The 57122-nt window shown below is 62.0% G+C and carries 50 protein-coding genes and 1 tRNA gene (1 of these 51 running past the window's edge); 11 read left to right on the forward strand and 40 right to left on the reverse strand.

All coding sequences use genetic code 11. The features are described 5' to 3' along the window. Positions 1-333 precede the first annotated feature (333 nt). From serS to NUH19_RS11095, 3 genes are all read right to left on the reverse strand, one after another. Positions 334-1614: a serine--tRNA ligase gene (gene serS, locus NUH19_RS11085; RefSeq protein WP_262316623.1), complete on the reverse strand. Its 1281-nt coding sequence runs from the start codon at positions 1612-1614 to the stop codon at positions 334-336. 256 nt (positions 1615-1870) lie between these two features. After that, the gene (locus tag NUH19_RS11090; protein WP_262316624.1) at positions 1871-2557 is read right to left on the reverse strand and encodes a Crp/Fnr family transcriptional regulator; all 687 of its coding nucleotides are present in this window, start codon (positions 2555-2557) and stop codon (positions 1871-1873) included. Further along, entirely contained in the window at positions 2547-4079 is a 1533-nt protein-coding gene (locus NUH19_RS11095) for a helix-turn-helix domain-containing protein (RefSeq protein ID WP_262316625.1), read from the reverse strand. The genes NUH19_RS11090 and NUH19_RS11095 overlap by 11 nt, the downstream gene beginning before the upstream one ends. A gap of 285 nt (positions 4080-4364) precedes the next feature. Between NUH19_RS11095 and NUH19_RS11100 the strand changes: the two genes are divergently transcribed. Then, positions 4365-4652 (forward strand): hypothetical protein, encoded by a 288-nt coding sequence (locus NUH19_RS11100; RefSeq protein WP_262316626.1) that lies wholly within the window; start codon positions 4365-4367, stop codon positions 4650-4652. A 3-nt stretch (positions 4653-4655) separates the two neighbouring features. Continuing rightward, a complete protein-coding gene (locus tag NUH19_RS11105; protein WP_262316682.1) occupies positions 4656-5852 on the forward strand; it encodes a helix-turn-helix domain-containing protein in 1197 nt (398 codons plus the stop codon). A gap of 48 nt (positions 5853-5900) precedes the next feature. On the opposite strand, the gene NUH19_RS11110 is transcribed toward NUH19_RS11105, so the two are convergent. The 3 genes from NUH19_RS11110 to NUH19_RS11120 form a co-directional block, all read right to left on the reverse strand. After that, positions 5901-6545 carry a TetR/AcrR family transcriptional regulator gene (locus NUH19_RS11110; RefSeq protein ID WP_262316627.1) on the reverse strand — a complete coding sequence of 215 codons (645 nt, stop codon included), beginning with the start codon at positions 6543-6545 and terminating at the stop codon, positions 5901-5903. Positions 6546-6691: 146 nt separating this feature from the next. Then, positions 6692-7705, reverse strand: a complete 1014-nt coding sequence (locus NUH19_RS11115; RefSeq protein WP_262316628.1) for a metallophosphoesterase family protein — start codon at positions 7703-7705, stop codon at positions 6692-6694. After that, positions 7698-9464, reverse strand: coding sequence for a glycoside hydrolase family 35 protein (locus tag NUH19_RS11120; RefSeq protein WP_262316629.1), 1767 nt, complete (start codon positions 9462-9464; stop codon positions 7698-7700). Before NUH19_RS11120 ends, NUH19_RS11115 begins: the two co-directional genes overlap by 8 nt. A gap of 143 nt (positions 9465-9607) precedes the next feature. On the opposite strand from NUH19_RS11120, the gene NUH19_RS11125 reads away from it, so the two are divergent. Both NUH19_RS11125 and NUH19_RS11130 read left to right on the forward strand, forming a co-directional pair. Next, positions 9608-10837, forward strand: a complete 1230-nt coding sequence (locus NUH19_RS11125; RefSeq protein ID WP_262316630.1) for an MFS transporter — start codon at positions 9608-9610, stop codon at positions 10835-10837. Positions 10838-10943: 106 nt separating this feature from the next. After that, the gene (locus NUH19_RS11130) at positions 10944-11642 is read left to right on the forward strand and encodes a beta/alpha barrel domain-containing protein (protein WP_262316631.1); all 699 of its coding nucleotides are present in this window, start codon (positions 10944-10946) and stop codon (positions 11640-11642) included. A gap of 64 nt (positions 11643-11706) precedes the next feature. Here the strand turns inward: NUH19_RS11130 and NUH19_RS11135 are convergent, their stop codons facing one another. The 4 genes from NUH19_RS11135 to NUH19_RS11150 all read right to left on the reverse strand — a co-directional run bounded on the left by NUH19_RS11135 (position 11707) and on the right by NUH19_RS11150 (position 16823). Further along, the gene (locus tag NUH19_RS11135; RefSeq protein WP_262316632.1) at positions 11707-14235 is read right to left on the reverse strand and encodes a M1 family metallopeptidase; all 2529 of its coding nucleotides are present in this window, start codon (positions 14233-14235) and stop codon (positions 11707-11709) included. A 267-nt stretch (positions 14236-14502) separates the two neighbouring features. After that, positions 14503-14952, reverse strand: coding sequence for a tRNA (adenosine(37)-N6)-threonylcarbamoyltransferase complex ATPase subunit type 1 TsaE (gene tsaE / locus NUH19_RS11140; protein ID WP_262316633.1), 450 nt, complete (start codon positions 14950-14952; stop codon positions 14503-14505). A gap of 77 nt (positions 14953-15029) precedes the next feature. Further along, positions 15030-16007, reverse strand: a complete 978-nt coding sequence (gene pta, locus NUH19_RS11145; protein ID WP_262316634.1) for a phosphate acetyltransferase — start codon at positions 16005-16007, stop codon at positions 15030-15032. A 132-nt stretch (positions 16008-16139) separates the two neighbouring features. Next, entirely contained in the window at positions 16140-16823 is a 684-nt protein-coding gene (locus NUH19_RS11150; protein WP_262316635.1) for a uracil-DNA glycosylase, read from the reverse strand. Between the two features lie 108 nt (positions 16824-16931). On the opposite strand from NUH19_RS11150, the gene NUH19_RS11155 reads away from it, so the two are divergent. Next, complete coding sequence (locus NUH19_RS11155; protein ID WP_262316636.1) at positions 16932-17828, forward strand: Cof-type HAD-IIB family hydrolase; 897 nt, start codon at positions 16932-16934, stop codon at positions 17826-17828. Beyond that, positions 17812-18330, forward strand: coding sequence for an LURP-one-related/scramblase family protein (locus NUH19_RS11160; protein ID WP_262316637.1), 519 nt, complete (start codon positions 17812-17814; stop codon positions 18328-18330). The genes NUH19_RS11155 and NUH19_RS11160 overlap by 17 nt, the downstream gene beginning before the upstream one ends. 54 nt (positions 18331-18384) lie before the next feature. Here NUH19_RS11160 and NUH19_RS11165 read toward each other — a convergent pair whose 3' ends face one another. Both NUH19_RS11165 and NUH19_RS11170 read right to left on the reverse strand, forming a co-directional pair. Beyond that, a complete protein-coding gene (locus NUH19_RS11165; RefSeq protein WP_262316638.1) occupies positions 18385-19047 on the reverse strand; it encodes a hypothetical protein in 663 nt (220 codons plus the stop codon). Positions 19048-19070: 23 nt separating this feature from the next. Further along, entirely contained in the window at positions 19071-19634 is a 564-nt protein-coding gene (locus tag NUH19_RS11170) for a GNAT family N-acetyltransferase (protein ID WP_262316639.1), read from the reverse strand. Between the two features lie 247 nt (positions 19635-19881). On the opposite strand from NUH19_RS11170, the gene NUH19_RS11175 reads away from it, so the two are divergent. Further along, positions 19882-21060 carry an SAM-dependent methyltransferase gene (locus tag NUH19_RS11175; RefSeq protein ID WP_262316640.1) on the forward strand — a complete coding sequence of 393 codons (1179 nt, stop codon included), beginning with the start codon at positions 19882-19884 and terminating at the stop codon, positions 21058-21060. A 77-nt stretch (positions 21061-21137) separates the two neighbouring features. On the opposite strand, the gene smpB is transcribed toward NUH19_RS11175, so the two are convergent. From smpB to NUH19_RS11225, 10 genes are all read right to left on the reverse strand, one after another. Further along, a complete protein-coding gene (gene smpB, locus NUH19_RS11180; protein WP_262316641.1) occupies positions 21138-21611 on the reverse strand; it encodes an SsrA-binding protein SmpB in 474 nt (157 codons plus the stop codon). Positions 21612-22017: 406 nt separating this feature from the next. Then, a complete protein-coding gene (gene rnr, locus NUH19_RS11185; protein WP_338085561.1) occupies positions 22018-24474 on the reverse strand; it encodes a ribonuclease R in 2457 nt (818 codons plus the stop codon). 71 nt (positions 24475-24545) lie between these two features. Next, positions 24546-24782 carry a preprotein translocase subunit SecG gene (gene secG, locus NUH19_RS11190; protein WP_262316642.1) on the reverse strand — a complete coding sequence of 79 codons (237 nt, stop codon included), beginning with the start codon at positions 24780-24782 and terminating at the stop codon, positions 24546-24548. A gap of 83 nt (positions 24783-24865) precedes the next feature. Then, positions 24866-26419: a ClC family H(+)/Cl(-) exchange transporter gene (locus tag NUH19_RS11195; protein WP_262316643.1), complete on the reverse strand. Its 1554-nt coding sequence runs from the start codon at positions 26417-26419 to the stop codon at positions 24866-24868. 52 nt (positions 26420-26471) lie between these two features. Continuing rightward, positions 26472-27098, reverse strand: coding sequence for a LysE/ArgO family amino acid transporter (locus NUH19_RS11200; RefSeq protein WP_262316644.1), 627 nt, complete (start codon positions 27096-27098; stop codon positions 26472-26474). A gap of 682 nt (positions 27099-27780) precedes the next feature. Next, positions 27781-29085, reverse strand: coding sequence for a phosphopyruvate hydratase (eno, locus tag NUH19_RS11205; RefSeq protein WP_262316645.1), 1305 nt, complete (start codon positions 29083-29085; stop codon positions 27781-27783). 68 nt (positions 29086-29153) lie between these two features. Then, positions 29154-29909 (reverse strand): triose-phosphate isomerase, encoded by a 756-nt coding sequence (tpiA, locus tag NUH19_RS11210; RefSeq protein WP_262316646.1) that lies wholly within the window; start codon positions 29907-29909, stop codon positions 29154-29156. Positions 29910-29969: 60 nt separating this feature from the next. Further along, positions 29970-31160 carry a phosphoglycerate kinase gene (locus tag NUH19_RS11215; RefSeq protein WP_262316647.1) on the reverse strand — a complete coding sequence of 397 codons (1191 nt, stop codon included), beginning with the start codon at positions 31158-31160 and terminating at the stop codon, positions 29970-29972. Positions 31161-31349: 189 nt separating this feature from the next. After that, a complete protein-coding gene (gene gap / locus NUH19_RS11220) occupies positions 31350-32372 on the reverse strand; it encodes a type I glyceraldehyde-3-phosphate dehydrogenase (RefSeq protein WP_225049149.1) in 1023 nt (340 codons plus the stop codon). A gap of 37 nt (positions 32373-32409) precedes the next feature. After that, entirely contained in the window at positions 32410-33447 is a 1038-nt protein-coding gene (locus NUH19_RS11225) for a sugar-binding transcriptional regulator (protein ID WP_262316648.1), read from the reverse strand. A gap of 371 nt (positions 33448-33818) precedes the next feature. Between NUH19_RS11225 and NUH19_RS11230 the strand changes: the two genes are divergently transcribed. Then, positions 33819-34268, forward strand: coding sequence for a MarR family winged helix-turn-helix transcriptional regulator (locus NUH19_RS11230; protein ID WP_262316649.1), 450 nt, complete (start codon positions 33819-33821; stop codon positions 34266-34268). A gap of 66 nt (positions 34269-34334) precedes the next feature. Here the strand turns inward: NUH19_RS11230 and NUH19_RS11235 are convergent, their stop codons facing one another. After that, positions 34335-34925 (reverse strand): ATP-dependent Clp protease proteolytic subunit, encoded by a 591-nt coding sequence (locus NUH19_RS11235; protein WP_225049145.1) that lies wholly within the window; start codon positions 34923-34925, stop codon positions 34335-34337. Positions 34926-35192: 267 nt separating this feature from the next. Here NUH19_RS11235 and NUH19_RS11240 point away from each other — a divergent pair, with 267 nt between their 5' ends. Next, positions 35193-35897, forward strand: coding sequence for a hypothetical protein (locus tag NUH19_RS11240; RefSeq protein WP_262316650.1), 705 nt, complete (start codon positions 35193-35195; stop codon positions 35895-35897). A gap of 61 nt (positions 35898-35958) precedes the next feature. Here NUH19_RS11240 and NUH19_RS11245 read toward each other — a convergent pair. The 10 genes from NUH19_RS11245 to NUH19_RS11290 all read right to left on the reverse strand — a co-directional run bounded on the left by NUH19_RS11245 (position 35959) and on the right by NUH19_RS11290 (position 47099). Further along, positions 35959-36030 (reverse strand) — tRNA-Arg (locus tag NUH19_RS11245). Between the two features lie 47 nt (positions 36031-36077). After that, the gene (locus NUH19_RS11250) at positions 36078-36647 is read right to left on the reverse strand and encodes a GNAT family N-acetyltransferase (RefSeq protein ID WP_262316651.1); all 570 of its coding nucleotides are present in this window, start codon (positions 36645-36647) and stop codon (positions 36078-36080) included. 234 nt (positions 36648-36881) lie between these two features. Beyond that, positions 36882-37334 carry a MarR family winged helix-turn-helix transcriptional regulator gene (locus NUH19_RS11255; protein WP_262316652.1) on the reverse strand — a complete coding sequence of 151 codons (453 nt, stop codon included), beginning with the start codon at positions 37332-37334 and terminating at the stop codon, positions 36882-36884. Positions 37335-37428: 94 nt separating this feature from the next. Further along, a complete protein-coding gene (gene whiA / locus NUH19_RS11260; protein WP_262316653.1) occupies positions 37429-38373 on the reverse strand; it encodes a DNA-binding protein WhiA in 945 nt (314 codons plus the stop codon). Between the two features lies 1 nt (position 38374). After that, a complete protein-coding gene (locus tag NUH19_RS11265) occupies positions 38375-39409 on the reverse strand; it encodes a gluconeogenesis factor YvcK family protein (protein ID WP_262316654.1) in 1035 nt (344 codons plus the stop codon). Beyond that, positions 39406-40290 carry an RNase adapter RapZ gene (gene rapZ / locus NUH19_RS11270; RefSeq protein WP_262316655.1) on the reverse strand — a complete coding sequence of 295 codons (885 nt, stop codon included), beginning with the start codon at positions 40288-40290 and terminating at the stop codon, positions 39406-39408. Before rapZ ends, NUH19_RS11265 begins: the two co-directional genes overlap by 4 nt. Positions 40291-40483: 193 nt before the next feature. Then, entirely contained in the window at positions 40484-41026 is a 543-nt protein-coding gene (locus NUH19_RS11275; protein WP_262316656.1) for an HdeD family acid-resistance protein, read from the reverse strand. A 323-nt stretch (positions 41027-41349) separates the two neighbouring features. Then, positions 41350-44208 (reverse strand): excinuclease ABC subunit UvrA, encoded by a 2859-nt coding sequence (uvrA, locus tag NUH19_RS11280; RefSeq protein WP_262316657.1) that lies wholly within the window; start codon positions 44206-44208, stop codon positions 41350-41352. 4 nt (positions 44209-44212) lie between these two features. After that, positions 44213-46222: an excinuclease ABC subunit UvrB gene (uvrB, locus tag NUH19_RS11285; RefSeq protein WP_262316658.1), complete on the reverse strand. Its 2010-nt coding sequence runs from the start codon at positions 46220-46222 to the stop codon at positions 44213-44215. 241 nt (positions 46223-46463) lie between these two features. Beyond that, the gene (locus NUH19_RS11290) at positions 46464-47099 is read right to left on the reverse strand and encodes a YfbR-like 5'-deoxynucleotidase (protein WP_262316659.1); all 636 of its coding nucleotides are present in this window, start codon (positions 47097-47099) and stop codon (positions 46464-46466) included. A 142-nt stretch (positions 47100-47241) separates the two neighbouring features. On the opposite strand from NUH19_RS11290, the gene NUH19_RS11295 reads away from it, so the two are divergent. Next, positions 47242-47739 carry a GNAT family N-acetyltransferase gene (locus NUH19_RS11295; RefSeq protein ID WP_262316660.1) on the forward strand — a complete coding sequence of 166 codons (498 nt, stop codon included), beginning with the start codon at positions 47242-47244 and terminating at the stop codon, positions 47737-47739. Positions 47740-47778: 39 nt separating this feature from the next. Here NUH19_RS11295 and NUH19_RS11300 read toward each other — a convergent pair whose 3' ends face one another. The 6 genes from NUH19_RS11300 to NUH19_RS11325 form a co-directional block, all read right to left on the reverse strand. Next, complete coding sequence (locus NUH19_RS11300) at positions 47779-49446, reverse strand: phospho-sugar mutase (protein ID WP_420844691.1); 1668 nt, start codon at positions 49444-49446, stop codon at positions 47779-47781. Positions 49447-50170: 724 nt separating this feature from the next. Further along, positions 50171-51133, reverse strand: coding sequence for a thioredoxin-disulfide reductase (gene trxB, locus NUH19_RS11305; protein ID WP_262316662.1), 963 nt, complete (start codon positions 51131-51133; stop codon positions 50171-50173). Between the two features lie 53 nt (positions 51134-51186). Further along, positions 51187-52227 carry an NAD(P)H-dependent glycerol-3-phosphate dehydrogenase gene (locus NUH19_RS11310; protein ID WP_262316663.1) on the reverse strand — a complete coding sequence of 347 codons (1041 nt, stop codon included), beginning with the start codon at positions 52225-52227 and terminating at the stop codon, positions 51187-51189. Positions 52228-52251: 24 nt separating this feature from the next. After that, positions 52252-53073 carry a prolipoprotein diacylglyceryl transferase gene (gene lgt, locus NUH19_RS11315; protein WP_262316664.1) on the reverse strand — a complete coding sequence of 274 codons (822 nt, stop codon included), beginning with the start codon at positions 53071-53073 and terminating at the stop codon, positions 52252-52254. Beyond that, positions 53073-54011, reverse strand: coding sequence for an HPr(Ser) kinase/phosphatase (hprK, locus tag NUH19_RS11320; protein WP_262316665.1), 939 nt, complete (start codon positions 54009-54011; stop codon positions 53073-53075). Before hprK ends, lgt begins: the two co-directional genes overlap by 1 nt. 108 nt (positions 54012-54119) lie before the next feature. Further along, a complete protein-coding gene (locus NUH19_RS11325) occupies positions 54120-55064 on the reverse strand; it encodes an Rgg/GadR/MutR family transcriptional regulator (protein WP_262316666.1) in 945 nt (314 codons plus the stop codon). Positions 55065-55171: 107 nt separating this feature from the next. On the opposite strand from NUH19_RS11325, the gene NUH19_RS11330 reads away from it, so the two are divergent. Next, positions 55172-56458 carry an MFS transporter gene (locus tag NUH19_RS11330; protein WP_262316667.1) on the forward strand — a complete coding sequence of 429 codons (1287 nt, stop codon included), beginning with the start codon at positions 55172-55174 and terminating at the stop codon, positions 56456-56458. 158 nt (positions 56459-56616) lie between these two features. Here NUH19_RS11330 and NUH19_RS11335 read toward each other — a convergent pair whose 3' ends face one another. Then, positions 56617-57122: the end of a hypothetical protein gene (locus NUH19_RS11335; protein WP_262316668.1), read on the reverse strand. It continues 532 nt past the right edge of the window; only the last 506 of its 1038 coding nucleotides appear in the window; its start codon lies beyond the right edge, outside the window; the stop codon is at positions 56617-56619.

Consider the following 57122-nt stretch of genomic DNA (forward strand, 5'->3'; position numbering starts at 1 on the left):
TGTTTGAATAGCTCGATTTGTTGTTACTAGCGAATTGACTTCGCAATGTTTAATTCTTTTCAATTAAGAAAAGCCCTATCACATTTACGAAACTTTGTTCAGTTTTCAAAGGACTACCTTGTCCATAAGACAACTTAATGAGTATATCAGGTGGACAATGTATTGTCAAACCTTATTTTTAAACTTGGATGCCGGTTAATCAATCAAGTAATATGCTTTCATAACCGGGCTGTTTGACAACGAGGAATATCATACCAAGCGAAGGCCGGTGGGTCAACCCCGAATTGAAAAAAACTAAAAAAAGCAGCACGACGGCTGCTTTTCTCTCAAAATTTATTCGGCGGTGATGACGGTCTGGCCGGCCATGTAAGGCACCAACACCTCCGGCACGGTGACGCTGCCATCCGCGTTCTGGTAGTTCTCAAGAATGGCGGCAACGGCCCGGCCGACCGCAAGCCCGGAGCCGTTCAGCGTGTGAACGAACTGCGGCTTGCCGTTGTCATCGCGGTAGCGAATCTGGGAGCGACGGGCCTGGAAGTCCGTGCAGTTGGAGCAGCTGGAGATCTCACGGTAGCGGTCCTGCGCCGGCAGCCAGACTTCAAGGTCGTTGGTCTTGGCGCTGGTGAAGCTGGCATCCCCGGAGGCCAGGGTGATCACGTGGTACGGCAGGCCCAACTTTTGCAGCAGGTCTTCGGCATCGTGGATCAGCTTTTGCAGCTGGTTCCAGGAATCCTCCGGCTTGCAGAACTTGACCATCTCCACCTTGTTGAACTGGTGCATGCGAATCAAGCCGCGGGTATCGCGCCCGGCGCTGCCGGCCTCGGAGCGAAAGGCCGGGGAAAGCGCGGTGAAGCTGATCGGCAGCTTCTCCTTGTCGATAATCTCGCCGCGGTAGTAGTTGACCAGCGGCACCTCGGCGGTCGGAATCAACGTCAGCGGCTCGCCGTCGTTGGTGATCGAGTACACATCCTCGGTGAACTTGGGAAACTGCCCGGTGCCAAACATCGAGTCGTCGTTCACCAGGTAAGGGGTGATCATTTCCGTGTAGCCTTCCTTGTAGTGCTCATCCAAAAAGAAGTTGTACACGGCGCGTTCCAACCGGGCACCAGCCCCCTTGTAGTAGACGAACCGGGCCCCGGAAACCTTGGCCGCGCGTTCAAAGTCGAGGATGCCCAGCGCCTCGCCGAGCTCATAGTGGGCCTTGGGGGTGAAGTCGAACTGCCGCGGGGTCCCCCACTTGTACTCCTCACGCGCGTCATTTTCGTCCATCGACATCGGCACGTCATCGGCCGGGAAGTTCGGCAGCCGTACCAAAATGCCGGTTTGCTCGGCCTCGATGTCGGCCAGCTGCTTGTCCAAAGCCCCGATTTCCTTGCCGACCTCGCGCATCGCGGCGATCTCGGCGTCTGCGCTTTCCTTGTTGCGCTTCTTGGCCGCAATCTGGTCGGAAACCTGGTTGCGCTTGGCCTTGAGCTCCTCGGTTTGAACAATCACCGCGCGACGCTTGGCATCTAGTGCCAGCACCTCGTCGATTTGGTCCGGCTTGACGCCACGCGCCGCGAGCTTGGTCTTGGCCCAGTCTGGGTCGTTGCGCAATACTTTGATATCCAACATCACAGTTCCTCCTTTTTCGTGTGAAGACACAAAAAGCCCCTCGTCCAAAAATTGGGACGAAAGGCTTCTTTCCGCGGTACCACCCAAGTTTGGCCAACCAGTGGCCACCCTCAATCGATAACGGTCGTTGCCGTGCGGCTCATCGCCGCCCACTGTCGCGCTGGAATGCGGGCTTGTGTGACTTGCACCAACCGTCACCTCTCTGAACTGCCCTTAAGCGCCTACTCACGTGTTTGCTATTTGCCTCTATAATACGTCAGTGGGCCGGTCCTTGCAAGGCCGATTGCCGGGCCAACCCCGCCGGGTCCAGCACCCGAATCACGCTCGGGCGAACTTCCCGGATCAGGCCGACCTGCCCGAAGGCCTTCAGGCGCCGGCTCAGGGTTTCCGGCGTTGTGCCGAGGTACTGCGCCAGGTCCTTTTTCTTCATCGGTAGGCGAAATTCGGGCTGGGGTTGGGCCAGCAGGTAGGCCGCCAGCCGCCCCTCCACCGGCGCCATCGCCCCGGTGGCCTTAGCCTCCAGCTGGTCGATGCGCCGCGTCAGCTCCTGCATCACGGCAAAGGAGACCTCCGGGGCGTCCTTGAGCAGGCGCTGGAACTCACGCTTGTACAGGACGCAGGCCGACACCGGAGCGGTGGCCGTGGCCGCCGCCTCGTGCTGCTCGGTCACAAACAGCCCGTGGTCACCGTCAAAATCGCCGGGTTCAAGCAGCCGCACAATTTGCTCGCGCCCATCCGCGAGGCTGCGCGAGACCTTGACGCTGCCTTCGTGGATGATGTAAAGCGCCGTCGCCGGGCTGCCGCTCAGGTACAGCGGCTCCCCCTTGGCAAAATGGGTATGCTGCACCACCGAGCCGATCTGCTCCAGCATGGGTTGCGGCAGGTGCTGGAAAATCGGCACGGTGGCGACGCACAGGTGCGGCGCATGGGCCTTAGTAATCAACGTTGCCACCCAGGCTGAGCTTGTTGTCCCAAACCTGGCGAATCTCGGCGTACAGCTCGCCGAACCAGTCGTTGGACGAGTTAGCCGCCCACTTGTAGGTCAGGACGTCACCGCGCTTGGCTGCCGCGTCCGGCACGGTGGAGCTTTCGATCACGAGGTCGGCGTCGCCGATCGCCTCGGGCTCGAGAATCTCGACGATCGGCTGGCTGATCAAGAAGGCCAAAAGGTCGATGTACCCCAGCACCGTCTGCTCGATCACCAGCGCCACCTTGACCTTAACCGGCGGAATGAACTGGGTCGCCAGGTGCAACAGGTTGTGGTAGTAGGAATCGACCAGCGTGTCGAGCACCGGCGTGAAGACGTCGAGCTTGCGGGTGAAAATCACGTGCTCCAGCGTCTGGTGAACCTTTTTTTGCAGCGCGACGTTATCTGGAATCTGCTCGAGCTTCGCGTTGATCTCGTAGGCGATGGTCTGCGAGACATCGTCGCCGAACTCCAGGGTCGACACGGTGTTGGCCAGTAAATTGGCCTTGAGCATGTTCATCGCCTGGGCCGGGAGCCGGTTTTGCTCCACGAAAGACACCGGCAGCTTGGCCAAAAAGTCGGTGACCAAGTCGTAGATGCTCGGGTTGTAACGCTTGAAGCGCTGCACCGTTTTCTCCAGCTGCGCCGGGTTGGTCGTGACGTAAAACGGCAGGAAATTGAACAGGAAGTAAACCGCGGCGCTTTCACCCAGCTGTTCGGACAAGGTGATGGCCGGCCAAGGAAAGGCGTCTTGCAGCTCCTCAAAGACGTTGGCGGTCGGGTACTTCAGCGTCAGCGTCGCCTCGTCGTAGGCAATCGCCGCGCCGTCTTTGATGCGGTAATAGGAGATGGCGACGTAGTACATCGCGATCTCGCGGGTGACAATGTTCGGCGTCCCCACGTCGTACAGGGTCACCACCTGATCGACGATGTCGCCGATGGTCTCTCGCGCCAGGTCGGCGAACGGCCAGCCGGCTCCGTCCGTGGCCAGCCAGTACACCATGGTCAAGAAGACGCGGATGCGCTTCTCCTCGCCTTGCAGGCGCAGCGTCTCGTAGGAGAAGCGAACGCCGAACTTGCGGGAAAAATCGCGCAAGGGCTTGAGGTGGCGCAGCATCGTGGCCTTCGAGGTGTCGGCCGCCGCCAGGAACTGATCGAAGTTCTCGTACTGGTGGGTCAACAGCGCCTGCAGGAACTGGTACGGGTGGCTTTGGTTGACGAAGTAGTACCGCACCGCGCTTGAGGACAGGTTGAACAGCTTCTTGGTACTGACGTTCTTGCTGCCGGTCATGTCCTCCAAGGCGGCGACCAGCCCGTTGTACGTGTTGTACACGCTGCCGTAGTTTCGGCCGGTCAAGGAGGCAATCTGTTTGAGATTGACGTCCTTGACCAGCGGCTTGTGTGAAAGCTCGGCAACAAGTCGATCCGCGACTGGCGTCTGGGCGGTTCGAGAGTTGACGATCTTGCGGAACAAGCTCATTTTTTCTGTCTCTGACATCGACAGAAAGATATCTTCGCGTCCGCGCATTGTAATATTTCCCCCAAAAAATGCTGATTTATCCGACGATATAACGGCCTAATTATAACCTTGACCACGCCGTGTTTTCAATTAAGTTTTCCAAATAATGATACCCTATTTTAAGTAAGCGGTCTAAACACGGTGACACTGGCGGCATTCATATTCCTTCAATCAGAATTTCAATGAAAACTCGATTAAAAATAGCGGCCGCAAAGTTCATCTTTTTGATATACTAGGGGCAGCAAGCGGAAGGGATGTGAAAACATGCGGTTCGAGGAGATCTTCTTGGAGAAGGCCGACTTGCAAAAGTTCGAGATGTACCGAACGCTGGTCAGCCAGCACGGTGAGCCGCTGACGATCACCGACCTGAGTGGGCGGCTGGGGCTTTCCTACCAGCAAAGCTACAACGTGTTTCAGGAGCTGTCGCGCGACATGGCCGACCTCGATGGGGCCACCAAAGCCGCGGTCAAGCACACCCTAACCCGCGGCGAGCCCGTGCTGCCGGTCGACGTCTACCGCGCCAAGCTACTTGAAGGGGCGATTGCCTTTTAGTTCATAGATTACGTCACCCAGAGCAATCAACCCAGCATCGATCAGTTCTGCGCCGAACATTTCATCAGCCACTCGACGCTGCTGCGCAAGACCGCGCCAGTTCGCAAATTCTTGGGGGGCTTTCGCCTGAAGCTGTCTTTGACCCAGGCCAAGTTCACCGGCGACGAGAAGCAGGTACGGCTGTTCCTCCACGCCTTTTACTGGCTGGGCTACCACGGCACCGCGTGGCCGTTCAACTTGATCGATGCCGCAACCGTTCGCCAGCAGTACCTGCAGCTTGCAAGCTGTTCCCAGGACCCAATCACCCAGCTGCAGGAGCAGGTGTTTTGGGCGGTGTGTCGCACCCGGCTGGCCCATGGCTTCACCGTCAAGTGGGGACCCGACTTCTACCAGCTCTTCGCCGGGATGCCCCCGCAGCCGCTGGTCTACTCGCAGGCCGGCTTTCCCCGCCTGACCCCTCACGCCTTGCGCGACGAGAGCAACTTTTTCGAGTTCTTCCAGGCCAAAAACATCCGCTTCACGCTGATGACCCCGCGTGAAAGCAGCCTGTTGTCCTACCTGCAGGGCCGCGAAGCGACGTCTTGGGACCTGGTCGCACGGCTGATGAGCTTCCTAGACGACTACGACGAGGCCGCCGCGACGCCTTTGTGGGAGGACCCGCAGCTGGTGATGAACCTGCTGCGGCTGAGCCTTGCGTGGTCGTTGATGGGCGGCGATTACGTCAAGCAGGCCGACTTTTTCACCACCACCCAGCTGAGCTACAAGCAGCGGCAGATGCGCGACCTGCTCGGCGACTTTGTCGATCAGCTGCCGGAGACGCCGGCCTTCGCCCCGTTCAAAACGGACCGGGCAGCCTTCATCGAGATGCTCTTTTTGCTGTTCGTGCCCTACCTCAGCCGCTTCAAGTGGACCGACCGCGTTCACGTCGCTTTGTGGATGGCCAGCACCGACATCGGCAACGCGGCGATTCGCCACTTCCTCCAAAACATCAGCGTGGTGGCTTTGATGGCCCCGGAGGCCGACCTCGGCCAGGCCGATCTGATCATCACCAGCCCAGACGACTTCGCCAACGCCCCCCTGCCGCCCGGGGCCGGGCCGCGGTTTGACTGGTACCTCGACGCGACGGAAACCGACTACTACCGGCTGTACCAGCAGGTCTTTCGCCTTTACGAGCAAAAGCTTGCGGCCGCGGCCGAGTGACGCAAAAGGCACTTCCCACCAACAGCGGGAAGTGCCTTTTGCGTTGCCCTATTCCGGTCGCAGCCCCTTCATCAGGAATTCCACCTCGCGTGAAACTAGCTGGTCGACCGCAATCGGCGTATCGTTCAACAGTCGTGTGAGGACGTCGCCGAGCAGGGTGCCGGCGATGAAGCGCATGATCTGAGCGGCCGGCCAGTCAACCAGCTGCCCGGCCGCTTGGTAATGCACGATGGTCGGGGTGAACCGCTCGGCGATTGCCTGGTCGAAAACCGTTTTGACCTGTTCGATCAGCTCCGGTCGCTGCAGCGCCTCGGCCATCATGATTTTCACCACCTGGTAGTTGCGAACCGCAAACTGCATCCGGTCCGTCAACAGCCCGGTGAGCAACGTGGCGAAGTCGGCCGGCAGCCCAACCAGGGTGTGGTCGATGAACTCACCGGCCGCCTTGGGCACGACCTCGGCAAAAAAAGGCGCCAGGATGGCCTGCAAGATGTCCTCCTTGGTCTTGAACCGCTTGTACACCGTGCCCTCTGAAACCCCGGCGGCCTTAGCAATGTCCCCGGTGCTGGTTCGCGAAAACCCCTGCTTGGCAAACAGCTCGAGGCTGGCCTTCAGCACCGCCTTTTGCCTGGCGGTCAGGTCGCTGGCCTCAAGCGACTGATCAAACAGGGTCCCCACATCGTTCACGCGCATCGCAATCGCTCCTTTGCCCCAGGCGTCGGCGTCTGGTAAGTGAATACTCACTTATCATACGTCGCGCAGGCCCAAGACTCAAGGGCGATTGCTAACCCCGCCGGCACCGCGACCGAATAATACCGAATACCGTCAGACGGCAGCGTTCACCGGTTCAAGTCGCGCTGGGCCTGACACCAGGCGTGGCACTGCGCCTGAACGGGCGAGCCGAACAGCGCCAGAGGTGGCGTACTCAGCTCCTCTAGCCGAGTCTGGTCGTAAGCGGCGTTCAGCGCCGCCGTCACGGCGGCCGGCACCGCGGTCGCCGTCTGGGCCAGGCTACCCACGGTCGGCCAATCCACCAGCTGGTCGAACTGGGCCAGGCGCGTGGCGGCGGCGAAGTCCCAGGCGGCAAGCGCAAGCCCTGCGCCAACCGCCGTCAGCCGGTAGCCCAGGCCGGCGCCGACGTAGCCGAGCTCGCTGACGCTCAGCGCCGGCAAATCCACCAACGTCGCGTATGTCCGCGGAATCACCTCGGTGTAGCCGAAACCGTTGTGAATGTGACCGGACAAAAGCACCGTGTTGGGATGCGCGGCCAAAACCCGCTTGAGCGGCGCATCGAAGGCGCCGAAGCCGCCGTACAGGTCGCTGCGCCAGTGGGTGTGGTCAAGCGGCTGGTGGATGAAGACCAGCGGTTGCAAGGCGGTCGCCTCCAGCTCGGCATCCAACCAGGCCAACTGCGTGTCAGACAGCGCCGCGGCGTCCTTGAGCCCCCGCTCGAGGTTCAGCAGGATTACCCGCCACGGCCCCACGTCAACCGCCCCGTACAGCGTCTGAATCGGCGACCCAACTCGGCGCTGTATGGCGGCGAAGCTCGGTACGGTGACCTGGTGGTAATGCGCCGGATCGGCGTCGGGGGCCGCCTGCCAGCCGGCGGAGAACGGGCCTCGCACATCGTGGTTGCCTAGATTCAGCAGGAAGGTCAACGGCGAATACTGCGTCAACAGATCCCCCAGCCCGGCGAACTCGGCGGCCAATCCCGAGTTGGTCAAATCGCCGTCGATCACCACCGTGGCGGCCGGATTCAGGCGCCGAATCGTGTCAAGGCTTGCCCCCAGCGCCTGAGTGCGAGGCGCGGTGCCGTCGTAGTGAACATCCGAAAGCACGAACAAGTCAGTCATCTGCAGTCTCCTTTTCAATCGGGCCGGCCGCAAAACGCAGCTGCGAAAGCCTTGGCCCACTTTCCTGAAAAATCTCGACGGTGTTGGCGCCGGCCACTAATGCGTCCTGCGGGACAAAGGCCGTCAGGTAAGGCCCCACGTCCCAGTAGCGGCCCAAGTTGCGCCCGTTGACGAAGACCACCCCCTTGCCGGCACCAGTCAGGTCCAGAAAGGTCTCGCAAGGTGTGGCCAGCTCGAAAACGAAGCGGTAGCAGACGGGTTGGCCGGCCACCACCGGCCGCGTGTCAGCCAGCGGCGGCAGCGCATCCAGCGCAAGCGCGGTTTGAACCCAGCCGTTCAGGAAGTGATTCCCCTGAAAAACACCGCCGCGCAGACCTTTCTCCTGGTTGGGACCCAGCAGCCACGTCCCGAAGTTGGTGCGGCCGCGGTTTTCGACCAGCACCGCCAGCGTCGCGCCAAGCGGGTCCTCGGCCAGCGTGATCGGCGCGGCCGCGTTCTCGCGGTCTCGCACCGCCACCGGTTGGCCGTTCAAATAAACCGTCGCCCGGTCGGCCATGCCGATCAGCTGCAGCGTCCGGTCGCCCGACCGCAGCGGGTGATCCAGCTGGTACCACGCGTAACCCGCAAGCTGCCCCTGCGCGTCCATGCTTTGCGGCTCGGCCACGTGGGTCTGCGGCCACTGCGACAGGTTGGCCACCAGCCCAGCCGCCGCCGGGCTGGTCAAAGGCGGCAGCGCCTGGGCGTGGCTGATGATTGGGGCGGTTTTGGTCCGGCCCTCGCACAGTAGGTCCTGCAGCAGGTAGAACTTGGCCGTCGGGTTGCCCTGCTCCGTCAAAATCGCGTCGTAGTCGTAGGACGTGACCTGCGGCTGGTAGCCCTCCCCGGCCGTCTCGTTGGCCCCATTGGTGAAGCCGAAGTTCGTGCCGCCATGGAACATATAGAAATTGATGCTACCGCGCTTCAACACCGCGGCGGCTTCGGCAACCACGTCCGCCGCGGCGCGATGGACGGCGGGTTTGCCCCACTGCGCGAACCACCCGTCCCAAAACTCGGTACACATCAGGGGGCCAGCGAAGTCGTGTTCGGCCATGAACGTCTGCAGGTTATCGAAGTTGGTCGTCGCGTCGCTGCCGAAGTTGGCGGTGGGTAAAATACCGTCTTCAATCAAGCTACCGGCGTCAAGCGCCGCATGCCAGCCGCCATCGGCCGTAAACAGCGGCACCGTCACGCCGCAGTCGCGCAGGATGCCGGCAAGCGCCCGGAGGTAACCTTTGTCCTCGGCGTAGGAGCCGTACTCATTTTCCAGCTGCATCATGATCAGCCGGCCGCCGTGGTCAACTTGGTGCGGCACCAGGTGCGGCATCAAGGCCTGATAGTAGCGCCGCACCAGCGCCAAGAACCGCGGGTCACGGCTGCGCGGCCGGTTGGGCGTCTGCAAAAGCCAGGCCGGCAGGCCGCCGAACTCCCACTCGGCGCAGATGTATGGCGACGGCCGCACAATCACGTTCAGCCCCAGCGCCTCTGCCTGGTCGATGAAGCCGTCCAGGTTCCGCCAGCCGCCAAAGTCGAACACCCCGGGCTGCGGCTCGTGGAAGTTCCACGGCACGTAGGTCTCGACCGTGTTGGCCCCCATCGCCTTGAGGTTGAACAGGCTTTGGTACCACTTGCTCGGGGCGATGCGGAAGTAATGAATGGCGCCGCTGATGATTTTGAACGGCTGGCCGTCCAGCATGAAGTCGTGTTGAATGTCAAAGCGCATGGTTATCCTCCTCTTGTCAGAAGCATGATGCCGTTAGTCTACCACGTCACGCCCCGTTTGTAAGCCGTTACACGCCCCTGCCTTCACAAAAAATTCACATTTGTTCGCCACAATGAAAAGTACGATTAATGAAAGAAGTGGTGATGGTGAAAGAACAGTCAGACAATCAGCAAAATCCTTGGCGGCGCAACCTCTATGTGTTGTGGGGCTGCACCTTCATCGCCGGGGTCGCCTTTTCAGAGCTGATGCCTTTCATGTCGCTGTACGTCAGCCAGCTGGGGAACTTCACCAAGGCGCAGGTCTCCTTTTACTCGGGGCTGGTCTACGCGGCCACCTTCCTGGTCACCGCGATTGTGTCACCGATCTGGGGGGCCCTGGCCGATCGCAAGGGTCGCAAAATCATGCTGATTCGCGCGAGCTTCGGCATGGCCACGGCGATGTTTCTGATGGGGCTTGCGACCAACATCTGGCAGCTGATCGCGCTGCGAGCCCTGCAAGGCCTGTTTTCCGGCTTCATCAGCAACGCTCAGGCCCTGATTGCCGCCCAGACGCCGCGTGAAAACGCCGGCAAGGCGCTGGGGACGTTGGTCACCGGGTCGACGTCGGGGATGCTGATGGGCCCGATTCTCGGTGGCGCGTTGGCGTCGGTCTTCTCCATCCGCAACACCTTCTTCATCACCGCCGGCCTCCTGTTCGTCGCCGGGCTGCTGTCGGCGACCCTGGTGACCGAACACTTCGTTCCCATCGCCAAGCCCAAGGCGGCCGGCAAGGGGCTGCTCGGCGGCCTGCTCGGGCAGTTCCAAAATCCCAAGCTGATCGTCGTCTTGCTGTTTTCCACCCTGTTCGTGCAGCTGGGCAACACCTCGATTGCGCCGATCATCAGCCTGTACGTCAAGGAGCTGATGCACAACGGCGGGGCCGTCGCCTTCGTCGCCGGCATCATCGCGGCCCTGCCCGGCATCTCCAACATTTTGGCCGCGCCGCGGCTGGGGGCTTACGGCGACAAGCACGGCTCGGGCAAGATCCTGATGGCCGGCTACCTGTTTGCGGTGCTGGTCTACTTCCCGCAAGGCTTCGTCACCAGCATCTGGGCCCTCGGGTTCCTGCGGCTGTTGGTCGGCATCTCGGACGGCGCGTTGTTCCCGACGATTCAGACGCTACTGACTAAGAACTCACCCGCCAGCGCGACCTCCGCGATTTTCTCTTGGAACCAGTCCTTCCAGGCCCTCGGCAACATGTTCGGGTCGCTGCTCGGCGGTACGCTGGCCGGACTGTTCGACTACAACGTCGTGTTCATCTCCACCGCCTGCATGCTGCTGATCAACTTGCTCATGTTGTGGTTCGCGGCACCGAGCCTGCGCCATGCCCGGTAGTGCCGGACGCCTCGCCAATTTTGCGAGGCGTTTTTTTTCGCGCGAAAACGCTTTGCACCGGCGGCCTTTCGTGGTATCTTCAGGGCAAAACCCAAGGAGGCAGCCCATGACTGACCGGCCCATCATCCCCAACCTCACCTCCGCCTTGCGCGACCACATCGTCGAATCCCCCGACGTGATTCGCAAGGCGTCTGGCATTCGCCTGTTCGGCAAGCGAATCAAAACCATCGTCTACTCCACCGACGTCGCGGTGATCGCCAACTGCGACGCCGACGCCATTCTCGCCGTCTACCCCTGGACGCCCAACACCCGCATCCTCGACGCCATCAGCCGCGTCGCCAACGTGCCGATTCTGGCTGGGGTCGGCGGTGGCCTGACCAAGGGGCTGCGCTCGGCCACCGTCGCCCGCTTCGCCGAGGAGAACGGGGCCCAGGCGGTGGTGCTCAACGCCCCGACCAGCCTGGAGACGCTGCGCAGCGTCCGGCGCATCGTCGATATTCCGATTTTTTACACGGTGGTCAACCAAACGCCGAACCTCGCCGCCTACCTTGATGCCGGCGTCAACGCCTTGAACATCGCCGGCGGCCGCGACACGGCGGCGCTGGTCGCCTGGGCCCGAACCCAGCTGGCGGACGTCGATCCGCACTTTCCAATCATCGCGTCCGGTGGCAAAACCGACGCGCAGATCGAAGCCACGATTCAGGCCGGGGCCAACGCAATCACCTACACGGCTTACGGCATGACCGAAAAGACCTTCCACGAGAAAATGGCGAAGTACCGCGACGAACAGGCCCCACAGGACTGAGTCGCGCCAACCACACAAAAAAAATCAGTTGCCGGCAATGCGGCAACTGATTTTTTGGTGCGGTTTACTTGGTGGCCTCGGCCACCGCGGCGTTAACCGCGGCGCCTTCCGCCGCGATCAGGGCGACGCGACCGGCGATGGCCTTAGTGTCCATCGCGATCTCGCGACCCAGGCCCGGCACGTCCTTCTTGGGTTCGAAGAAGGCCTTGAACTCGGCCAGGCGTTCCGGCGTGTAGAAGCGACCGGCGGAAACGGTGATGTAGGTGGTGAATTCCATGTCGCCACCGACCGTTTTTTCAAGCCAGGACCACTCCGTCCGCAGCCAGTCCCAGGCCGCCTCTTGGGCAACCGGGTTGGCGAGCAGGCCGGCGTACCAGCCGCGCAGGTCCTGCGGCTTGATGGTGTCGGCGTCCTCGAAGACGTCGATCAGCCGCCCAATCAACACCGTATCCTGCGTGTCCGTCAAGGCGTAGGCAATCGCGGCCTTGTAGTTCGGATCGGCGGACGTGCGGTAGTCGCGGAGCAGCTTCTCGAACAGCTCCACGCTTGCGTGCCAGCGAACCTCGCTGGCCAGGATGTACGGCCGGGTGTTGGCCGGCAGGTCCTTGGGCTCGCTCGCCTTGGCGAAGGCGGCGTGAGCCCCGGCCACCGTGGCCGGGTCGCCGGCGTAGGCCGCCGCACTCAGGATAATCGGCCGGGCCAGCTGGTCGTTGTTGGACTCACCATCAACCGGGGCCCAACCCAGCCGCGCAACGTGGGCGGCGGTCAGCTTGGTGAACAGCGCCTTGAGCGCCTTTTCCTCGGCCGAATCCGGGGTCGTGAACTTCTTGAGCATGTTCGCGAGGCCAAAGACGGCGCTGAGCACAACGGCGGAGGTGCTGTCGGCAAACTCCGTCAAAAGCGGCACGACGGTCGCGTAAGAAATCTGACCGCCTTCCGCCAGCAGGCGCTGGTCCTGCAGCAGCTGGAGCTGAGAAATCGGGTCGAGTGCTTGGGCGGTGGCCAAAAGGTCCGCCAAAAGCGTCGCGTCGTACTTGACGATGAAGTGCGACTCGTTGCCGACGTTCAAGCGGAACGGCTTGCCGGCGGCCTCGCGCAGCGCTTGGTAATCCCCGAGCTCAAGCGTCTGGGTGGTCATCAGCTGCGGCGTCGCGTAGTTGCCGTTCAACGGGATCTGCCACTGGCGGCCGGTGTCTTCACCGTCGCCGATGAAGAACTGCTTTTGGCTCAAGGTGAGCTTGCCGTCAACCACGGCGGCGGTCACCACCGGGTAGCCGGACTGCTCAAGCCAGCCGTGCATGATGGTGCCAAGGTCGATGCCCGCGGCCTCGCCCAGGGCGGCCCAGAGGTCGGACCCGGCGGCGTTGCCGTACTGATGCGCGTCGAAGTAGGCCTTCAAGCCCTTGCGCAGCGCCGCGTCGCCAATCAGGCCACGGACCATCACCAGCATCCGCGCCCCCTTGGCGTAGACAATCGCGCCGTCGAAAAGCGCGTCGATTTCGGCCGGGTCCTCCACCTGCATGTGAACGGACTGAACGCCAGGCGTCGCGTCGCGGCGCAGGGCGGACGGCGCATCGCCGGTCTGGAAGGTTTCCCAGATGTGCCAGTCGGGCTCGAGGGCGTCGATGGCGACGAATTCCATCATGTTGGCGAAGCTTTCGTTCAGCCACAGGTCGTCCCACCACTTCATGGTGACCAGGTCGCCGAACCACTGGTGAGCCAACTCATGGGCGATCACGGTGCCGATCTGCTGCTTTTGACGCAGCGTCGAGTTGCTCGGGTCCAGAGTCAGGTAGGCCTCGCGGTAGGTGACCAGCCCCCAGTTCTCCATCGCGCCGGCGGAAAAGTCCGGCAGCCCCAGCTGGTAGGAGTGCGGCAGCGGGTACGGGGTCTGGTAGAAGTCCTCGTAAAACTCGATCGACCGCTTGGCGATGTCCAGGGCGAAGTCGAGCTCTTCTGGCTTGTGGGCCTTGGTGGTGAAAACGCCGATTTCAACGCCGGAGTTGGTCTTGGTCAGCTTCTTTTGCATGTCACCGAAGGCAAAGGCCACCAGGTACGTGGACATCTTGCGGGTGGTGTCGAAGTAGTGGACGCCGCCTTCTTCCTTGACCTCTGGCATGTTGGCGATCACGGTTTCGCCCGGCTGCTCGTCGAACTTGATGGCCAGATCGAAGGTCGCCTTAGCCTCCGGCTCGTCGACGCCTGGGAAGGCCTGCCGCGCCGCGGTGGTTTCAAACTGGGTGCCGATCAGCTGCTTTTTGACGCCAGCGACCTCGTAGTAAGATGGGTAAATCCCCATCATGGTGTCGGTCAAAGGCGCCGTGTAGTCGACGGTCAGCGTCACGTCGCCGGCGGCCGGCAGCGTGATCGCGATGGTCTGCGCCGCGTTATCCACGGTGAACGGCACGGCCGCGCCGTCCGCTTCAACGGCGCTGACGGTCAGGTCCTTTTGGTTGAGCCGAATCTCGGCCGCCGTGGCGTGACCTTCAATCGTCGTCTTGCCGGCGATCAGCTTGGTCTGGCGGTCGACATCCAAGTAGAGGTCGTAATGGGTCGGCTGGAAAGTCTCATACAAATGCTTCGTCGCTGTCATAATATCCTCCATAAAATGTAATGTGAATTCATTATAACGCAATCGGATGGCGCCTGCCGCTTTTTCAGTGCGTCCCCCGTGCGGCCGGGTCGTCGGGCCGCACCCGCTAGCCCGGATCGCGCAACCCGCGCTTCGTCGCGCAGGTCGCCAGGCGCCAGCCGGCCGGCAACGCGCCGTGGCCCGGGGCCAGGCCGAGCGTCCCGGCAGCTACACCGTCTTTCGCGCCGGCACACAAAAAGCGACCCTCACCAGAGTCGCTTGTCGAAGCTAAGTCAGATCGGCCAACAGCGCCTGGGCTCGCGGCCCCACCGCCGTGTAGGAAAGCTGTCGCAGGTCGTCATGCGCCGGATCCTTGTGAAAATGGATCATCAGGTAGGCCTCGGGCAGCGCGTCGCCCAGAAACTCGGGCCACTCGACGACGCTGACGCCGTCGCCTTCGAAGTACTCCTCAAGGCCCAAGTCGCCGGCCCCGCCGTCTTCTAGGCGGTAGATGTCCATGTGGTACAGTGGCAGGCGGCCATCCTGGTACTCGCGAATGATGGTGAACGTCGGGCTCTTGATGTAATCGGCGATGCCCAGGCCCGAGGCGAGCCCCTTGGTGAAGCTGGTTTTGCCGGCGCCTAAGTCGCCGTCCAAAAGCAGCACATCCCCGGCCTGAAGTTTGGCGGCCAGGGCCGTCGCCAGCGCCTGCAGTTGTTGTTCATTCAGTGATTCCATGGTGACCTCCAGTCAACGCCCGGTTCCCCGGGGTAAAAACACGCCTGCGAGGCAGGCGTGAGCAAAGCGTGAGCGGCCTAGGCCGTGATGTTTTGGGCCGCGGTGATGATGGCCAGCTTGTAGACGTCCTCTTCGTTGCAGCCGCGCGACAGGTCGGCGACCGGCGCGTTCAGGCCCTGCAGGATCGGGCCGATGGCCTCAAAGCCGCCGAAGCGCTGCGCGATCTTGTAGCCGATGTTGCCGGCCTGCAGATCTGGGAAAATGAAAACATTGGCGTTGCCGGCGACCGCCGAATCCGGCGCCTTGAGCTTGGCGACGCTTGGCACAAAGGCGGCGTCGAACTGCAGCTCGCCGTCAAGCGCCAGGTCCGGGGCCAGCTCGTGGGCAATCTTGGTGGCCTCAACCACCTTGTCGACCTGAGGCGCCTTGGCGGAACCCTTGGTGGAGAAGCTCAGCATCGCAACCTTGGGATCGATGTCGAACAGCTTGGCCGTGCGAGCGGATTCCACCGCAATCTCGGCCAGTTCCTGGGCGTTGGGGTCGATGTTGATCGCGTTGTCGGCGAACAGGTAACGCTCGTCGCGACCGCGCTGCATGATGAACGCGCCGCTGATGCGCGAGGCATCCGGCCGGGTCTTCACGATCTGCAGGGCCGGGCGAACGGTATCCGCGGTGCTGTGAACGGCGCCGGACACCATGCCGTTGGCCTTGCCCATGTACACCAGCATTGTGCCGAAGTAGTTGGGATCTTGCACCATCGTGGCGGCCTGCTCCGGCGTCGCCTTGCCCTTGCGGCGGTCGACGAAGGCCGCGGCCATTTCGTCGTGAATCGGGTCGGTCGCCGGGTCGCGCAGTTCGACGCGGGAGAGGTCGAAGCCCTTGGCCGTGGCGACTTCGCGAATCGCGTCCAGGTTGCCCAAGATGATTGGCTTAATCAGGCCATCGGCGGCCAGCCGAACGGCGGCGCCGATAATCCGTGGGTCTGTGCCTTCGGGGAAAACGATAGTCAGGTTTTTGCCGGAAATTTTTTGTTTCAAACTGTCAAATAAATCCAAGAGCGGTCCCTCCAAATGTCTTTTGCCAATGTTAGCGCATCCACGCTTCGCTGACTATCATACCAGTCCCGCGGCGTGACGGCAATGACTACGCTTACTTTATGAGACAGTTTTGACCCAAATTGAAACACTTCAGGCCTCGGGTACCGCCGGCAGCCGCCAGTCGATCGGCGCCTGTCCCAGCCGGGCCAGCGCCGCGTTGGTCTTGGAGAACGGCTTGCTGCCAAAGAATCCGCGGTAGGCCGACAACGGGCTGGGGTGGACGGACGAGATGATCGCGTTTTTGCTGGTGTCGATCAAGGCCGCCTTGGCCTTGGCCGCGCTGCCCCACAGGATGAACACGACGCCGCCGCGGTCCGATAAGGCCGCAATCGCCGCGTCGGTCAGCTCCTCCCAGCCCTGATGCTGGTGGGAGTATGCCTGCCCGGCCCGGACGGTCAGCACCGCGTTGAGCAAAAGCACCCCTTGCTGGGCCCAGGCCTTCAGGTAGCCGTGGGTCACCGGGGCGATGCCTAAGTCGTCTTGCAACTCCTTGTAAATGTTGACCAGAGACGGCGGCAGCGCCACCCCCGGGGCGACGGCGAAGCTCGCCCCCACCGCCTGGTTGGGCCCGTGGTACGGGTCCTGGCCGAGGATCACGACCTTGGTGGCCGCAAAGCTGGTCCATTCGAAGGCCTGGAAAATGTGGTGCATCTCCGGGTAGATGGTCGCAGTGGCGTACTCCTGCTTGAGAAACTGGTGCAGCCGGCGGTAGGTTGGCCCGGCGAACACCGGTGCCAGCACCGTCTGCCAGTCGTTGTGAATCAAGGTTTTCATGGCGAATCCTCCCTGACTAGTGTACAAAAGCAAACGCCGCTTGGCTACCTTCCACACGGGATTCGTGCTACTCTTTAAGTAGCCACTCACCCAAAGGAGGAACCCCACGTGATTAAGATCATTGCCTCAGACATGGACGGCACCTTGCTCAACGACCAGATGCAAGTCAGCCCGGCCAACGCCGCCGCCATTCGCCGCGCCCAAGCCGGCGGCATCGAGTTCATGGTGGCCACCGGCCGCGCTTTGGCCGAGGCCCAGCCGCTGATGGCGGCCCACGACCTGCACCCGGCCTTCATCACCCTGAACGGGGCCCGGGTGTTCGATGCCGAAGGGTCGCTCAAGGTCGACGTGCCGCTGACGCCGGCCAGCGTGTCGCGCATCACCACGCTTTTGGACGCCGACCACCTCTACTACGAGCTGGTCACGGCCACCGGCGTCGTGTCCAACAGCAAGGTCTCGCGTATCCAAAATATCGCCGACCTGCTGGTGAACCTGAACCCGGACACCACCTACAAAATCGCCGTCGCCCTGGCCGCCGCGCGACTTGAGCTGATGAACATCACCTACGTGCCGGATTACGCGCCGCTGTTGGCCGACCCGAACGTCGAAATCATGAAGATCATCGCCTTTTCAAGCGCCGGGCAGCAGGTGCTGGCCGGGCCCAAGGCGGCGCTTGAGGCCCAAGGCGACCTGATCGTCACCGCCAGCGCCGAAACCAACATCGAGATCAACGACCGCCGCGCCCAAAAAGGCCTGGCGCTGGCCGCCTACGCCGCTCAGCAAGGCGTGACGATGGCCGAGTGCATGGCCATCGGCGACAACCTCAACGACGCGTCGATGATCCAACGCGCAGGCTTTGGGGTGGCGATGGGCAACGCCGTGCCGGCCATCAAGCAGCTGGCTTGGGCCACAACCGGCACCAACACCGAAGACGGCGTCGCCCAGGCGATCGACCGCGCCCTTGAGATCAACCGCCAGGAGGCAGACGATGGATTACTACATTGATGCCCAGGCGCTGCACGACGGCGGCATGACGGTGGTCAAGGACGCCGCCTTTCGCCCCGCCTTCATCCTGAACGGCCGCCACGGGCTGGCCAACGACGGCTTCAACCTGCACACCATCGACGGCACTCACGTCGGCAGCATCCGCCAACGCACCGTGGGGATGTTCCCGCGCTACGACCTGTACCTCAGCCAGTCGCGAGTCGGCTCGGTGAAAAAAATGTTCGGCGTCTGGCACGAGTTCGTCTTCGTCTCCGATCTCAACTGGATGATCATCGGCAACATGCTGGCCAATAACTACCGCATCTACCACGGCATGAAGGCGGTCACCACCATCGCCGCGGTCGGCGCGGCGACCGGCACTACCTTCAAAATCGCGATCAAGGACCAAAAAGACGCGCCGGCCGGCATTTTGCTGGCCGCGATTTTGGACCGCTGGCGCCAGATCTACCAGGCCAACCCGCTGGTTCGCCACGACCCCGCCAGCATCAGCTACGGCGTGTGACGCCGCGGCCAAAAACGAAGCCACCTCACGCGAGGTGGCTTCGTTTTTGGCTTGCTAGTCATCTGGTTGCGGCGCGTCGAGGCTGTAGTACAGCCCGGGCTCGGGCTCGAGCACTTCAGCCCAGGGGTCGGCCTCAAGCGCCGCGGCCGCCTTGGCCGAATCCGGCGCCAGCCAAGGCACCACGAAGCGCGGCGCCAGCCGGCGACAAACCGCCAGGCGTTCCGGCGTGGCGCCATCGGGCATCGCCAGCACCAGCATCGCCAGCCGCCGGTCGTGCAGCGTCTGCAGGGTGGCCGCGCCAGGCGCGGCGGCGGTCACGAAGCCAAACGCGTGAAAGTCATCGGCCACCACCCAGGCCGCCGGTCCGACCGCCGTGACGGTCAGCCCCGCGACGGCGATGGTGGTACCGGCGGCCAGCGCGTGAAAGCAGCCCAGCGGTTGGCCGACAGGGCCGACCGCCGCCGGCTCGGGTGCCGCGGCCGCGACATACACCGGCACGGCGGCCGCTGGCGCCTGCCAGGCCGCTTCGCCCTGCGGGGTGGCGGCCGGTTGCAGGACCACCACCGCGGTCGCGCCGGCGATGACCGCTCGCAGCCGCGGCGCCAACGCCCTCAAGTCGCCGGCGCGATCCAGCACCACCACCCGGGTGGCGCCTTGGCTGAGTGCAACGCCGGTGACGCCGCACTCGGGGCCGGCCAAGAATCTGATCTGTGTCATGGGGCCTCCAAGCCGCCGCCGGCTCAGATGGCCAGCGTCATGTGATTGTAGCGGTGCGAACCGATCATCAGCTCGCCTTGCTTCAGGTAGCCGCACTTGCGGTACAGGTGCTCGGCCTTGGGATTGGTCTGATCGACGTTCAACGACAGCGTGGTCACGCCTCGCGCGGCCAGCAGCTTGGCCACTTCGGTCAAGAGCTTGGTGCCGATGCCGTGGCCCTGTGCCGCCGGCGCCACGGCGAGGGTGTCGACGTACCACTCGCCGGGGTAGCTTTCAAAATCTGGGAACAACTCCTGGTCTGGCGTCAGGCCGACCTTGGGCAAAAGCGGCTTGAACGCGTCGTCGATGTGGGCCTCGCGGTCGTGGCCGTAGCCGACCAAGATGCCGTCGACACCGTGGTCGCCGACGTGAACGAAGGTCTGCGGGTAGCCGTAGCGGTAGTCCTTGAGCAGAAAAGCCTGCTCGAACACCGCAAACAGCGCGGGTTCCGACATGGCCTGAAGCTCAGGCACCTCCATCTCCTCAAAGACGAGGTTGATCAAGGGAACCACTTGCTTGGCGTCTTTTGGAACAGCTGGTCGAATCATTTTTACTCACGGCTTCACTTTTGTTGGCGCGGCTTGCCGTGAATTCCCTCCTCGAGGCCGCGCCCAATGTATCCAGCGTAACGCATACGCCCCCGCAACACTAGGTGTCATCGGCCATTTTGTCCAAAATGTGACAATTAACCAGTCGCAAACGGTTACATGAGTTCTCGCGCTTACCAACGGGCCCTTCGTTGCGTTATGGTAATAGGGTAAGAAAATACGCACCCATCATGCGCCGGAGGTCAGTATGTTAGAGAAGAAATTTTACGATCAGTTATTCGCCCACTCGTTCAACATTCCCGTTCTTGTCACCTACTGGGACGGCGACGTCAAGCAGTACGGCACCGGAACGAATCCGCTGAGCGTCACCTTCAAGAAGCCGGTTTCCCTGCTTCAGGTGATGAAAAACGCGAGCCTGGCTTTGGGCGAGGCCTACATGCGCGGCGACATCACCGTAGTCGGCGGCCAGTACCCACTGCAGCGGCTGTTGACCGCGGCCTACGAAAGCGCCGGCAGCTTCATGAAAAACCCCGCCCTCAAGCGCTTCATTCCCAAGCAGTCGCACTCGGAGCAAAAGAGCAAAAAAGACATCCAGGCCCATTACGACCTGGGCAACGACTTCTACCGCCTGTGGCTGGACGACACGATGACCTACTCTTGTGCCTACTTCGACGACTGGCACGAAGACCTCACCCAGGCCCAAAAAAATAAGGTCGAGCACATTTTGCGCAAGCTCGACCCGCAGCCCGGCCGCACCTTCCTGGACATCGGCTGCGGCTGGGGGACCCTGATGCTTCGCGCCGCCACCGAATACCACTTGGACGTGACCGGCATCACGCTGAGCGAAGAGCAGTTCAAGTACGTCAACCAGCGCATCAAGGCGCTGGGGCTTGAAGACCACGCCCGGGTGCTGCTTTGCGACTACCGCGAGCTGGATCACGCGCCGTTCGATTACGTCACCTCCGTCGGCATGTTCGAGCACGTCGGCCGCGAGAACCTCGGCCTGTACTTCCAAGACGTCGCCAAGCTGATGAAGGCAAACGGCACCGCGCTGATTCACGGCATCACGCGCCAGCAAGGCGGCGCGACCAACGCCTGGCTGACCAAGTACATTTTCCCCGGTGGTTACGTTCCCGGCCTGAGCGAAAACGTCGACCACATCACGGCGGCCGGCCTTGAAATCGCCGACCTCGAGCCGCTGCGCCGCCACTACCAGCGAACGCTTGAGCTGTGGGACCAAAACTTCAACGCGAAGCGCAACCTGATTCAATCGCAGTTCGATTACACCTTCGTTCGCATGTGGGACCTCTACCTGCAGGCGGCCGCCGCCTCCTTCGAATCCGGCAACATCGACGTCATCCAGTACCTGTTGACCAAAGGTGCCTCAGGCCACGGCCTGCCCTTGACCCGCGAGTACATGTACTGATTCCGTGCAACCCAAAACCGCGCCGCACGGTCGCCCATCCAGTGGATGGCGGCCGCGCGGCGCGGTTTTTTGACGTCTCAGTAGCGTTCCTTCATCGCCCGGGCGATGTCACGCTTTTGGTCCTTTTGCTTCAGGGCCTCGCGCTTGTCGTAGAGCTTCTTGCCCTGGGCCACGCCGATCAGGACCTTGGCGTAACCGTGCTTGAGGTACATGCGCAGCGGGACGATGGTCAGCCCCTGCTGATCCGTGGCCTCGAGCAGCTTCTTGATTTCCTTCTTGTGGAGCAAAAGCTTGCGGTTGCGCAGCGGATCGGCGTTGAACTGGTTGCCCTGCGCGAACGGGCTGATGTTGACGTTCTCCAGCCACGCCTCGTTGTTGCGAACCCGGGCGAAGCCGTCCTTGAGGTTGACCTTGCCGGCTCGCACGGACTTGATCTCCGTGCCGGTCAGCGCGATGCCGGCCTCGTAAGTGTCGAGGATGTTGTAGTCGTGGCGCGCCTTTTTGTTTTGCGCCAGCAAATTATCAGGCTTTGGCTGCATTTTCTTGGCCAAGGTGACGTCACTCCTTTCAAGAGAGGGTGGAGCGAGGCGGGTTTAGCCGGTCGGGTAGCGTAAGGCTGGACATTGGGCCCGAACTTGGCCCGGTGCCCGGCCTTAGCAGGCCGAACCGGCGTTGCCTCGCGGAACCCGTTTCAGAGGGTGGAACGAGGCGGGTGTAGCCGGTCGGGTAGCGTAAGGCTGGACATTGGGCCCGAACTTGGCCCAGTGCCCGGCCTTAGCAGGCCGAACCGGCGTTGCCTCGCGGAACCCGTTTTAGAGGGTGAAAAAGCGCGGGTTTAGCGGGACGGGTAGCCTAGCGCTAGCGTCGGGGCGGGTTGTGCCCCGGCGCTGGTGCGTCGCTAGCCGCTCCCGCGTTGCGATTTGGAACCCGTTTAGCGAGCCGGTAGTCGACCCTTCCCTAGTGCTTGCCGCGGTTGCCGCCGCGGCCTTGGGTGTTGCGAATCTGGGCGCCGATGGTGTTGCCGAAGCCGTGGCTTTGGCCGCCGTTGCCGCGCCCGTTGCCTTGGCCGTTACGCCCACGGTTTGGGCCACCCTGGCCCGGCCGGTTGCGGTTTTGACCGTTACCGCCACCCTGGCCGTTGCGCGGCCCATTGCCGCGGCGATCCGAGCGACCTTGGCCGCCGTTGCCGCGACCGCGGCTGTTTTGCGCGGCCAGGGCCTGGACGTCGGCGTCGGCCACCGGCGCATCCTTGTCCGGAATCAGCGAGAAGTCGACCTGGCGCTGCTCGACGTCGACGTTGTCGAGCTTCACGGAAAGCGGCTGGCCGATGCGGAAGATGTGGTGCATCCGAGAGCCGACCAGGGCCATCTGGCTTTCGACGAAGTTGTAGTAGTCGTCGCCCATGCGGGTGATGTGAACCAGGCCCTCGACGGTGTTGGGCAGGGCCACGAACATGCCGAAGCTGGTGACACCGCTGACCACGGCGTCGAAGGTCTCGCCGACCTTGTCGGCCATGAACTCGGCCTTTTTGAGGTCGTCGACGGCGCGTTCGGCGTCGATGCTGTGGCGTTCACGCACGGAGGCCTGCACGGCGATCCCCGGCAGCTTCTCGGTCCACTTGTCCTGCACGGCCTCGCCGGCCCCGCGCAGCGCGTAATCGCGAATCAAGCGGTGGACGATCAGGTCCGGGTAGCGGCGAATCGGGCTGGTGAAGTGCGTGTAGTACTGCGCCGCGATGCCGAAGTGACCCAGCGGATCCTCGGAGTAACGCGCCTGCTTCAGGCTGCGCAGCATTTTGACGTTGACCATCATCTCCTCCGGGGTACCGGCGACTTCGGTGTTGACGTCTTGCAGCATCTTCGGGGTGACCGGCACGCCCTTTTTAATCGGGACGTGGATGCCGAAGGTCGACAGGAAGTCGATGAAGTCCTTGATGCGGTCGTCGTCCGGGGTTTCGTGGACGCGGTACAGGAACGGCAGGTGCAGCTTGCTGTAATGCTCGGCCACGGTTTCGTTGGCCTGCAGCATGAAGCTTTCGATCATCCGCTCGGAGATGCCGCGGTCCCGCAGCACGATGTCCGTCGGGTGGCCCTGGTCATCGACGATGATCTTGGCCTCGTTTTCTTCAAAATCAATCGCGCCGCGGCCGTGACGCATCTTGTACAGCACGTCATGCATCTCGTGCATCAGCTTCAGCATCGGCACGAGGTCGCCGTACTCGGCGATCGCCGCCGCGTCACCCTTGAACACGTCGTTGACCTTGTTGTAGGTCAAGCGCCCGTGCGAGCGGATCACGCTTTGGTAAATCTCGTGGCTGACCACGTGGCCCTCGTGGTCGATCTCCATGTCGCAAGACATCGCGAGGCGGTCGACATCCGGGTTCAGCGAGCAGATGCCGTTGGACAGGCGGAACGGCAGCATCGGAATCACGCGGTCGACCAGGTACGTCGAGGTGCCGCGGTCGTATGTCTCCTTGTCAAGCGGCGAGCCCTCGGTGACGTAGTACGACACGTCGGCGATGTGAACGCCCAGGTGGTAGTTGCCGTTGGGCAGCTGCCAGGCGACCACCGCGTCGTCGAAGTCCTTGGAGTCGTCGCCGTCGATGGTCACCACCGGCTGATCGGTGATGTCGCGGCGGCCGACGCGGTCGGCGTCGGTCACGTGGTCTGGAATCGCGTTGGCCTGAGCCATCGCGTCTTCGGGGTAGTCGACGTGAATGTCGTTGGCCATGACCAGCGACATGATGTCGACGCCCGGGTCGTTCTTGTTGCCCAGGTTGGCGACGATGATGCCGAGCATGCTGGCCGGACGGCTTTCATCCGGGTAGGCCGTGATTTCCACCTGCAGCATGTCGCCGAGCTGCGGGGTACTGCCGGTGTCTTGAACCAGCACCGGGTAGCGGTGCAGCTTCTTTTCGTGGCTGGTCACCGTGCCGATGAAGCCGGTGCGAGCCGCCTCGCCGTCGGACAGCGGGGTGTACTCGCCGACCAGCCGCGTGATTTTGCGCTCGACCACGGCCACAACCTCGCCTTCGGGGCCGCGGGTGTCGCCTGGTGCCGGCTGGCGCGTGATGCGGACCTCGACCGTGTCGCCGTCCAAGGCGAACTTAGTGCTTGGCGGGGCGATGAAGACGTCGTTGTCTTGGTCTTCGATGGCCACGAAGCCAAAGCCCTTCTCGTTGCCGTGGAAAATCCCCAGCAGGCTTTGGGCCTTGCCGCCCAAGTGGTACAGGTCTTGTTCCTGGTGAATCAGGTTATCGTTTTGCAGTCCTTCCAGTGCCTGCACCAGCACCTTGAAGTCCCCGGCGTCCGAAAACTTCAACGCGCGGTTCAAGGACTGCACGGAAAAGCCGACTTCCGGGTTGCGCCGAAACAGCGCTAGTAATTCGTTTCTAATGTGGCCGACAGTGGTCATGGACAATTCCCTCGTTTTCTAGAATGGGTGACTTACTCAAAAAAAGACCTCCGGATTTCAGGAGGCCTTCGTTAGTGGGATGACAGGTACACCAGGGCAAGCGACAAGCCGAAGAACAACGCGCCCAAGACGACGGTCACTTTCTCCATGAAGGCTTCGAACCCTCGCGACTTTTGCTTACCGAACAGGTCCGTTGCCCCACCGGATAACGCACTCAAGGCGTCTTGCTGCTTGCTTGGCTGCATCAAGGTCGCGATCACGATTAGGACCGAGTCGATGATGAGCAGCACCGTGAATAGATTGCTCAAGTGAATGCCTCCTCAAATGAAAAACTCACTAGTAGTAGCCTATCACAAAGCCTTGCAATTGGCTAGACCAAGCGGCAAATTGCTCAGCCATCCGTGCCTTGCGCCGCCTTGGCGGCAATCTGCGCCGCCACCTTCGCCCGGCGGCTGCTGTCGGTCAGCACCACCAGGGTGTCACCGGCGCGAATCACGGTGTCCCCGTGCGGCAGCACGGTGTCCGAGCCGCGGCGAATGCTCATCAAGAGCGTGTGTTTAGGCCAGCTGACGCTGCGAACCGCGACGCCTTCCAACGCGCTGCCCTCAAAAATCGGCACCTCCACGCGGTCCATGTGGTGAATCCCGGCCAGCGCCTCCGGCTTGGTCAGCCGCGCCAGCAGCGACTCGTAAATCGGGGCCCCGCCCAGCACGTCGACGACGACGTAGGCGACCAACGACAGCACCGCCATGGCCATCAGGTTGGTCAGGTTCCCCACCATTTCGGTGATCAGAAGAATCGCGGTGAACGGCGCCTTGCCGATGCCGGCGAAGTACCCGGCCATGGAGAAAATGATCAGGTTCATGATGTAGACGTGCGGCAGCCAGCCAATCTGGGCCATGAACACCGCATACACCGCGCCGATCACCGCGCCAAGCGACAGGATCGGCAGGAAAATCCCGCCGGGCAGCCCCGAGCCGTAGGAAATCATCGAGAAGGTGAAGCGCAGTGCCAGCATCCCGCACAAGGCGGCCAAAGTCGGCAGCTGGTCGCCCATCGCGATAATCAGCCCGTTGCCGCCGCCCAGAAGCTGCGGCACGGTCAGGCCAATGGGAATCACCAACAGAAACGGCACGATGCCCTGAAAGGCCCGGGGGATACGGGTTTTGGCGTACCACTGCGGCATGGCCAACAGCACCCGCTGGTAAAGGTAGCCGAGCAGCCCCAAGACGATGCCCAACAGCAGCAGGTGCCAGTACAGCGTGACCGGCAGCGGCTTGGTGTACGCCAAGTGCAGCACCGGCACCTCGCCGAAGACGTTCAGCGAGATGAAGTTGGCCCCGATGGCGCTGGCGAGGCTTGTGATCCACACCAGCGGACTGAAGTTGTGATAGACCTCCTCCAGCACAAACATCGTACCGGCGATCGGCGCGTTGAACGCAGCGGCCAACCCGCCGGCGGCCCCGGCGGCGATCATGATGCGCCGGTCCGACCCCCGCCGCTTGAAACCGGCGGCGACGCCCTGGCCGACCGCGGCGCCGAGCTGAATCGATGGGCCTTCCCGCCCCAAAAACAGCCCGGCCCCGAGTCCGAGGACCCCGGCGACGAACTTCTTCCAAAGCACCGACCACCAGGAGAACTCAAGCTCGCCTTGCAACTGGCCTTCGACCTGCGGAATCCCCGAGCCCGAGATGTTGGGCTCGCTGTGCAACAGCCAGGCCACAAGCGCGGCCAACACGACCGCCACGACCACCAGCAACGCCACGGTGCCGGGCGTCGCGTGGCGGTAGACGCCTTGCACGAAGGCCAGGCTGCGCTCGATGCTCAAGCGAAACAGCGAGACCACGGCGCCGGTGGCCACCCCTACCAAAAGCCCCTGCAGCACAAAGCGCAGGCGCGTCGGATCCAAATACCGTTTTGCGGGGTTCAAGCCGCCACCTCCCATGATTGATACCTTCAGTATACACGGATTCGCCGCTCGCCAAAACCCGCCGGGCTCACCGCACCCAGGCGATCAGCTGCGAGCCGGCCTGCCACAGCAGCGTGGTGCCGTAGACCATCACGATCAGACCGGAAATCAGGTTCACCCACATCAAGAAGCGCTGCGGCAGGCGGTTTTTGAGCAGTCCGATGACCAAGGTGACGCCAAAGAACCACAGCGTGGTGGAAGAGAGAATCCCCAACAAGAACGGCAGCACCTCGCCGCTGGCCAGGGTACTGCGCATCGCCCCGAACGAGACGCTGGTGTCGATGATCGCCTGGGGGTTGGCGAAGGCCACCACCCAGGCGCCGGTGAAGGCCTCGCCCAGCGGCATGACACGACTGGAGCCGGCCAAAGTCGCCGCCTTGGCGCCACGGAAAATCCCCCAGCCCATCCAGACCACGATGCCGCCGCCGACCAGCAGAATCAGCAGCTTCAGCCACTCAAAGCGCGTGATCAAGGCCCCCATGCCCAAGAAGGCGATCACCGTCAGCGTGGTGTCGGCCAACCAGACGAACAGCGTGATGAGCATCGCCCGGCGCAGCCGGTTGGTCATCGCGTTATTGAAGACAAATAAATTCTGCATGCCAATTGAGCTGACCAAGGCGATGCTGATCAGCATCCCGCGCAAGTATACCGCCATTCGTGTGCTCCCTCCGCGGACGTGCCCGCGATTACGTGATAGGGTCCAGCGTAGCGCAAAAAAAGCCCGGCTGTCAATAACCGCCGGGCCAAAAGCACACAAAGGGTACCGCGGGCTGCCCCGCAGTACCCCAATTGAGATTGAATTGATGAACCGCCCCAACCGCAAGGCAGACCGCCCCCGCCGGCTGGTGAAACCGATTCGGTTGGTGGTACGCACTGTGGTGGACCCGGCAGTCGCAGCTCCCTGGAATCAAACCAGTTAAGCTGTTTTCTTTTACGCGAATTTCTTCGTCGCTAGACACTCACGCCGCGGACGTGGTCGACATAGGTCGACGTTCATCAGATGAGGATGATAGTCACTGCGAGCTGCCTTAAGCTGCGCTTCGGCCGTGCGACCGAGAGGCGCTGTCGAATTCTACGACAATAGAATAACACCGGGTGGTTGGAAATACCATGACGCCAGTGTAAATGTTAGGTAAATATCTTGTAAATAAATAACGCAGGCCGAATGCTGAGCCCGGCAAACGGACCTCGCGCCACACGCCGACCCAACGCGCAACACCCGCAGCCACGTGCAAAGCAGCGACCGCTCAGGCGTCAGGCGCCGCGACGCGCAACCGCAGGACACCAAAACGGCGCCGCCAAGAGGTCTTGGCGGCGCCGCGCAGAACTAGTCGAGACTAGTCGATGGCCTTAACGTTGTAGAAGGACTTGCGGCCCTTGTACAAAGCGGAAGCACCGAGTTCGTCTTCGATCCGCATGAGCTGGTTGTACTTCGCAATGCGGTCGGTACGGCTCATGGAACCGGTCTTGATTTCGCCGGCGTTGGTTGCGACAACCAAGTCAGCGATCGTGGTGTCTTCGGTTTCACCGGAACGGTGGGAAACAACGGCGGTGTAGCCGGCTTCCTTGGCCATTTCGATGGCTTCGAAGGTTTCGGTCAAGGTCCCGATCTGGTTGAGCTTGATCAGGATGGAGTTCGCAACGCCCATGTCGATCCCCTTCTTCAGGTAATCGGTGTTGGTTACGAACAGGTCGTCACCGACCAGCTGAACCTTGTCGCCCAGCTTGGCGGTAATCTTCTGCCAGCCTTCCCAGTCGTTTTCGTCGATTGGGTCTTCAATCGAAACGATTGGGTACTTGTCAACGAAGCCAGCGATCAGGTCGATGAATTCGTCGGTGGTGTAGCTGGTGTCAGGGTCGGACCACTTGAGCGTGTACTTCTTGGTTTCCGGATCGTAGAATTCGGAAGAAGCAACGTCGAAGGCGATCGCAACGTCTTCGCCAGGCTTGTAGCCAGCCTTTTGGATGGCTTCAACCAGGAATTCGAAGGCTTCTTCGTTGTCCTTGAGGTTAGGCGCAAAACCGCCTTCGTCGCCGACAGAGGTGATGTCGCCCTTTTCCTTCAGCAGCGCCTGCAGAGCGTGGAAGGTTTCGGAACCCATGCGGATCGCTTCGCGGATGGTCTTGCCGCCGACAGGCATGATCATGAATTCCTGGAAGTCGATCGTGTTGGTGGAGTGCGCACCACCGTTGATGACGTTCATCATCGGGGTTGGCAGCACGTGCGCGTTAGGGCCGCCAAGGTACTGGTACAGCGGCAGGCCAACTTCGGAGGCAGCGGCACGGGCTGCGGCCAGGGAAACGCCGAGGATGGCGTTGGCGCCAAGCTTGCCCTTGTTCGGGGTGCCATCGAGGTCGATCATGGTTTGGTCGATCAGGCGCTGTTCGGTCACGTCAAGGCCGATAACTGCCTTGGCGATGGCGTCGTTCACGTTGGCAACGGCCTTCAAAACGCCCTTACCGCCGAAGCGGGACTTGTCACCGTCACGCAGCTCAACGGCTTCGTGTTCACCGGTGGAAGCACCTGATGGAACCAACGCACGGCCAAAGCCGCCGTCTTCGGTGTAAAGTTCAACTTCAACAGTAGGGTTGCCACGGGAGTCAAGGACTTCGCGTGCCAGAACGTCTGTAATAATAGACATGTGGGTTTTCTCCTTTATGATGTGAGTTTGACTAATGAACGCACGGGACCGGGCCCTGGTCCGAGTGCTTAGTCCTGGTAGTTAGCCAGGGCAACGAAGGAATCTGGGTCCATGGAGGCGCCGCCGACGAGCCCGCCGTCGATGTCTTCCTTGGCCATCAGTTCCTTAACGTTCGCAGGCTTGACGGAGCCACCGTAGAGAATGCGGATGGCGTCGCCGGTTTCTGCGTCGTAAAGCTTCTTGATCGTTGCGCGGATGTGGGCAACCACTTCCTGCGCCTGATCAGCGGTCGCGGTCTTGCCGGTGCCGATCGCCCAGATAGGCTCGTAAGCGACGACGCTCTTCTTCACGTCGTCGGCAGACAGCCCAACCAAGGCGCCAGCAACCTGGTAAGCGACCCAGTCGTTGGTCTGGCCAGCTTCACGCTGCTCAAGGCTTTCGCCGCAGCAGATGATTGGCAGCAAACCGTTGGCCAGGATAGCCTTGGCCTTCTTGTTGATGTCTTCGTCGGTTTCGTGGAAGTAGCCGCGACGCTCGGAGTGACCGATGACTACGTAGTCAACGCCCATTTCGCTCAGGGCCTTTGGGCTGGTCTCGCCGGTGAACGCGCCTTCGTTTTCGAAGTAGCTGTTTTCAGCCGCGGTCTTCAGCGGGGTGCCGGTTGCGCCTGCAACCAGGGTGGTCAGGTCAATCGCCGGTGCGGCGATGACGGTTTCAACCTTGGAGGCTTCTGGCAGCTTGCCCTTAACGCCGTCCAAGAACGCCTGCGTTTCCTTAGGGTTCTTGTTCATTTTCCAGTTACCGGCCATGATAGGTGTACGCATGAATAAATCTCCTTTGTGTCGCCGTGCCTGGCGTATCCGGATACGTCAGACGCGAGTTAATTACTTGTTGGTGATCGCCGCGATACCAGGCAATTCCTTGCCTTCAAGGTATTCAAGCGAAGCGCCACCGCCAGTGGAGATGTGGGTGATCTTCGGGGCGATGCCGAGCTGCTTAGCAGCCGCGGTGGAGTCGCCACCACCGATGATCGTCGTGGCGTCGGTCAGGTCGCCGAGGGCCTTGCCGATTTCGAGGGTCCCCTTGGCGTAGTTCGGCATTTCGAACACGCCCATTGGGCCGTTCCAAACAACGGTCTTCGCGTCGGCCAAAACGGCCTTGAAGTCCGCAATCGCCTTAGGGCCGATGTCAAGCGCCATGTAGCCGTCAGGAATGTTACCTTCAACGACCTTGTGCGGGGCGTCGTTGGCGAATTCGGTTGCGACCACGTTGTCGACTGGCAAAACCAGCTTGTCGCCGGCCTCGGCCATGATCTGCTTGGCCAGGTCGATCTTGTCGGTTTCAACCAGGGACTTACCAACGGTCAGGCCCTTAGCTGCGTAGAAGGTGTAGGTCATGCCGCCGCCGACGATGATCTTGTCCGCCTTGTTGATCAGGTTGGAGATCACGCCGATCTTGTCGGAAACCTTGGCGCCGCCCAGGATGGCAACGAATGGGTGCTTCGGGTTTTCAACCGCGTCGCCCAAGAACTTGATTTCCTTTTCCATCAGGAAGCCGGCAGCCGCCTGAGGCATGTTGGAGGAAATGCCGACGTTAGAAGCGTGGGAACGGTGAGCCGTACCGAAGGCGTCGTTGACGAACAGGTCGCCCAAGGATGCCCAGTACTTGCCAAGCTCAGGGTCGTTCTTGCTTTCCTTCTTGCCGTCAAGGTCCTCAAAACGCGTGTTCTCCATCACAAGAACGTCGCCGTCCTTGAGGTTGGCGATCGCGTCTTCGAGTTCCTTGCCGCGGGTCGCTGGCACGAAGGTAACCGGCTTCTTCAGCAGTTCGGACAGGCGCTCTGCAACGGGACGCAGGGACAGCTTAGCCTTGTCTTCTTCGGTCTTGATGCGGCCCAAGTGGGACAGCAGGATGGCCTTGCCACCGTGATCGATTACGTACTGGATGGTCGGCAAAGCGGCAACAATCCGGTTGTCATCGCCGATGACCCCGTCCTTGATCGGCACGTTGAAGTCAACGCGGATCAGGACCTTTTTATCTTTGACGTCTAAGTCGGAGACGATCAATTTAGCCATTAGATAAAACCCTCCTATTAGTGGTTGATTCTATTGCGGCAACCGGCCGCGATGCTTGGATCAAGGCCACGCCCTCATCCAAACACCGCGGCGAGTCGCTGCGGTGAGAGGCGGTCACCCGCCCCTAGAAAAAGAGCGGAGGGAGTAACTCCCTCCGCCCTTTTTGCGGTTGAAAGTAGTTACTCTAGACTACAGAGTAGCGAACTTCAGCAGGGTACGGATCATCTGGCAGGTAAAGCCGTATTCGTTGTCGTACCAAGCAACCGTCTTAACAAGTTGGTAGTCACCGGCGGTCGTCACTTCGGTCTGGGTAGGATCGAAGATGGAGCCGAAGGTGGTGCCGATGATGTCGGAAGATACAACCTGGTCAGCGTTGTAGCCGAAGGATGGGTTGTTTTCCGTGTGCTTCTTGATCGCTTCGTTGATCTGGTCAGCCGTAACGTTCTTGGTCTTCAGGATGGAAACCAGTTCGGTCAGGGAGCCGTCAACGACGGAGACACGCTGAGCGTGACCCTGCAGCTTGCCGTTCAGTTCTGGGATAACAATGCCGATCGCCTTAGCAGCACCGGTGCTGTGAGGAATCGTGTTAACCGCAGCGGAACGAGCCGCACGCAGGTTGCCACCGCGAACAGGGCCGTCAAGCAGCATCTGAGTGGAGGTGTAAGCGTGAACCGTGGTCATGGTACCAACTTCGATGCCGAATTCCTTGTTCAGGAAGTAAGCCATTGGTGCCAGGCAGTTGGTCGTGCAAGAACCGGCGGAAACGATCTTGTCGTCGGAGGTCAGCGTGTCATCGTTAACGTTGTAAACGATGGTACGGATCTTGCCGGCAGGAGCGGAGATCAGAACGCGTTCTGCACCGGCATCCAAGTGAGCCTGGGCCTTTTCAGCGGAGGTGTAGAAGCCCGTGCATTCGAGGACGTACTGAACGCCATCGTTCTTAACCCACGGAATGTTCTGAGCTTGTGGTTCAGCATAAACGCGGTATTCCTTGCCGTTGACAACGATGCCGTTGTCGGTTGCACTAACTTCACCAGGGAAGGTGCCGTGAGTGGAATCGTACTTCAGCAGGTGTGCCAACATTGCTGGGCTGGTCAGGTCGTTGATCGCAACAACTTCGATGTCGTTGCTCTTTGCGCCAAGTTCGAAGATCCGGCGGAAAGCCAGACGACCAATGCGGCCGAAACCATTGATACCAATTTTAACAGTCATGCTAAAATTTCCTCCTTTAGGAAATAAGAGTTTTATTCTAACGGGTCTCCCCAGTTAAAATCGCGTTGGAGGCGCCGACGTCCGTGATCAGCCACGTGTGGGCCGGCGCATTCTTCATGTATGCGGCGATCGCCTTGGCCTTGCTTTGGCCGCCGGCGATGGCGAACACATACGGGATGTGATCAAGATCCGGGATCTGCAATCCGATCCGCGGTATCTTGTAGATGACTTGCCCCTCGGCATCGAAGAACGTGCCGAAAGTTTCTGAAACCGCGCGGTGATTGATCAGCTCGCGGATGGTCGAAACCGGCATGGAACGCCGCTTCGCCATGATCAAGGCATCACCTATACTATGAATCACTACCTGAGCGTTGTCAATCATTTGCAACACTTCTTGCACCGCCGGCTCACGGAGCAGCGGCTGGTAGGTTTTGGCGCTGACATTTTCTGGAATGTACAGCACCCGGTAGTTGGCATCGGTGGCTTCCGCCATGGCGGCGGCCACCGAGTTGGCTTGGATCGAGACGGCCTCACCGACGCCGCCACGCGCCGGCACGAAGGTCAGCTCGCGGCCGGCCGACAGCTTGTAGTTCAGCTGCGTGGCCACCCGCGCCATCGTGGTGCCGCCCATGACGGCGATGGTCAGCCGCCCGGCCGGTAGCACGACCTGCAGGGTCTGATTCAGGAGCTTACCCATCTCGTCCATCACCCGGCTGCTTTGGTCGGCATCACCGTTAACGATCAGGCAATGCGCGATGCCAAGCTTGTCGGCCAGGCGCTTCTCGTCGTCCTTGACCCCCAGCAGCTGGTTCATCAGCTGCTCAAGGCCTTGGAACGTCTCGATGCCCTTGCTGGTCAGCACCATGCCGGACTTGGAGCTTTCGATCAACCCCTGCTTGCGGAGGAATTCGGTTTCCGTTCGCAAAACGCGTTCGGAAATCTTCATCTGCTCGGCCAAGTTGCGGCGGCCGACCGGCGCCATCCAGCTGATGAATTGAAGGATCTGATACCGTTTGGTGATGACGCCCATCATGTCCGGGGCGATTGATTCGATCCAGGCAAATTCAGAGTGCATAATCGCTATCCTTCTCGGTGGGTCATTTTGTGTCCAACCGTGTCGCTTACCGACCCGGTTGGGCCAAAAAAATTTGGGTGCCCCAGTCATCCCGAGCTTCCCTAACCAACATCGCAATTATAACAATGAATTTTTGGCCGTGCAAGCCTTTCCCCGGACTTGCCGCCGACTTCACAAAAAGAAAGAAAGTCGGTCGCCGAATTTTCACGTTCTTTCGGAGTGTAACCGGTTTAGCGGCGTTGACCGCGCCGTTGAACGTGAAAACGTTCGGTTTGGCGCTCACCGATTTTTCATTTGGACCGATCAACCGCGACTTCCCTTGCGCCACCGTATCGTGTACAATAATCTTGACACATCTGGAGGCGAAGTTTATGGTAAAACCGATTTTATTAGATGAGCAGCTCTGCTTCTCCATCTACCGAGCGCAAAAGCAGTACAATCACTTCTACGCGCAGGCCCTGGCCCGTTTTGGCCTGACCTACCCGCAGTACATCACCCTGCTGTCTTTGTACGAGCACGGGACCATGTCCGTCAAGGAGGTGGGCAAGACCCTCGAGCTTGACTCCGGCACCCTGACGCCGCTGATGAAGCGCCTCGAAAAGGGCGGCTGGATCACCCGCACCCGCTCCACCACCGACGAACGGCGCGTCGACGTCAGCCTGACCCAAAAGGCCAAGGACTCGCGCGACGAGATCTTCGCCCACGTCGGCGACTGCACCCGGCTGATGCAGCTGGATCAACCCACCTACGACGCGATCAAGGCGCAGGTCGACCGCGTCGACTCGCACCTGGCCGCCATTCAAGACCAGGCCCTGAGCTAACTCAACAACGCAAGCAAAAAGCCGTTTCTCAATTGCGAGAAACGGCTTTTTGGCGTCACCGGCCGCTTACTTCTGGTCGGCCTTGGTGGTCAAAATCGCATCGATCAAACCGTAATCCTTGGCCTGTTGCGCGGTCAAGTAGTGGTCGCGTTCGGTGTCGGCCTTGATCTCGTCGACGGACTTGCCGGTCGCGTCGGACAGGATCTGGTTCAAGCTGACGCGGGCCTTCAGGATCTGCTCGGCGGCGATTTCGATTTCGGTCTGCTGGCCCTGGGCCCCGCCCAGCGGCTGGTGAATCAGAACCTCGGAGTGCGGCAGCGCAAAGCGCTTGCCCTTCTTCCCGCCGGCCAGAAGAACGCTGGCCATGGAGGCGGCCATCCCGATGGCGATGGTCTGCACATCCGCGTGGATGAGGTTCATCGTGTCGAGAATCGCCAGCCCGGAGGTGATCACACCACCGGGCGAGTTGATGTAGAGGTAGATGTCTTTATCCGGATCTTGGGCGTCCAGGAAAAGCAGTTGGGCAATGATCGAGTTGGCCACCTGATCATTGATCTCCCCGGACAGCATGATGATCCGGTCTTTGAGTAGGCGTGAGTAAATGTCGTAGGCGCGTTCGCCGCGGCTGGTCTGTTCAACGACTGTAGGAACTAGCATGGGTATTCCTCCTAGGTTACGTGCGTGAATTAGCACTCATTTGAATACAGTGCTAAGCATACGTCAAAAGTCAAAAAAGGTCAAATACTTCGGCTCACTTTTTTTCGTGTCCTCAGCATAGCACAACGGCGCGGTCCCGCGCATCGGTCGGCGCCTGAAATTCGCCGAGGCGGATTGCTTTATTCACCGCGGGGCAACGTGCCACAATGAAGGCGGCAACGTCCAGCCCTGATCGACGTTAAAAGCTGCCCGTAAGGAGATTGTCGCATGTCCTATTTATCCACCCTGCTCGCCTGGCTCGGCGTCGGCTTCATCGCCGTCGGCCTGATTCTGCTGATTTTGCACGTCCTCAAGCACCGCTCGCTCAAGGTGCCGGGCAGCGATGTGCTCGTCGGCGTCGTGCTGTTCGCCGTCGGCCTGGCCGTCGCCCCGGCGCCGCCGACCAAACAGGAACAGGCGGCCGCCTCGCGGTCTTCGCGGGCCGCCCAACAATCGGCGCAGGCCGCAAGCAGCCGCGAAGCCAGCGCCGAAAGCCACGCTGCCGCCGCATCCCGGGCCAAGGTCCAAAGGGCCAAGGCGGCGCTGGCCAAGCTCAACGCCGCCATCGCCAGGACCCTGAAGCAGGACCAAGGCTTTGCCGCCGGCACCCTCGATCACAACGGTCACCCGACCAAAAACGGCACCGCCAACCCCGCCTTCGCCTGGGCCCTGATGGTGATCAGCGTCAAGGTCGACCAAGACCACCACGTCAAGGCACAGGTCAACGCCAAGGTCGCACCGCTGACCGATCGCGCCAAGGAACAGCTCGGCACCCACTGCGCCAACCTCGCGCTGGCCACCCTGGCGGAGCTGGGGCAGGCCAAAGACGCCGAGCTGAACGAGGGGCTGTTCACCGAGGTCTACTTCGGCCACCAGATTGTCGCGCAGTCGCACCTCACCGACAACAAGGCGTTTCGCGCCTACTCCTGGTAACCGCCGAACGCAAAAACAGGCGTCGCCATCACTGGCGACGCCTGCTTTGTGTGGTACCTGATGCGCAGCCCGGGAGTCGAACCCGGATTTCGAGAACCGGAATCTCACGTGCGATCCATTACACTAACCGCGCAAGTACCTAATTATATTAAGGGAAGCGGCGGCAAAAAGCAAGCAAAATCACGAATTACTCTCGCCCGGCCGCGATTCTGGGCCGCTTGCGGCCGTGGCCGCCGGCACCGGCGCTTCCATCAGCCAATCGCGCTGCGGGTCATCCCCGACCTGAAAGACATGCTCCCCCACCTTGACAAAGCCGCGCTTGGCGTAGAAGGCCTTGGCCGGCTCGTTGTGCTCCCAGACGCCCAAGGCGATGACGGGCTTGTGCTGGGCCTGGGCCAGCTTCAGCGCGTGGGCGTACAGCAGGCTCCCCAGGCCGTGGCGCTTGTAGGCCGGTAAAATGTAGATGCGCTCGAGCTCCAAGGCATTGGGCGCCGTGACGTCTGCGGTCACCGCCGCGTCGACGTTGAGCTTGAGGTAGCCGGCCGGTACCCCGGCAACGGTCGCGAACCAAAAGCTGGTGCCGGGTGTCTGCAGCTCGGCCAAAAGCTGGGCCGGTGCGTAGGCAGTGTCTAGGAATTCCTGCATGTCGGCCGGCGCGGTGTTGGCCCCGAAGGTGTCGGCGAAGGTGGTTCTCGCCATCGTCACCAGCGTGGGAATATCGGTTTCGGTAATGCGTTGAATTGCGTTCATTGTTCCTCCTGTGGCGACCGGCTGCGGTCGCCTGTTTGCGCTGGTGCGATGATGGCGGCGTTCGGTTTCGGGGGCAGCGGCGGTGTGGTGGCCGCACCGTCGCCGGCTTGCGGCCGCGCGACGACTGGCCCGGTCGCTGGCCTCCCGCCGGTTGGCCACGACCGTCCCTGGCCTGTTGCCGGTCGGTCAAGGCGAGCCACTGCTCGGCGGCGGCAGCCCGATTCGGCGGCGGGGTCAGTACTCGCGCTTGCCGCCACCTTTGACCAGCTGCCAATCGCGGTCGACGTTATCGCACATCTGGTTCAACAGCCGCGTCAGCGTGGCCACCTCTGCCGGTGTCATGCCGGCCAGCGCCTGGTTGAGCGAGTACTGGTTCTCGCGGTGAATCGGCTGGTAGGCGCGAAGGCCGGCCGGGGTGGCGAAGAGCTGGTTGGCCTTGGCGTTGGCCGGGGCCGGCCGCTTGAACACCAGCCCCTGGGCGCAGAGCTTGGCGACGCTTCGCGCCACGGTCGCGCGGTCGACCTTGAGCTGATTGACCAGCTGCTCCTGAATGATCCCGGGCTGCTCGACGATTCGTACCAAGTAGAGGTACTGGCCGCGCGTCAGCTGTTGATCGCGAAACTCGATGTTGGCGATGCTGTCCAAAGCCCGGGCCACCACCCCGATGGCGCGTAACGCGTCTTCCATGGGCTCACCTTCCTTCGAGTCTCAGTATACCAGAACGTGTTGCAATTGCAACACGATATTCTAAAAAAACGACCGCAGGGGTCGTTTTCGCGTGTCACACCGCCGGGGTCTGGGCCCCTTCGGCAATCTGGTTGAGCTTGCGCAGCCGGTGGTTGATGCCGGACTTGGAAATCGCGCCGCTGGGCACCATCTCCCCCAGCTCCTTGAGCGACACCTCGGGATGCGCCAGCCGAAGCACCGCGATTTCGCGCAGCTTCTCCGGCAGGGTCTCCAAGACCCCGTGATCCGCCAGGTACTGGATGTTTTCGATCGCGCGTTGGGCCGCGTCGATGGTCTTGTTCAGGTTCGCGTTCTCGCAGTTGACCAGCCGGTTGACCGAGTTGCGCATGTCGCGAACGATTCGCACGTCCTCGAACTTCAGCATCGCGTTGGTCGCGCCGATCAGCTGCAGGAAGTCGGCGATTTTCTCCGCCTCCTTGAGGTAGACGATGTAGCCGCTGCGCCGCTCGACGGTTCGCGCGTTGAGGTCGAAGTCGTTCATCATCTTGAGGATGCCGTCGTTGTGGTCCTGGTACAGGGAGTAAATCTCCAGGTGGTAGCGCGAGGTCTCGGGGTTGTTGACCGAGCCGCCGGCCAAAAAGGCGCCGCGCAAATACGAGCGTTCGCGCTGGTCCTCGTTGAGCACCTTGGGCGACACCGCGGTCTGAATCGCCATAGTGTCACCGGCCAAGATGTCGAGGTCTTCGAGCAGCGAGTTGACGCCGGTGGCCAGCCGCACCACGTACTGGTTGTTCTTCTTGAGCTTCATCTTGCGCCGCACGATCAGGTTGGCCTCGTGGTGGTAGAGTTGGCGAATCAGGCTGTAGATGCGCCGGGCGATCGCCGGGTTTTCGGTCTGCACGTTCAAGACGAACTGGTAGTTTTGAATGCCGAGGCTGCCGTTCATGCGGATCAGGGCGGATAGCTCCGCTCGGGCATGCTCGGGGTGAACCTCGAGGCCGGTCAGCTCTTTTTTGACGAGACTGGCAAAACTGGCCATGTCACCGCCTCCGTTTCTTCATCGTCCCCACCTGAAAAGCGAGGTTCATGATTTCTTGGGCGACCTTGTCGCCGTCGTGGAACACGCCTTCGTCGCGCAGGCGCAGGAAGTCGGCCGAGATCACCCGGCAGCCCATGTGGCGCAGCGCCTGGTAGTCGGACCGCACAGGGCCCAGGATCTCGTCGTACTTCTGGTGGTTCAGGTAATGCGCCGGCACCGGTGCGATGTTGACCAGCACGGTGTCGACGAAGTTGGCGCCGAGGTGGTCGTTGAGCACCTTGACGTGGTCGGCGTCGCTGAAGTGCTCGGTTTCGCCCTTTTGCGTCATGATGTTGACGATGTAAATCACCTCGGCCCGGGTCTTCAGCACCGCCTCGCCGAGGTTCTTGATCATCAGGTTGGGCAGGATGCTGGTGAACAGGCTCCCGGGGCCGAGCACCACGACGTCGGCGGCCATGATCGCATCGATCACCTCGGGTACGGCGGCCGGGGCCTCACCAGTGGCGGTGTCGGTCACGAAGACGCGGGTGATGTTCTTGTCGGCGGCGGTGATCTCCGCCTCGCCGGCGAGGCTGGTGCCGTCGTCAAAATCGGCGTGAAGCGTCAGCGGCCGGTCGGCGGCGGGGTAAATGTGGCCGTCGACCTTCATCATCTGGGACAGCTGCTGCACGGCATCGAAGATCCCGCTGCGCATCTCGGACAAGGCCGCGATAATCAGGTTGCCGATCGCGTGGCCGGCAAAAAAGGCGTCGCCGGAGCAAAAGCGGTACTGGAAGATGTCCAGGTACAGCTGCGGCAGGTCGGACAAGGCGACCAGCACGTTGCGAATGTCACCGGGCGGGACGACGTTGATGTAGTTGCGAATCACGCCGCTTGAGCCGCCGTCGTCGGCCACCGTCACAATCGCGGTGACATCGGCATTTTGCTCGTGCAGGCTCTTGACGATCACCGGCAGGCCGGTGCCGCCACCGATCACGACCACCTTGGGGCGGCGGCCGCGAATCACGCGGATGGTGCGATCATTGTCTGCGGTCATGAGCGGTTCACCGTCGCTTTGCGCTTATTGACGTCGCGGTGGGTGATGTCGACCGGGTAAGTCTTTGCGAAGGCCTTGCCGATGCGCTCGGCAAAGGCGACGCTGCGGTGCTGGCCGCCGGTGCAGCCGATCGCGATGGTGACGCTCGACTTGCCCTCCGCCTGGTACTGTGGCATCACGTCGGCCAAGAGCGTGTAGAACTCCTGGTAGAACTTCTCCGCGGCCGGCTGCTGCATCACGTAGTCGTACACCGGCTGATCCTTGCCGGTTTGGTTGCGGAACTCCGGCACGTAATACGGGTTGGGCAAAAACCGCACGTCCATCACGATGTCGGCGTCGATCGGCAGCCCGTACTTGAAGCCAAAGCTCATCACCTCCAGGTGGAAGGTCGGGTGATCCGTGGTTTTGAAGGTCAAAAACAGCTTCTCGCGCAGCTGGCGGGGGCTGAGGTTAGTGGTGTCGATCACCACCTGGGCGCGGTTTTTCAGCTCGGTGAGCAGGTTGCGCTCCTTGCGAATGCCGTCCATCAGCCGGCCCTCCATGGCCAGCGGGTGGCTGCGGCGGGTCTCCTTGTAGCGCGAGACCAGCTCGGCGTCGGTCGCGTCGAGAAACAGGATCTTGGTCGCGACTTTCTCGGCCTTGTCCAGGCCGGTCAGCATGTCGAGAATCTGGTCGTAAAAGGCGTGGGACCGCAGATCCACCACCAAGGCGACCTTGTCAATCTTGCCGCTTTCCTTCACCAGCTCCCAGAACTTGGGCAAAAGCGCCGGTGGCATGTTGTCGACGCAAAAGTAGCCGAGGTCTTCAAAAGACTGCATCGCCACGGTTTTGCCGGCGCCGGACATGCCGGTGATCACCACGAGGTTCAGGCTATCGCTCATCGCTATTCCTTCTTTCGTCAGGCCAAGCCTGCGTTTAATAATTCAATTATAACATGCCGGGCGTGTCATTCCCAGCCACTGCCCCCGTCCCGCGCAAATTCTAGCCGCGGTCGGCCTGCCACCACGCCCCGCCCCGGCGACCGCCGCACAAAAAAACGAGCCCTCAACAGGCTCGCGTGGCCGCCCCGGACCGCTACAGCTGGCGCCGGGCGAAGGCCGTGATAATCGCGTTGAGGCCGAATAGCACGAAGGCGATGGCCAGAAGCGACACCATGCCGACGGCCGACACCACCGGCTGCATCAACAGCAGCACCCCGACGGCCACCGTGAACAGGTCCAAGAGCAGGTCCAAAATCACCCAGCCCATCCCGGCCTGGCGCAGGTGGCCGACGTTGAACAGATTGGCGATCGCGTCGACCAGGAACCACGCCGCAAACAGGTAGGACAAGGTTAAGGCCGCCGTGACCAGGTTGAACAGGAACACGACGCCCAGGCCGATGTCCAAGACGCCGGCCAGAAGCGACAGCCACGACTTTTTGCCGGTGTACTCGCGCAGCTTGTTGAACCCGGCGAGCGTCGCGATGCCGCGGATAATCGCGATGATCGCGAAGATGAAGGTCAGCGTCAACAGCGTCGCACCGGGATTGCGGAACATCACCACCGCCGCGATAATCAGGGCGATGCCGGTAATGAATTCGCCCCAGTCAAAACCAAAATGTGCTTGTCGATTGAACATTCTCTCACCACTTTCTTGCCCTTATTGTACTGGCCTGGCCGACCCGACACAAGCAAAACCCGTCGCGGTTGGGCGACGGGTTTGGCGGTGCCGGGCGTTATTGATTCGCTCGCCGCGCTGGCGCGACGTTGGCGCCGCACCACCGCGCGAGCCGGCGGCCGGCGGTGTGGCGGGGCCCAGGGAGCGGCGGGGCTGGCGAGGCGGCCCTGCGGCGGTCAGCGGGGCAATTCGCGCGGCGCGGCGTTAGGCCCCCCGGTGCGAACACCGGCGGCCGCGAAGCGGGCATTGGCGCGAGCGGCGGCCGGTTGACCCCGGTGCCGCCGTTATTTTTCGGCCGCGGCCGCCGCGGTGCGAGCCGCGTCGCGCTCGAGGATTGGGCGTAGGTAGATGCCGGTGTAGCTCTTGGTGTTTTGGGCGATGGTCTCCGGGGTGCCGGTGGCGATCACCGTGCCGCCGCCGTCGCCGCCTTCCGGTCCCAGGTCGATCAGCCAGTCGGCGGTCTTGATCACGTCCAAGTTGTGCTCGATCACAAGCACCGTGTTGCCCTCGTCGACCAGGCGCTGCAAGACGCCCAGCAGCCGGCGGATGTCGTCGGTGTGCAGGCCGGTGGTCGGCTCGTCGAGGATGTAGAAGTTCTTGCCGGTCGAGAGCTTTTGCAGCTCGGAGGCGAGCTTCATGCGCTGGGCCTCGCCGCCGGACAGCGTGGTGGCGCTTTGGCCCATGGTGACGTAGCCCAGGCCGACGTCGACGATGGTCTGGAGCTTCCGCGCGATTTTGGGAATCGGGGCGAAGAACTTGACTGCCTCGTCAACGGTCATGTCGAGGATCTCCGCGATGTTTTTGCCCTTGTAGGTGACCTCGAGGGTCTCGGAGTTGTAGCGCTTGCCGTGGCAGACCTCGCACGGCACGTAGACGTCGGGCAGGAAGTTCATCTCGATTTTGATGATGCCGTCGCCCTTGCAGTTCTCGCAGCGGCCGCCCTTGACGTTGAAGGAAAAACGCCCCTGCGAGTAGCCGCGCAGCTTGGCCTCTTGGGTCTGGGCCATCAAGGCGCGGATGTCGTTGAACACGCCGGTGTAGGTCGCCGGGTTGCTCCGCGGGGTGCGGCCGATCGGGCTTTGGTCGATATCGACCAGCTTTTCAATCTGGTCGTAGCCCTCGATGCGGTCGTAGGCGCCGGGTTTTTCGGAGTTGCGGTAGAGCTTTTGGGCCAGCACCCGCTTGAGGATGCCGTTGACCAGCGTCGACTTGCCCGAGCCGGACACGCCCGTGACGGCGATGAACTTGCCCAGGGGGAATTCGACGTCGATGTGCTTGAGGTTGTTGGCCGCGGCCCCAAAGAGGCGGATCGATTCGCCGTTCCCGGCGCGGCGCTTGGTCGGCACCGGAATGAACTTCTTGCCGGCCAAGTACTGCCCGGTCAAAGACTTCGCCGAGCGCATCACCTGCTTGGGGGTGCCGGCGGCCATGATGCGACCGCCGTTGTCGCCGGCGCCGGGGCCGACGTCGACCAGGTAGTCGGCGGCGAGCATCGTGTCCTCGTCGTGCTCGACCACGATCAGCGTGTTGCCCAGGTCGCGCATTTTCTTCAGCGAGCGAATCAGCCGGTCGTTGTCGCGCTGGTGCAGGCCGATCGACGGCTCGTCGAGGATGTACATCACCCCAGACAAGTTGGAGCCGATCTGCGTGGCCAGCCGGATGCGCTGCGCCTCCCCGCCGGACAGGGTGCCGGCGGCGCGGCTCAGGGTCAGGTAATCCAGGCCGACGTTTTTGAGGAAGGTCAGGCGGTCGGCGACCTCCTTGACGATCGGCTGGGCGATCACCTTCTCGTTGTCAGACAGCGTGATGCCTTGGTAAAACGGCAGCGCGTCCTTAATCGACATGTCGGAGGCCTCCGCGATGTCGTGGCCCTCGACCTTGACGGCCAGGGCCTGGCGGTTCAGCCGCTTGCCGTGGCAAACCGGGCAGACCAAGGCGGTCATGTACTGGCGCATCTGATCGGAGCCGAACGCGTAGTTATTAGAGTGGTAACGCCGCTCGACGTTGTTGAGCACCCCTTCGAACGGGACGTCTTGGTCCTTGACGCCGCCGAAGTCGCTGTGGCTGTGGAAGTGAAAGACCTTGCCGTGGCTGCCGTTCAAAATGATGTCTTGCTGGCGTTCGGTCAGCTTGCCGAAGGGCTTGTCCATCGGCACCTTGAAGGCCTTGGCCGCCTGCTCCAGCATCGACGGGTAGTAGACAGACGTGGCCGACGACCAAGGCGCAATCGCCCCTTCCGCCAGCGTCTTGTCGCGGTCCGGCACCACCAAGTCGACGTCGACCGTCAGCTTTTGGCCCAGGCCGTCGCACTCCGGGCAGGCCCCGAACGGCGCGTTGAAGGAGAACAGGCGCGGCTCCAAGACCCCGATGGTGAAGCCGCACAGTGGACAGGCGAAGTGCTCGGAGAACACGAGGGGATCTGAACCGATCACGTCGACGGTGGCGTAACCCTCGGCCAGGCGCAGCGCCGCTTCGAACGAGTCGAACAGGCGCGAGCGGACCTCGGGCTTGGTCACGATGCGGTCGATCACGATGTCGATGTCGTGGAATTTGTTTTTGTCCAGCTCCAGGTCGGCGGTCGCGTCCATCACCTCACCGTCGACGCGCATCCGCACGTAACCCTCCCGGACGATCTTCTCCAAGACCTTCTTGTGGCTGCCCTTCTTGTGGCGAACAATCGGGCTGAGAATCTGGATGCGGGTCTTGTCCGGGAGCTTTTGGACCCGGTCGACCATCTGCTCGACGCTTTGGGACACGATCGGGGTGCCGTCGTTGGGGCAGATCGGGTGGCCGATCCGCGCCCACAGCAGGCGCAGGTAGTCGTTGATCTCGGTGACCGTGCCGACCGTACTGCGCGGGTTCTTGCTGGTGGTTTTTTGGTCGATCGAAATGGCGGGGCTCAGCCCGTCAATCGAGTCGACATCTGGCTTGTCCATCTGGCCCAGAAACTGCCGGGCATACGCCGACAGGCTCTCGACGTAGCGGCGCTGGCCTTCAGCGTAAAGCGTGTCGAAGGCCAGGCTGGACTTACCGGAGCCGGACAGGCCGGTCATCACGACCAGCTTGTTTCGGGGAATCGTCACGTCGACGTTCTTCAGGTTATGCGCCCGGGCGCCGTGAATCACAATTTTGTCGTTTGCCATTTGTTCACTCTGCTTCCAATTCTAGAATCGTGTCGCGCAGCGTCGCCGCCTGCTCGAAGTCGAGCTTCTTGGCCGCCGCCTGCATCTGGCTGCGCAGGTTGGCGACCAGCTGCTTTTTCTCCGCCTTGGTCATGTCGTGCAAGTCGACCTCCGCGAAGCTCTTGTCCTTGTCCGTCTCGTCCTTGCCGCTGGTGTCCAGGCTGTGAATCGAGTCGCGGATCGGCTTGATGATGGTCTTGGGCGTGATGTGGTGCTTCTCGTTGAAGGCCTCTTGAATCTCGCGGCGCCGCCGGGTTTCCTTGATCGCCGCGTCCATCGAGTCGGTGACCTTGTCCGCGTACATGATGACCTTCCCGTGAGCGTTGCGGCTCGCGCGGCCGATGGTCTGAATCAAGGACCGCTCGGCGCGAAGGAAGCCTTCCTTGTCGGCGTCCAGGATCGCAATCAGCGACACCTCGGGGACATCGATCCCCTCGCGCAGCAGGTTGATGCCGATCAGCACGTCGAACTTGCCCAGCCGCAGGTCGCGGATGATCTCCGTTCGCTCCAGGGTCTTGATGTCCGAGTGCAGGTACTTGACCTTGATGCCCAGCTCCTTGAGGTAGTCGGTCAGGTCCTCGGCCATTTTCTTGGTCAAAGTCGTGATGAACACCCGCTCGTGCTTCTCGACGCGGATGTTAATCTCGGACACCAGGTCGTCGATCTGGCCCATGATCGGCCGCACCTCGATGGTCGGGTCCAGCAGGCCGGTCGGGCGAATGATCTGCTCGGCAATCTGGGACTTGGGGACCCGATCCATCTCGTAAGGCCCAGGCGTCGCCGAGACGTAGAGAATCTGATTGACGTGCGACTCGAACTCCGGCAAGCGTAGCGGCCGGTTGTCCAAGGCGCTGGGCAGGCGGAAGCCGTAGTCGATCAGGGTCTGCTTCCGGGCCCGGTCGCCGTTGTACATCCCTCGCACCTGCGGCATCGTGACGTGGCTTTCGTCGACCATGATCATGAAGTCCTTGGGGAAAAAGTCCAGCAGGGTGTACGGCGGCTCGCCGGCCTTGCGCCCTTCCATGTGGCGCGAGTAGTTCTCGATGCCGTTGGTGTAGCCCATCTCCCGCAGCATCTCGATGTCGTAGGTCGTGCGTTGATCCAGCCGCTGGGCCTCCAGCAGCTTGCCGGCGTCGGTCAGCTCCTTGAGCCGTTCTTCCAGCTCCTTGGAGATGCTTTCAATCCCGTGCTCCAGCTGGTCTTCGGAGGTCATGAAGTGCGTCGCTGGGAAAATCGCGACGTGCTCGCGCTCGCCGACCACCTCGCCGGTCAGCGCGTCGACCTCGGTGATGCGATCGATTTCGTCGCCGAAGAACTCGACGCGAATCGCATGGTCGTCGCGGCTGGCCGGGAAGATCTCGACCACGTCGCCGCGAACCCGGAAGCGGCCGCGCTGAAAATCGATGTCGTTGCGGTCGAATTGGATGTCGACCAGCTGGCGCAACAGCGTGTTGCGGTCGATTTCCATGCCGGTGCGGAGCGACAGCACGTGGTCGCGGTATTCGTCCGGGCTGCCCAGGCCAAAGATCGAGGACACCGAGGCGACGACGATCACGTCGTTGCGCTCCAGCAAGGCGGAGGTCGCGCTGTGGCGCAGCTTGTCGATCTCGTCGTTGATCGCCGAGTCCTTTTCGATGTAGGTGTCCGAGCTTGGCACGTAGGCCTCGGGCTGGTAGTAATCGTAGTAGGACACGAAGTACTCAACCGCGTTGTGCGGGAAGAACTCCTTGAACTCGCCGTACAGCTGACCGGCCAGGGTCTTGTTGTGCGACAAGATCAAGGTCGGCCGGTTGCGCTTGGCGATCACCTGCGCCATCGTGAAGGTCTTCCCGGTCCCGGTTGCCCCCAGCAGGATCTGCTCCTTCTCCCCGGCCTCAAAGCCGGCGGTCAGCTTGGCGATCGCCTGCGGCTGGTCCCCGGCCGGCCCGTAAGGCGCGACCAAGTCGAATTTGCGGTTTGCCATGCGTTCGATCATTGCGATTCCTCCCGTACCCAAGATTGTGGCGCCGTGTTTGACGCGATAAAAAAGTCGGAACCGAAATTCCAACTTCTGACTGGTACTTATTATAGCATAGCGAACATACTTTCGCGACCCGTTTCGGCGGCCGCGGCGGCGGCCCAGTTACCGGCCCGGTAACCGCTCAGTTGCGCCCGGCGATCGCTTGGCCGCCACCGCGCAGCTGCCCCACCGCGCCGGTCGCACCGGCGCCGCTAGGCTACTGCTTGTCCATGATCGCGCGGGTCAGCTTGGTCAGCATGTCGCGGTCGGCGAACTCCTCGTTGAGCATGTCCGGCAGAATGTCCTTGAGGAAGTACTGAACGCAAGGCCGCGAAGCAAAGGACATGATCACCGCCAGGCTTTCGGTGTAGATGCTGACGAAGACCCGCTCCGGGTTGCCCTTCTCGATTTCACCGAAGGATTCGTACAGCAGATCGACCTTGTCGGCGATGCTCAAAATCTCGCCTTCCAGCGTGTTGTCCTTGCCTTCGGACAGGCGCCGCCGGTAGGCCTCTTGGAACTCGGCGGGGATTTCGTTTTGGATGAAGTTTTCCGTCAGGGATTCCTCGACGTCGGCCAGCATCGCGCGAAGCGCCGGCGTGGCGTACTTGACCGGGGTCTTGATGTCGCCGATGAAGCGTTCGGTGTAGTCGTGGTTCAGCGCCTTTTCGTACAGGCGCTGCCAGTTGACCGTGTTGCCGGCGTTCTCCTCGATGTCACCCAGCAGCTGGGCGATTTCGGCGACCTTGAAGCTGTGGGCCGCCACGCTGTGCTCCGCGTACTTGAAAAATCCCGGCGCCCGGCGCAGCGTCTCTAAGTTGTTGAGTCCCTGAATGAACTGGTGCATCCCCATGTCTTGTAGCCTCCTAGGTAAATTTTTACTATGCTATCACCAACCGGCCGCCGATGCAAGTGAGAATTGCTGACAAAATGCCTTGCAACCACCGCCGACCTTGGTTAAGCTCGACGTAATCACGCAAAAAGGAAGTCACGCCATGCCAGCCTTTACCCTTGCCACCACCGCCGACCTGCCGGCGATCGTCGCCATTTACAACGCCGCGATTCCCGGCCGCCTCGCCACCGCCGACCTCGAGCCGGTGACCGTGGCCGCCAAAACCGCCTGGTTCGCCCAGTTCAACGCCGAACGCCGCCCACTCTGGCTGATTCACGACGGCCCCGACCTGGCCGGCTGGGTCAGCCTGGAGAACTTCTACGGGCGGCCGGCTTACGCCCACACCGCGGAGATCAGCATCTACCTGGACCCGGCCTTTCAGCACCGCCACCTCGGCCAGGCGGCGCTGGATTTCGTCTTCGCCCAGCTCAAGCGGCTGGACCTTGACACCATCGTCGCCTTCGTGTTCCACCACAACCAAGCGAGCCAGGGCCTGTTTGCCCGCAACGGCTTTGCCACCTGGGGCCACCTGCCTGAGGTCGCCTTGATGGACGGGGTGCGACGCGACCTGGACATCTTGGGTCGCCGCTTCAATGCCTAAAAAAAATCACCCCGCGGGGTGATTTTTTAGTGGTGTGACTTATTCCTGACGAAAGGCGGTCAGCGCGGCCTCAAAGTCGGCGAGCTTCTGCTCGGCCGCCGCCTTGTGTTCGGCGCTGGTGCCGACGTAAAACTTCACCTTAGGCTCGGTGCCGGACGGCCGAATGGCGATCCAGGTGCCGTCTTGCAGCACGTACTTCAAGACGTCGGACACCGGCATGTCGATCGCCTGCTTGGTGCCGTCGGCCTTGGTCGTGGTCTGGGCCTTGTAGTCTTGAACCTCGGCCACGGCGACACCGGCGAAGTCTTTGGGCTGGTGCTCGCGGAACTTGGTCATCAACGCGGCCATCTGCGCCGCGCCATCGACGCCTTCAAAGTCGACCCCCACCGTCTTTTCGGCGAAGTAGCCGTACTTTTGGTAAAGCGCCTGGATGCCGTCCCACAGGGTCATGTTGCGGCTCTTGTAGTAGGCCGCGACCTCGGCGAGCAGCACGGTGGACTGAATCGCGTCCTTGTCCCGCACGAACGGCTTGATCAAGTAGCCGTAGCTCTCCTCGAAGCCGAACAGGAACTCGTGGCTGCCGGTTTCCTCGTACTGCTTGATCTGATCGCCGATGAACTTGAAGCCGGTTTCGACGTTGATCATCGCGACGCCGTAGTCCTTGGCGATCGCCGTGGCCAGCTCGGTGGAGACGATAGACTTGACCACCGCCCCGTTGCGCGGCAAGGTGCCGGCCGCCCGCCGCGCCTCCAAAATGTAGTGGAGCAAGAGGCTGGCAATCTGGTTACCGGTCAACAGCTGGTAGTGATCGCCGGTCCACACCGCGGTGCCCAGCCGGTCGGCGTCGGGGTCCGTAGCGATCAAGACGTCGGCCTGGCTCTTTTTGCCCAGCGCGATGGCCATGTCAAAGGCCTGCGCGAATTCCGGGTTCGGGAACGGCACGGTGGCGAACTCTGGGTCGGCCACTGCCTGCTTGGCCACCAGCTGGAAGTTGGCGAAGCCGGCGTTACGCAGCACCATCTGGGCCGGGATGCGGCCGGTGCCGTGAAGCGGGGTGTACACCAGGCTCATGTCCTTGCCGGTGGTGGCGATCAGGTCGTGGTTGATGGTGACCGTGGCGACCTGGGCGTAGTAGGCCTCATCGACGTCTTCGCCAATCGGGGTCAACAGCTTCTGGCGGCGCAGCTCGTGGACGTCCAGCGCCTTGATGGCGAACAGATCGGTCACTGACCGGACGTACTCGGTGATGCGGTCGGATTCCTCCGGCGGCATCTGGCCGCCATCCGGCCCGTAGATCTTGTAGCCGTTATAGGCCTTCGGGTTGTGGCTGGCCGTGATCATGATGCCGGCGTAAGTCTTGAGGTACCGCACCGCAAAGGACAGCTCCGGCGTCGGGCGCAGGCTGTCGAACACGAAGCTGGGAATGCCATGCGCCCCCAAGACCCCGGCCGCCTCTTGGGCGAACGCGGTGCTTTCGTAGCGCGAGTCAAAACTGATCGCCACGCCGGCCTGCTTTTGCGCCGCCGGCAAGGTGTCCATGAACCGGGCCAGCCCCTCGGTCGCCTGCCGCACCGTGTACAGGTTGATGCGTCCGATACCGGCCCCGATGATGCCGCGCATGCCCGCGGTCCCAAAGGCCATCGGGGCGGAGAAGGCGGCCTCTTGAGTCTCGGGGTCGTCAGCCATCGCCAGCACCTCTTGCCTCATTCGTGGGTCGATGCCCGTCGCGTCTGCCCAGACAGCGTAGTTCTCTTTGTAACCCATAAGCTCAACTCCTATTCATTGTCGTGCCGGTGCCACCACCGGTCATCTCGCTTAGATTATCTCACTTGAGAAAGACCAGTCAACAAATAAGCGCGATTCTCACCAAGGTTTCGCCGGCCGCTTGCGGCTTGACGGTGGCTTCAGACACTGGGTAGACCAATACTGACCCGCCAGCCCCGGCGAGCGCCCCGCCACACGCAAAGGGTACCGCGGGTTGCCCCGCAGTACCCCGGTTGCGATTGAGTTGAGGAATCGACCCAACTGCAAGGCAGACTGCCCCCGCTAGCTGGTGAAACCGATTCGGTTGGTGGTACGCACTGTGGTGGACCCGGCAGTCGCAGCTCCCTGGAATCAAACCAGAGCCGTTTTCTTTTGCGAGAATTTCTCCATCGCTAGACGCTCGCGCCGCGGACGCGGTTGACATAGGTCAACGTTCATCGGATGAGAATGATAGTCACTGCAAGCTGCCGTAGGCTGCGCTTCGGCCGTGCGACCGAGAGGCGCTGTCGAATTCTACGCCAATAGAATAACACCGGGTGGTCGGAAATACCATGACGCCAGTGTAAATGTTAGGTAAATTTTGTGTAAATAAATAACACTGGGCGAATGCAGGGACGCAAAACGCGGCCGCCTGGAAGCACCAGGCGGCCGCGTCAGCGTCGCGTGTTTAGTTGGCCGCCGGCACGGCGCCGTTCTCAAGCGTCGCGTCCTGCAGGCCCTGCAGGTAATTGAAGGCGCTCTGGCCGGCCTGGCCGCCTTCCCCGACGGCCGTGGTGATCTGGCGCAAGGTCTTCGCGCGAACGTCGCCGATGGCGAAGACGCCCGGCACCTTGGTGGCCATCAGGTCGTCGGTGGGAATCCAGCCATTCTCGTCCAGCACCCCGAGATTCTGGAAGCTGTCGGTCAGCGGCTTGATGCCGACGTAGATGAAGACCCCGGCGGCCGGCACGGTGGTTTCCTCACCGGTCACCTTGTCGCGGTAGACCACGCCCGTCACCTTGTTGTCGTCGCCGACAATTTCCTTGACCTGTGCGTTCCAGATGAAGGACATTTTCTCGTTGGCAAAGGCCCGCTGCTGGATGATCTTCTGCGCCCGCAGCTGGTCGCGGCGGTGAATCACCGTGACCTTGGACGCCAGGCCCGTCAGGTAGAGGCCCTCCTCGACGGCGGAGTCACCGCCGCCGATCACAACGACTTCGCGATTCTTGAAGAACGCGCCGTCGCAGACCGCGCAGTAGGACACGCCGCGGCCGCCGTATTGCTCTTCGCCGGGAATGCCCAGCTTGCGGTGCTCGGCACCGGTGGCGATGATCACGGCCTTGGCCTCGTAGGTGGTCTCGTCGGTCGTCACGACCTTGACCGCACCCTTGTCGGTCACATCCGTCACGTTGCCGTACGCGTACTCCGCGCCAAACTGGGTCGCCCCGTCGTACATCTTCTGGCCGAGTTCCGGGCCGAGGATCGAGCTGAAGCCCGGGTAGTTCTCCACGGCGGCGGTGTTGTTCATCTGACCACCGTAGATGCCGCGGTCCAGCATCAACACGGACAGGTTCGCCCGCGATGCGTAGAGGGCGGCGGTCATGCCGCCGGGCCCGGCCCCGATCACGATCACATCATAAAGCTTAGACATGGGCAAAAACTCCTTTTGGTTGGTTTGCTTACGAAAGGTAAGTATACGCGCTTTTAGTCCTGCTGTAAAGTCGTGTCGAAATCAAACTCCGGCTTGCCGTCTCGGGCCATCAGGTCGGTGATCACGCTGGCAATCGGCGCGTCCTGGTACAACACCCGGTAAATGGCGGCCGAAATCGGCATTTCGACGTCCAGCTGCGCCGCCAGCTCATGCACCACTTTGGCGGTGGAGACGCCTTCGACCACCATGCCCATGTTCTCCAACACGTCCGCCAGCTTCTGGCCCTGCCCCAGCGCGTTGCCGGCTCGCCAGTTGCGGCTGTGAACGCTGGTGCAGGTGACGATCAAGTCGCCGACGCCGGACAGGCCGATGAAGGTCAGCGGGTTGGCGCCCATTTTGACGCCCAGGCGGGTGATCTCGGCCAAGCCGCGGGTCATCAAGGCCGCCTTGGTGTTGTCACCGTAGCCCAGGCCATGCAGGGCCCCGGCGCCGATGGCGATCACGTTCTTCAAGGCGGCGCCGCACTCGACGCCGATCACGTCTTGGTTGGTATAAAGGCGGAAGTAATCGTTCATGAACGTGTCTTGAATCGACTGGGCCGCCGCCAGGTCCTTGGAGGCCGCGGTCAACGTCGTGATGTCCTTGGTCGCGACGTCCTCGGCGTGGCTCGGCCCGGAAATCACCACCAGCCCCTGGTACAGGTCGGCCGGCAGAACGGATTCGATCACCTGCGACACGCGCAGCTTGGAGCCGACCTCAAGCCCCTTGGCCGCATGGGCGATGATCGGGCGCTTGGCGGCGCCTGCCAAAAGCGGCATCACCTGCGTGGCCACGCTGCGAATCGCGTTGGTCGGCACGACGAACAAGATCACATCGGCGTCTTGCACCGCCGCGGCCAGGTCGGTTGTGGCCTGCAAGGCCTCATGCAGGTGGAACTCCGGCAGGTAGTGGGTGTTGGTGTGTTGCTGGTTGATTTCCGGAATCTGCTTGGGATTGTTGGTCCACAGCGCGACATCGTGCCCATTTTCCACCAACAGGTTCGCTAAGACGGTACCCCAGGAACCGGCGCCTAGTACGGCCACTTTTTTAGTCAAAAGATCACTCCTATTTGTTTAAAGTTAAAGGTTGTTCAGCTTGTTGCCATCCAGGTACCACGGCAGGTCCTGCCGACGCCGGTACCACCACATAAAGGCCGCGGCGGCGAACAAGACGATCGACAGCAGCTGCGAGACCCGCAGCCCCGGCAGCATGTACAGGCTGTCGGTTCGCATCCCCTCGACGAAGAAGCGGCCGAAGCTGTACCACATCACGTAGGACAAGAAGACCTCGCCCTGCTTGAACCAGCCCTTGTGGTGCCGGACGCTCATGATCAAGACGAAGCCGGCGACGTTCCACGCGGATTCGTACAAGAAGGTCGGCTGGCGGTAGGCCCCGTCGATCAGCATCTGAGACACGATGAACGGCGGCAGGTGCAACCCCTGCAGGAAGGCCAGCGTCGTCTTGGCGCCGAACGCCTCTTGGTTCATGAAGTTGCCCCAGCGCCCGATGGCCTGGGCGATCATCACGGTCGGGGCGGCGATGTCCAGAATCAGCCAGGCCGGCAACCACTTGGCGTGACAGTAGACGAGAAATACAATGACGCTGGCGATCAGCGCCCCGTATATCGCGATGCCGCCGTGCCAGATTGCGATGATTTCGCCGGGATGCGCCGCGTAGTACGGCCACTCGAAGGCCACGTAGTACAGCCGGGCCCCGATCAGGGCGAAGGGCAACGCCCACAGCACCAGGTTCAGGATGTGATCCTCGTTGACGTTGCGGCGCTTGGCCTCTTGCATCGCCAGGTAGGCCGCAAGCAGCACCCCGGCGGCGATGATTACGCCGTACCAGTGAACCTCAAGGCCCCCCAGGCGCAGCGCGATCGGATTCAGTGCATTGAACATCACTTGTCCTCCGAGTTCGTCTTGATCAGGTTGTTCAGGTTGCGCTCGAAGGTCTTGGTCGCGTCAAAGCCCATGGACTTGGCGCGGAAGTTCATCGCCGCGACCTCGATAATCGAGGCCAGGTTGCGGCCGACCTTGACCGGAATGGTGATCTTCGGCACGGCGACGTCGAAGATCTGCTGGCTCTGCTCGCCGGAGCCCAGGCGGTCGAACTGCTTGTCCGGCGTCCAGTTCTCCAGGTGAACGATCAGGTCGACCGAGGCGTTGGTCCGCACCGCCCCGGCCCCGAACAGGCTCATCACATCGATGATGCCCAGGCCGCGAATCTCCAGCAGGTGGGCCAAAATGGCCGGGGCCTCGCCGATGATGGTCTGCTCGTCTTTTTGGTAGACATCGACGCGGTCGTCGGCGATCAGCCGGTGCCCGCGCTGAATCAGCTCCAGCGCGGTTTCGGACTTGCCGACCCCGGAATCGCCGGTGATCATCACGCCCAGCCCGTACAGGTCGACCAAGACGCCGTGCATGCTGCGCCGCTCGGCCAGCTCGCTTTCCAGGTAATCGGTGAGCAGGCTGGACAGGCGCGTGGTGGACAACTTGGAGCCAAGCACCGGAATGTGGGCGGCCGCGGCGGCCATCAGCATTTCGTCTAGCGGCTCGATGCCGCGCGACACCAGAAACGCCGGCGTGTCCTCGGCGGCCATGCGCTTGAGAATCACCAGCCGCTCCTCGGAGGTCATGTTCCGCGCAAAGGCGCTTTCCGTGCGACCGAACAACTGCACGCGTTCGTGCGGGTAGTAATTGAAGTACCCGGTCAGCTCCAAGCCCGGCCGCGAAATATCTGACACGACCACCTTGCGCTCATCTAGGTACGCCTCACCGCTGTACACGGTCAGGTTCGTGTCGGTCACGAGCTGGCGTACTGAAACACTTTCTACCATCGGGTCCACCTGTCTTTCGCCATAGTTTGTCTCTAATTTTATCATCGTTTGGCCTAACTTAACAGGGCCGGGGCCAAAAGCGCGGCGCGGCGGCCTTAGCGACGCCGCTCACTGGCTGCCGCCGAGGTTGATCAGCACCAAGTCGCGGTGGTCGGGCCCCAGAATTGCGTCCAGCCTAGCCTGCCACATCGCCGCGTCCTCGGGCAGCTCGATGGTGGCCATCAAGGCGATCGCCGCCCGGCAGGTCGCGGTGCCACTGGCCACAGCGCCTCGGCGAATCGCCAGCCAGCCGGTGAGGAAGCGCCGCACCAGCGCCGTGGCGCCAAAGTTCGGCTCTTTTTGCAGAAGCGCCAGCACCGCGGCCGCGGCGTCAAACTCCCGCCGCGCCACAAACACCGTGAAATCCCCCACGAGCAGGTCAAAGGGCAGCGTTCGGTACCGCGCATTGGCCTTGAGGCGGCGGCTGAGCTTAACGCCGATGGCGAGCAGGCGCAGGTTCTCCGCGGTCGGCATCATCACCATGAATAGCTGGAAGAGCTGCACCTCGTACACCCCCCAGCTGTCGACCTGCTGCAGGTAGCGAATCACCGGCCCGGCCGCAGCCACGTCGGCGGTGATGGTGTCGGCCGCACTGGCCGCGAGCATCCCTTGGTAGAACAGGTAGGCGAAATGGTGGTTGCGCGTCGGGGCGGCGCGAAAGGTCGCCTCGGCCGCGTCTTTGGCCTGGCGGATCTCGGCCAGGTTGGCGCCGCCATACGTCCCCCGGGCCAGGAACGGCCGCAAAAACGGCAGCTCCCGCTTGGCCAGCCACAGCTGCGCCGCGTCACCCGCCAGCTCGGGCGGTTGACCGGTGCGGTTGGCGACGAACCAAAACTCGGCCGCAGTCACGTTGATGGCGGTCAAAAGCTTCATAAAATTGGTCTGCGACACGTCGGTTCGCCCCCGCTCGAAGCGCGAGACGAACGAGGCGGTCAGGCCGGTTTCCAGTTCAATGTCTTGCAGCGTGATGCCGCGGCTTTGGCGCATCTGCCGGTATAATGCTCCGATTGGCATGTCCTCGCCCCACTTTGTTTGTCATATATGACATTTTGAACTAGCGGGTGGCGGCCGTCAACTATCATGAGGCCATGCATCAATTACCGGACCACGGAGGAATCGTCATGAACATCTACTTGCACAACCGCCCGTTTCGCGCCTTGGCCAACGCCAGCTTCCTGTCCAGCATCGGCTCGGTGCTGTTCAACTTTGTTTTTCTGGTTTACGCCCAGACCCTGCCATTCAAAACCCTGGCGCTGTCCTTGGTCACCGCGATTAACTTGTTGCCGCAGCTTTTGGCCGTGCCCAGCGGCTACCTGGCCGATCGCCTCGCCCCGCGGCGCCGCTTCACCGCGATGGTCGGCTTGCGGCTGGTTCAGGCCGCGGCCTACGTCGGACTGGCCTTCATCATTCAGGCACCGGGGACCCTGGGCCTGTTCGCCGTGCTGTTGGCCATCAACCTGGGGTCGGACCTGCTGGCCGACTTCACCGGTAACCTGGTCATGCACTACCAAAAGCACGTGTTGGCCAACCAAGACGAGTACCAGCAGGGCTTCGGGCTGCTCAGCGGCGTCGGCAACCTGATCAGCCTGGTTTTCCAGGCGCTGGGGGCCAGCCTGATTGTGCTGCTGCACCACAATTACGTCGTCTTCGGTCTGATCAACGCCGCAAGCTTCGCCCTGGCCGCACTGGCGCTGCTTCACGACCGCGCCGTCTTTCGGGCCGCCGACCAGGCCGCCCAGGATGCGCAAACCGCCGCCCCACAGGCCAGTGAATCCATGCGTCAAGGCATCGGTCACGCGCTGCGGTTCATCACCCAAGACCACTTCTTGTTCAGCATCATCGGCCTGGCCTTGGGGGTCAACGCCTTAGGCACCGGGCTGGACGGCCTGCTCACCGTGCTTTTGGCCAACGTGCCGCGGCTGTGGTTCGGCGCCAGCTTCGGCACCACCGTTGCCGTGGTCGGCGTGGCCGCAAGCCTCAGCACCACCGTCGCCGCCTTGTTCATGCACGATGGCTTGCAGCGCTGGTCGCTGCCGGCCCTGGCCGCGGTCACCATGGTGGCCTTGGCCGCCGAGTCGGCCAACCTGGTTTGGTGGCAAAACCGCGGCGCGATGGTCGCCTTGATCGTCGTAGCCTGCTACCCGGTCGGCAAAATCAACCCGCGCCTGTCGGCCATCGTGCTGAGCCGCGTCGACGCCGCTCACCTCGCCACCGTCTCCGCCGCCATGCAGACGCTGGTGATGATCGGTGCCCCGGCCGGTACCGCCGTGTTCTTGGGGATCGCCAACCTCGCCCAACCGACCAGCGCCTGGCTGGTGTACGGCGTCTGCGCAGCCTTGATGGCCGGCGTCGCCGTGGTGCTGGCGCTGCACCAGCCGGAGTCGGGCAAGCGACCGGCCGGCGACTGACCGCCGGGTGACCACCTCGGCCGAAGCCAGCGACCGCCGAGCGACTGAGCGCCGAAGCCAGCAACCGGGCCGCAACCGATTGGACGAGCGGCCGCCGACGCCAAACACCCCGCCTCACCACGCATGTGCGTGGCGAGGCGGGGTGTTATTGGCTGCACTCAGTTGCCGCCGGTCGTGCTGTCGTCACCGGTGGTGGTCGCCGCCTTGCCATTCGCCACCACATCCGGGTAGCGTTCCTCCAGCAGCGACACGGTGTAGCCGACGTCGCCACCGACGGCCAGCGTGTCCTTGTAGGCCTGCAGGATGCCGCTGTCCGGCACGGCGTTGACCGCCGCGGCCGACAGCTGGGTGCCAAAGTAGGTCAAAACGGCGCTGCGAACGTCGGCGGCGCTCAGGTCGTTGCCGGCCGGGGCCGTCGCGGTGGCCGTGTCCTTGCTCGAGCTCGAGTCACTGGCCGCACCGGCGTCAGCGTCGCTACCTTGGGCCTTGGCCGCCTGGTTCCAGCTGACCTTCGGCTGATCGGCCGCGGTTGGGTCGCTCGCCTTGGCGCTGCCGCCCTTGGCAGCGCTGCTGGTGCTGGTCTGATCGCTGGTGCTGGTGCTGTCGCTGGATGCAGCCGTTGCCGTGCTGGCCGCGGCGGCATCGAGCTGTTGGACCAAGGCGT

This window comes from Lacticaseibacillus parakribbianus, assembly GCF_025490915.1.
GTDB classification, from domain to species: domain Bacteria; phylum Bacillota; class Bacilli; order Lactobacillales; family Lactobacillaceae; genus Lacticaseibacillus; species Lacticaseibacillus parakribbianus.

Excerpts from the sequence above, each read along its gene's own strand:
- uvrB (WP_262316658.1), bottom strand. The coding sequence starts at position 46,222 with ATGATCGAACGCATGGCAAACCGCAAATTCGACTTGGTCGCGCCTTAC.
- NUH19_RS11215 (WP_262316647.1), bottom strand. The coding sequence starts at position 31,160 with ATGGCTAAATTGATCGTCTCCGACTTAGACGTCAAAGATAAAAAGGTC.
- rapZ (WP_262316655.1), bottom strand. The coding sequence starts at position 40,290 with ATGAGCGATAGCCTGAACCTCGTGGTGATCACCGGCATGTCCGGCGCC.
- NUH19_RS11195 (WP_262316643.1), bottom strand. The coding sequence starts at position 26,419 with ATGGGAGGTGGCGGCTTGAACCCCGCAAAACGGTATTTGGATCCGACG.
- NUH19_RS11115 (WP_262316628.1), bottom strand. The coding sequence starts at position 7,705 with ATGACTGACTTGTTCGTGCTTTCGGATGTTCACTACGACGGCACCGCG.
- NUH19_RS11150 (WP_262316635.1), bottom strand. The coding sequence starts at position 16,823 with ATGAAAACCTTGATTCACAACGACTGGCAGACGGTGCTGGCACCGGTG.
- NUH19_RS11325 (WP_262316666.1), bottom strand. The coding sequence starts at position 55,064 with ATGCCAATCGGAGCATTATACCGGCAGATGCGCCAAAGCCGCGGCATC.
- NUH19_RS11265 (WP_262316654.1), bottom strand. The coding sequence starts at position 39,409 with ATGACCGCAGACAATGATCGCACCATCCGCGTGATTCGCGGCCGCCGC.
- NUH19_RS11175 (WP_262316640.1), top strand. The coding sequence starts at position 19,882 with ATGTTAGAGAAGAAATTTTACGATCAGTTATTCGCCCACTCGTTCAAC.
- NUH19_RS11295 (WP_262316660.1), top strand. The coding sequence starts at position 47,242 with ATGCCAGCCTTTACCCTTGCCACCACCGCCGACCTGCCGGCGATCGTC.
- serS (WP_262316623.1), bottom strand. The coding sequence starts at position 1,614 with ATGTTGGATATCAAAGTATTGCGCAACGACCCAGACTGGGCCAAGACC.
- NUH19_RS11200 (WP_262316644.1), bottom strand. The coding sequence starts at position 27,098 with ATGGCGGTATACTTGCGCGGGATGCTGATCAGCATCGCCTTGGTCAGC.
- uvrA (WP_262316657.1), bottom strand. The coding sequence starts at position 44,208 with ATGGCAAACGACAAAATTGTGATTCACGGCGCCCGGGCGCATAACCTG.
- NUH19_RS11290 (WP_262316659.1), bottom strand. The coding sequence starts at position 47,099 with ATGGGGATGCACCAGTTCATTCAGGGACTCAACAACTTAGAGACGCTG.
- NUH19_RS11165 (WP_262316638.1), bottom strand. The coding sequence starts at position 19,047 with ATGACACAGATCAGATTCTTGGCCGGCCCCGAGTGCGGCGTCACCGGC.
- tpiA (WP_262316646.1), bottom strand. The coding sequence starts at position 29,909 with ATGCGTACACCTATCATGGCCGGTAACTGGAAAATGAACAAGAACCCT.
- NUH19_RS11255 (WP_262316652.1), bottom strand. The coding sequence starts at position 37,334 with ATGGAAGACGCGTTACGCGCCATCGGGGTGGTGGCCCGGGCTTTGGAC.
- NUH19_RS11250 (WP_262316651.1), bottom strand. The coding sequence starts at position 36,647 with ATGAACGCAATTCAACGCATTACCGAAACCGATATTCCCACGCTGGTG.
- hprK (WP_262316665.1), bottom strand. The coding sequence starts at position 54,011 with ATGGTAGAAAGTGTTTCAGTACGCCAGCTCGTGACCGACACGAACCTG.
- NUH19_RS11230 (WP_262316649.1), top strand. The coding sequence starts at position 33,819 with ATGGTAAAACCGATTTTATTAGATGAGCAGCTCTGCTTCTCCATCTAC.
- NUH19_RS11110 (WP_262316627.1), bottom strand. The coding sequence starts at position 6,545 with ATGCGCGTGAACGATGTGGGGACCCTGTTTGATCAGTCGCTTGAGGCC.
- NUH19_RS11240 (WP_262316650.1), top strand. The coding sequence starts at position 35,193 with ATGTCCTATTTATCCACCCTGCTCGCCTGGCTCGGCGTCGGCTTCATC.
- NUH19_RS11225 (WP_262316648.1), bottom strand. The coding sequence starts at position 33,447 with ATGCACTCTGAATTTGCCTGGATCGAATCAATCGCCCCGGACATGATG.
- NUH19_RS11120 (WP_262316629.1), bottom strand. The coding sequence starts at position 9,464 with ATGCGCTTTGACATTCAACACGACTTCATGCTGGACGGCCAGCCGTTC.
- NUH19_RS11160 (WP_262316637.1), top strand. The coding sequence starts at position 17,812 with ATGGATTACTACATTGATGCCCAGGCGCTGCACGACGGCGGCATGACG.
- NUH19_RS11125 (WP_262316630.1), top strand. The coding sequence starts at position 9,608 with ATGGTGAAAGAACAGTCAGACAATCAGCAAAATCCTTGGCGGCGCAAC.
- NUH19_RS11100 (WP_262316626.1), top strand. The coding sequence starts at position 4,365 with ATGCGGTTCGAGGAGATCTTCTTGGAGAAGGCCGACTTGCAAAAGTTC.
- NUH19_RS11135 (WP_262316632.1), bottom strand. The coding sequence starts at position 14,235 with ATGACAGCGACGAAGCATTTGTATGAGACTTTCCAGCCGACCCATTAC.
- gap (WP_225049149.1), bottom strand. The coding sequence starts at position 32,372 with ATGACTGTTAAAATTGGTATCAATGGTTTCGGCCGCATTGGTCGTCTG.
- NUH19_RS11330 (WP_262316667.1), top strand. The coding sequence starts at position 55,172 with ATGAACATCTACTTGCACAACCGCCCGTTTCGCGCCTTGGCCAACGCC.
- NUH19_RS11095 (WP_262316625.1), bottom strand. The coding sequence starts at position 4,079 with ATGTCAGAGACAGAAAAAATGAGCTTGTTCCGCAAGATCGTCAACTCT.
- NUH19_RS11300 (WP_420844691.1), bottom strand. The coding sequence starts at position 49,446 with ATGAGGCAAGAGGTGCTGGCGATGGCTGACGACCCCGAGACTCAAGAG.
- lgt (WP_262316664.1), bottom strand. The coding sequence starts at position 53,073 with ATGTTCAATGCACTGAATCCGATCGCGCTGCGCCTGGGGGGCCTTGAG.
- NUH19_RS11170 (WP_262316639.1), bottom strand. The coding sequence starts at position 19,634 with ATGATTCGACCAGCTGTTCCAAAAGACGCCAAGCAAGTGGTTCCCTTG.
- NUH19_RS11235 (WP_225049145.1), bottom strand. The coding sequence starts at position 34,925 with ATGCTAGTTCCTACAGTCGTTGAACAGACCAGCCGCGGCGAACGCGCC.
- NUH19_RS11130 (WP_262316631.1), top strand. The coding sequence starts at position 10,944 with ATGACTGACCGGCCCATCATCCCCAACCTCACCTCCGCCTTGCGCGAC.
- whiA (WP_262316653.1), bottom strand. The coding sequence starts at position 38,373 with ATGGCCAGTTTTGCCAGTCTCGTCAAAAAAGAGCTGACCGGCCTCGAG.
- NUH19_RS11275 (WP_262316656.1), bottom strand. The coding sequence starts at position 41,026 with ATGTTCAATCGACAAGCACATTTTGGTTTTGACTGGGGCGAATTCATT.
- eno (WP_262316645.1), bottom strand. The coding sequence starts at position 29,085 with ATGTCTATTATTACAGACGTTCTGGCACGCGAAGTCCTTGACTCCCGT.
- trxB (WP_262316662.1), bottom strand. The coding sequence starts at position 51,133 with ATGTCTAAGCTTTATGATGTGATCGTGATCGGGGCCGGGCCCGGCGGC.
- tsaE (WP_262316633.1), bottom strand. The coding sequence starts at position 14,952 with ATGGAATCACTGAATGAACAACAACTGCAGGCGCTGGCGACGGCCCTG.
- rnr (WP_338085561.1), bottom strand. The coding sequence starts at position 24,474 with ATGACCACTGTCGGCCACATTAGAAACGAATTACTAGCGCTGTTTCGG.